Below are 57,348 nucleotides of genomic sequence, written 5' to 3'. Positions count from 1 at the left end.
GACCACCTCACCGAGGCCGCGTTCCTGTCGATCACGGACCTCGCGGACCGCGTGGGCGTGAGCCAGCCGTCGGTGACCCGCTTCGCGGTCTCCGTGGGCTTCAGCGGGTATCCCGCGCTCCGGGAGGCGCTGCAGCCGATCGCCCTGAGCGCGGTCGCCGGCTCCCCCGGCGCGCGGGAGGAGGACCGCCGCAACGAACTCCAGGCGGCGGTCGACGCCGAGATCGCGAACCTGGAGAACCTGCGCCGCGCGTTCACGGACACCGACCAGGTGCTCGAGATCGGCCGGGAGCTGGCCAGGTCGGTCCCGCTGACGATCCTCGGCCTGCGGATCTCCGTCTCGCTGGCGGAGTACTTCGCGTACGCGGCGAAGCGGATCCACCCGGACGTGCGCCTGGTCTCGCGCGGGGGCAGCGTCGCCTACGACGCCCTGCTCCAGTCACGCGAGGCGGGCGGCACCTGGGTGCTGGCGTTCGCCATGCCGCGGCACTCCAAGGAGATGCTGGCGGCGATGCGGGCCGCCCGCAGCACGGGCCTGCGCGTCGCGCTGATCACGGACGCCCGCATGGGGCCCCTGGTGGACGAGGCCGACGTGGCGCTCACCGCCGGCACGGGCTCGCGCCTGGTCTTCGATTCGTACGCGGCGCCGGGGGTGCTGTCCGCGGCGATCCTCCAGGCCATGGCCGACGCCGATCCCGAGCGCACGCAGATGCGGCTGGAGAAGTACGAGCAGGCCGCGGAGCAGCACGACTTCTTCCTCGACGGCTGACGACCGGTGGCCGGCGACCGGCGACCGGCGGGTCGTCCGATACCGGGACTTTCACGGTCGGACCGGCCTCGACGCCGAATGAAAATTTTCATACCCTTGCTTACTGGGCAGTAAATATATTTACTGCATGTGGCACCCGGGCCTGCAGCGCTCACGACGGTGAGCGCCCGGGGCGCCAAGGTGGGCGAACACCAGGGACGAGACCCTCCTCATCGGCCCTGCGCGTTCCGTTTGGGTCGTCCGTTCCCCTCGGACACCCCCGGCGGCCCCGGTCTACCCCTGGACCGGGGCTGTCGGCAACACCACCCGCACCCGCCTCACGGGGCGTCGAAAAGCCTGCTGCCGTCGCTCATCAGCCCCGCCCGCTTCACGCTCCGGAGCACCGGGAGGACCTCCAGCCGGTGCACGGCCGTCAGCGCGCCGATGCCTTCGGTCATGTACCGGTACAGGTCGCGCTGATCGCGGCAGAGCACCGACGCGGCGAGATTGGCCGCACCGGTCACCGCCGCGGCGAACGGCACCTGGGGGTGGCGGGCGAGCGCCCGGCCGACCGCCGCCAGCTCGCTCGGCGCGACCGTGGCGGAGATCCCGGCCTCGAGCGCGTAGCCGAGGTGGACGGAGTGGACCTCGACGTCGAAGGAGAGCGCGCCGCTCCCCCGCAGGTACTCGACGCGCCGCCGGACCGTGGACTCCGACCGGCCGGCCGCCGCGGCGAGCTCCGGGTAGCCCGCCCTGCCGTCCCGGGCGAGCACGGCCAGCATCGCGTGGTCGGCGTCGTCGAGCCGGACGAGGTCCTCGCCCGCGCCCTCCCCGCCGGCCGGTGCGGGCTCCAGCGCCGCGATCTGCTCCCCGGTCAGGCAGTCCCGCCCGAAGCACCGGTTCGCGCCGCCGGTGTACTCGTGCAGCATGGTCTGCGCCGTGACGCCGGTGACCTGCCGGGTGCGCGGCAGCTTGCGGAGCAGGAGCGCCTCGTGGTCCTCGCGCGTGCGCGAGGAGACGAGGCAGCCCACCTCGGTGCCGCCCGAGAAGATCTTGACCCATCCCGTGTCCGGACGGCGCGCCAGCGCCTCGGCGATGTCGACGGCCGCCCCGGGGACGCACTGGATGCGCAGCCTCGATTCGTACAGGCCGACGCGCTCGCCCTCGGGCAGGCCGAGCACCCGCAGCAGGCCGGCGCCGCGCAGCCTGCGGTAGCGGCGGATCACCGTCTGGTCCGTGACGCCGAGGACGGCGGCGATGCGGCTGAAGGCTGCCCGGCCGTCGATCATCAGCGCCTGCACCAGCTGCCGGTCGAGAAGGTCGAACGTCTGCACGTCATCGGTCATGCTTTCCATCATTCCACGACCGTTCCATATCAGATTCCGTCACCGACCCGGCCCTGAGTTCTGAGAAACAGCCAGCGGGTGCGACCTTCGGTCCTCGTCGGACAACACCCTCCGGAGGTATGGAACATGCGTAAGTGGCTGCCGCTCGTGGCGGTGTGCCTGGGGACGTTCATGCTGCTCGTGGACGTGACCATCGTCGTCGTGGCGCTCCCCGACATGGCCGGGAGCCTGCGCACCTCGTTCGCGGACCTGCAGTGGGTGATGGACGTCTACGCGCTCGCGCTGGCGGCACTGCTGCTGGGCGTCGGGTCCCTCGCCGACCGCGCCGGCCACCGGCAGGTGTACGTGGCGGGCCTCGCGCTGTTCGCCCTCGCCTCGCTGGCCTGCGGCCTGGCGACCGGCCCGCAGGCCCTGATCGTCTTCCGCGGCGTGCAGGGCATCGGCGGTGCCGCGATGCTCGCGACGACGACGGCACTGATCAGCAGCATCTACCACGGCCGGGACCGGGGCGTGGCGTTCGGCGCCTGGGGCGCGGTCAGCGGAGCCGCCTCGGCGGCCGGGCCGGTCATGGGCGGTCTGCTCACCGAGCACCTGGACTGGCGCTGGATCTTCTTCGTGAACCTGCCCATCAGCGTGCTGGCCATCGCCATGACGCTGCGGTTCGTCGCCGCGGCGCCGCCCCGCCGGGGCCGCGGGGTGGACGTGCCCGGGCTGATCGCCTTCACCGTGGCTGCGGGCGGCGCGACGTACGCGCTGATCAAGGGCAGCGACTACGGCTGGACGTCGGCCGCGACCCTGGGCGTCTTCGGGCTCGCCGCGGCCGCCCTGGTCGCGTTCCTGCTGATCGAGACGCGCCGCGAGCAGCCGCTGCTGGACCTGAAGCTGTTCCGCCGGGCGTCCTTCTCCGGCCTCATGGCGGCCGCGGTCCTGCTGTCCGTCGCCGCGTTCTCGTACCTCGCCTACACCTCGCTGTGGCTGCAGTCCGTCCGCGGCATGGGGCCGGTCGCCGCGGGCCTGACCTGTCTGCCGATGAGTGCGGCCGCGTTCGTCGTCGCGTCGCTGGCCGGGCGCTTCCTGCACGACGTCTCGCCGCGCTGGACCATCGGCGGCGGGCTGCTGCTGATCGGTGCGGGCGCCTTCCTCCAGGCGACCGTGGACGCGGGCTCGACGTGGACCGCCCTCGTGCCGGGTCTCGCGGTGACCGGCGTCGGCGTCGGGATCGCCACGCCCATGCTGGCGTCCGCGGCGATGGCGTCGGTGGCGCCGGAGCGCGCCGGGATGGCCAGCGGCGCCGTCAACACCGCGCGCCAGCTGGGGAACGCCCTGGGCATCGCCGTCCTCGGCGTGGTCTTCCACGCCGGTCTGGCGGGCGCGCTCCGCGACCACGGGGCCGGGGCCGTCGCCGACCCGTCCGCGACCGCCGACGCGCTGGCGGGGGGCCAGGCCGGAGCGGTCGTCGCCCAGGCCGGCCCCGCGCAGCGGGATCTGATCGGGCAGCTGGTGCACGAGGCCTTCGCGGCCGGCCTGCGGCAGACGTTCCTGGTCTCCGGGGTCCTGGGGATCCTGGGCGGGCTGGTGGCGCTCGCCCTCGTCCGCCGGTCCGCGGGCCCGGCCCCGGCCCGGCCGCAGCAGGCGCAGGCACAGGCGGCGCCTCCCGTCCCGGCGGCCCGCGGCTGATTCGGGCTCCTGCGGGGCCTGCGACGGCCCGCTACGGTCGGGCATCCGGCGCACGCAACCGGCGTACGGAGCACGTGACTTCGTGCGCCGGTGCGGCGCCGCGCAACGGTCCGATCGACGAAGGGACGACCATGGTCAGGCCCGGCACGGCGGCAACGCTCGAAGCGCGCTACCAGAACTCGTTCGGCCGCGCGGCCGGCTATCTGCCGCGCAACCGCAGGGCCGTGGACACGTGGCTGACACGGTTCGTCGCCAGGGCGCAGCAGCGGACGGCGGGCCACGTACCCGTCGTCCAGGAGCTGGCGGAGCTCCTCGAACAGGACAAGCCCCTCCGGGACCTCGTGAACCTGATGATCGAGCAGGCCCAACAGCTCGACCCGGAGCACAAGCACAAGCACGTCGAGAACATCGGCGAGATGCTGAACTGTCTCGACGAGATCACGGTGACCGCGCCCGAGTACCGCCTGGACCCGAACGAGCGCGTCTTCTTCCCCCTGTCCGCCCTGTTCTGCTACATGATGGCGACGGACGCGGGCTGGGAAGCCTTCCGCAACGTGCCGTTCAGCGACGCACTCCGGAACGTCCTGACCGTATGGTGCGAATTCCTGGACAGCCCGGAGAGCCGCTACGTCCTCAACGAGGGCCCCGACGGCTGGCTCTGCCAGGCCGCCTCCGAGCAGAACAAGCTGTACGAGTTCGTCATCCCCGACCCCGGCGCGCTCTACGGCGGCTTCGCCTCCTTCAACGCGTTCTTCAACCGGCACATCAAGCCGGAGTTCCGCCCCAACGGGGCCAAGGAGGACCCGGAGGCCGTCGTCTCGCCCAACGACGGAACGGTCGTGCGGTACGTGTCGGACGTTCAGCTGGACGCCGACATCTTCGACGTCAAGGGCCAGCCGTACTCCCTCCGTCAGATGCTCAACGGCTATGCGGACACCGAGCGGTTCACCGGGGGCGACGTCTTCCAGTCCTTCCTCTCCGGGGCGGACTACCACCGCTGGCACGCCCCGGTCGACGGGATCGTCAAGCACGTCGAGCGCGTCCCCGGCCTGATGTTCAGCGAGCTGAAGATGGAGAAGGTCGACGACACCGCGGGCACGCTCTCCCAGGGCTACCAGGCGAACGTCAACACCCGCGGCCTGGTCGTCATCGAGAGCACCGTGCCCGGCATCGGCCAGGTCTGCGTCATCCCGGTCGGCATCACCGAGATCTCCTCCGTGAAGTTCGGCGTCGGCGTGGGCGACAAGGTCACGCGGGGCGACGAGCTCGGATACTTCAGCTACGGCGGGTCGAGCATGTGCCTGGTCTTCGAGCCGGGCAAGGTCGACTTCACGGTGCCGAACAACACGATCGAGCACGCCGACGACGGCGCGCCGGTCTTCGTCAACGGGCGGATCGCCACCGCGAAGTGAGTCCCCTTTGCGGGGGTGCAGGAGGACGTGACCTTCTGCACCCCCGCAAGGCGTTTCCGGGCCCGTACGCGACGGGATCGGATCGGCTGACTAGCATGCGCATGCCACACCTCCGGGAGTTCCCCGCTCCTTCCCACCGACGAAAGCCCCGCATGCGCATCAAGCAGACCCTCGCCGCGGCCGCAGCGGCCCTCATCGCCCTCTCCGCGGTCACCGCGTGCGACGACAAGCCGGAACCCGGCCGGGGCGGCGCCACGACCCCCGCAAGGCCTGGTGCCCCCGCCCCGCAGGCGGCACCGCCGTCGGCCGGGTCGACGGCCGACGCGCAGAAGTACCTCCGTCAGCACGTCTCCTGCGAGAACCTGGCGACGGGCGGCCCGGACGACGTACGCCTGCAGTCGAGCGGCGTCAAGAGCGTGGGCAGGTCCGTGGCCGAGCTCGGAGTGTGCAGCGACCTGCGCGAGAACGGTGCGATCGGCATCTTCCTGACGCCGGACATGAAGAAGTTCCAGGAGGCCTACCACCAGCAGGTCATGGACAAGATCGCCGCCGGCCAGCCGACGTACGGCCTGTACAGCCGCGTCCTCGTCGGCAAGGACTTCGTGGCCGAGCCGACCTCGGCCACGACGGCCCGGGCGCTCGCGAAGTCCGGCATGCGCGTCCTGACGTGCAACCCGACGTTCGGCGTGCCGGAGGGCCACAAGAAGGAGAAGGCCCTCGTCGACCACTGCGTGCTGAGCGACTTCGTGCACACGGCGGACGGCCCGGATGCCGCGCGCCCGGAGCCCGGGGCCTCGCAGGGCGGGCAGCAGAAGCCGCCGGCGAACCCCGCCCTGCCGAGCGCCGGAAGCCTCTCCGAGCTCAGGAAGCTGATCGCGTCCAGCGTCGACTGCAAGCGCTTCTCCACGGATCCGGAGACCGTCGCCATCCGGTCCATCGACTACGAGCCCTTCATCGACGGCGACGCGGCCGGGTGGGGAGTCGGCGAGCGCGGCCTGTGCGGGCAGCCCGGGGGCGCACAGCGCGCCCACGGGCTGGTCTGGCTCGACAAGGTCGACGACATGGCCGCCCTGCAGTCACGCGCCAAGGCCGTCCAGCTCAAGGAGATCCAGGACGGCGGCCGGCCGAAGGCGACGAAGAGCATGCTGCTCCTCGGCGGGAACGTCGCCATCGAGACCAACGACCCCTCCTCCCGGTTCGGGCTGTACCAGCAGCAGTTCTTCCGCCTCGAGTGCCGGCCGGGCTTCACCACCCCGCAGGGCTACCGCTCCGAGAAGGCGGCGGTGGACGGCTGCGTCCTGACCAACTACGAGCCCGGCGGGATCACGCCTTGAGGTAGGAGGCCACCTGGGACAGCAGACCCTCGTCGGTCAGGAACCCCAGGTGCGTCACGCACGGGAGCAGGATGTTGACCGCGCCGTCCAGCACGGTGCTCGTGAACGGGTTGATCACCCCGTCGCACGGCGAGTACCAGGTGCGGTAGTCCACGGCTCCAGGCGTCTCGTCGCCGGAGGCCAGTCTGCCGAGGAAGGCCGAGCCGGGCGTCATCTCCCCGCAGGAGGCGGAGACCACGGTGCACAGCCCGGCGGTGTACGTGCCGTGGTTGCTCCCCGCCAGCGACGCCATGTGCTCGATGTCCGCGGTGCCGCCCAGCTCCTTGGCGTACCAGAGGGAGACGAGGCCGCCCATGGAGTGGTTCACGATGTCGACCTTCTGCGCCCCGGTGTCCTTCTTCACCTTCGCGACGAAGCCGGCCAGCCCGCGGGCGCTCGCCTCGTTCGAGGAGAGGAAGTCGTAGGTGTACGAGAAGAGTTCGCTGTCCTTGTAGCCCGCACTGCGGAAGGCGGTGCGGGCCGAGCCCCAGATCGCGGCGTCGCTGAGGTAGCCGTGGACGAACACGACGGGAGTGCGCGCGGAGGCGGCCTCGGCGGTGCCGGTGGCGGCGGGCCCGGTCGTCAGGACGGCGGCCACGGCTGCCGTCAGGGCCAGGGCACGGCTGATCTTTCGCATACGGTCCTCCAGGGAGTGGACTGCCGAGCGGCTGCGGAGAGCATGCGTCCGCATCCGGGGGCCGCGCATCGGCGAAATCGCCTACCCGGCGGTTTTACTTGCGGGTAACTTGCTGGCAACGAAGCCCACTTCCCGCCACCCCCGGAGCGACGAGGAGCAACCGTGCGCGACTCCCAGGCCGTACGTCCTCCTCGCTCCCGCCCCCGCCCGGCTGCCGGCCGGGCCGGCAGCACACGGCGCCTGCACGTGCGGTGTTCGTCCGTCCTGCTGCGGGCCGCCGGGCGCACGGAGGAGGACGGCACGCGCGACCGGCTCCTCGTGGCGGCCGCGGACCACGCCCAGCTGGCCGGGCGCTCCCGGCGCGCCACGGTCCTGCGCACGCTGTCCGTCCGCCAGAAGGCCGCCTCCGCCGCCCGCGGGCAGCAGGAACTCGCCCGCGGCCTGCACGCCCTGCGCAGCGGCGAAGTGATCAACGCGCGCGAAGCCCTCCGCCTCGCCGCCGTGCTGTTCCGGCACTCGGACCGCGCGGACGACGAGCTCGCGGCCCTCCTCCACGCCGCGGAGGCGAGCTGGACCGCGGGCGACCGGACCGGCTACGCGGAGGCCGCCGAGCGCCTCGGCGGCCACACCGCGGCGCCCCCGGTCGTGCGCGACTACTACCGGGGCATCGCCGCGGCCCTGCACGGCGAGCACGCGCTGTCCGTCCCACGGCTCCGCGCGGCGTCCGGCGGCGTGCCCGCGGCGGACGGCCGTACGCACACGCTCGTCCACGCCTGCCGCGCCGCCCTCATGCTGGGCGAGGTGTCGCACGCCCGGGACCTGGCCACCCGTGCCCTGGCCCGCGCCGCGGCGCCGCAGCGGGCGGCGCCGGAACTCCTCGGCCTCCTCGCGCTGGTGGAACTCGTCGCCGACAACTACGCCCGCGCCGCGTCCCACGCCGGACGGGGCCTGGAGGCCGCGCTCGCCGCCGGCCGGCCCAACGCCGCGGCGCAGCTGCGCAGCACGCTCGCCATGACCGCGGCGGTCCGCGGGGACGCCGCCGCCTGCCGCGACCACGCACGGTGGGCGCTCGGCACGGCGCAGGCGCACGGCCTGATGGTCCCCGCGCTGCTCGCGACGTGGAGCCTGGGCCGGCTGGACCTCGCGCACCAGCAGCCGCGGGAGGCCGTCGAGCGGCTGCGCCCCGTCGTCCTGGGCGAGTCGGGGGTGCACCACTTCGCCTGGCGCCTGCGGGTCATCCCCTCCTTCGTGGAGGCCGTCGCCCTGGCCGTCGCCGAACTCCCGGCCCCGGCGCGCAAGCGCGCCTGCCGTCAGGCCCGGCTGATCCTGCGGACCCTGGAGGACTGGGCGGCGGTCAACGGCGACCAGCGGGCCCGGGCCACGGCCCTGCACTGCCGGGCCGTGCTGTCCGCCACCGCGGCGCCGGCCACCGCGGACCCGTGCTTCGACCGGGCGCTGGCGCTGGTGGAGCGGGTGGGCTCCGAGTTCTCCCAGGCCCGTACGAAGCTGGCGTTCGGCATGGCGCTGCGGCGCCTGCGCCGGCCGGCCGACGCCCGCGGGCACCTGCGCGGCGCCATGCTGCTGTTCGAGGCGTGCGGAGCCGACGTGTGGGCGGAGCGGGCCCGCGAGGAGATGCGGGCGGCCGGCCAGGCGGAGCCGGGCGGCGGCCCGCGCCCCCGCTACCCGGCCTGCCTCACCCCGCAGCAGCTGAGGGTGGCGCGGCACGTGGCCGAAGGCCGCACCAACCGCGAGGTGGCCGCCCTCCTCGCGCTGAGCCACCGGACCGTCGACCACCACCTGCGCAACGTCTTCGCGGCGCTCGGGGTGCGCTCCCGGGTGGAACTGGTCCACGCGCTGGCCTCGTTCGGCGGCGCCCCGCCGTCCCCCGTGCGGTACGGGGCGCCGTGACCCCCGGACCGTGCCCGCTCAGCGCGCCGGCAGGTGGCGGGCGAAGAACGAGAGCACGTGGTGGCGTACGGCCGGCACCGACCGCGCCGGGTCGGCCGGGCCGGTCAGCGAGGCCCGGGCGGCCGCCGTCATCAGCCCGGCGTCCTGCAACTGCGGCGCCAGCGCGGCGTAGTCGGTGAACACCGCGTGCGCGGCGCCGTCGAGCTGCCGGCGGTGGGCGCGCCCTCCGGAACGGGCGAGCACCGCCCGCCAGGAAGGCTCCAGCTCCTTCCTGGCGGGGAAGCCGTCCGTGCCCAGCAGGAGCAGCGGCCGGTCCGACCCGTGCCGGGCGACCGGGTACGGCTCGCCCGGCCGGCCGGGCGTCTCCGGCGCCCGGTCCAGGTAGCCCTCCATGGTGACCGCGGCGCGGACGCGCCGGTCCTCGTACATCGTCTCCGCGGCCGTGGTGCCGCCCGCCGAGTGCCCGTAGACGCCGGTCCGCCGCGGGTCCAGGGCACGGCCCAGGTGTTCGGGGAGGGGGCGACCGGCCGCGTCCGGGTTCCGTCCGGCCGCCAGGTCCTCCAGCCGGTCCAGGACGAAGCGGGTGTCCGCGATACGGGTGTCGATCATGGCGCGGAAGAGATCGGGGCGCTTCCTCGGGTCGTCGCGCAGGACCGTCGGGCGCACCTTTTCCCGTCCGGCCATGGCGCACGGGAACTCCACCTCGCCGGCGTCGCCGGGGTGGTCGACGGTCACCACCACGTAGCCGTGGCTCGCCAGTTCCTCGGCGAGCGTGGTGCCCATGGTGCGCGGATCGCCGCCGCCGGGGCTGTACAGCAGCACCGGCCGCCGGCGCGAGGCCTGCGCGGGGGCGCCCGTGTGCGAGTGGGTCGTGGTGGCCGACCAGTCGGCACCGGCGTGCGGCAGCTCCGGGTGAACTCTGTGCCCGTACAGCCCGAAGGACGCGGCGGCGTCCGCGCTCATCTGCCGGGCGACCGGGAAGCCGCGGACGGTGCGGGCCGGGTAGAAGACGGTGGCCATCACCTCCCGGACGGGGATCCCCCGCTCCCACGGGTCGGGCCGCGAGCGGTCGACGAGGTAGAGCGTGGTGACCCCGGTGCGGTACGGGCCCGTCGGCGCCGGAAGGCGCAGGGTGACGCCGGCCGCGGCGGCCCGCGCCTGCGCGACGGCCCCGCCGGCGCCGCCGATCCCGCCGGGGCCGCCCGGCAGCAGCACCGCGGCGGCGGCCAGGACGGCCGACCTGGTGACGGCCCGCCGGCTCACCCCGGCTTGTTCACGGACTCTGTGATGACGCATGGCTCTCTCCTGGTGCCCACTGTGACGCCGGCCCTTGTGGCGCCCGGCGGCCCCCTGCGTGAATGGCGGGGGCACGCCTGCATGCTGGCGCCCGGCGGGGATCGCGGTCGATCGTTCAGGCCCTGCCCGAAACGATGGCGCCGCGGCGCCCGGGAGAGTAGTGATCCGGATCCACTTCACGGCCGCCGACTTCGCGCGGGTCCGGTTCGCGCCCCGCCCGGCTCCGCTGCAGGAGCTCAACGCGGTGTTCATGATGGCGTTCCGCCGGGACGACCACCTGCTCTTCGGCCGCTGGAGACGGCGGCTGCTGCGTTCCCTGCCGGCTTCCGTCGGGCCGCTGGGGGACCTCGTCCCCGCGGGAGCGGCGCCGGGCTTCCTCGACGTGTTCGGCGACACGCTCGAGGACGCGCTCGACAGTGTGCTCGCCGCGGACCCGGAGCTGGTCCGCTCCGAGATCGAGCGCGTGTACGCCGGGCACGCCTCCCCCGTGCCGCCCTGGATCCGCGGGCTGCACCGGGGTGACGCCGGCGCCCGGCGGCTGATCCGCCGCGCCCAGCACACGGCCTTCGAGACGGTCCTGCGCCCCGTGTGGCCCCTGGTCCAGGACCTGCACCGGGCCGAGTTCACCCGGCACGCCCTGACCGTGGCCGAGCACGGGACCGGCGCCGCGCTCACCGGCCTCGTCCCCGGCACCCGGCTGCGCGGGGACGTCTGGGAGATCAAGGCCCCCGGCGAGCAGGAGGTGCGGCTGCACGGGCGCGGCCTCCTGCTCCTGCCCACGTTCCACTGGAACGGCCGCCCTGTTCTCGCCGACCTGCCGGGCGGCCCCCTGGGCCTGACCTATCCGGCCGGTCCCGGCCTGCCGCTCGCACCGGACGGCACAGGGGCGACGGGCGGTACGGGAAGTGCGGGCGACGCCCTGGCCGGGGTGCTCGGGCGGACCCGGACCGACATCCTGCTCGCGCTCACGGAGGAGCACACCACGAGCGGCCTCGCCCGGCGCGTGGGCGTCAGCAACGCCACCGCCTCCGCCCACGCCGCCGCGCTGCGCGACGCGGGTCTGATCGCGACGGTCCGGGCCGGACGGGCGGTGCTGCACCGGCGAACGGCGCTCGGGAGCCTGCTGGCGGGCCGGTTCGCCGGCTGAGCCGGGCTCAGGGCCGGGTTCGGCCTACGGCTGAGGGCAATGCGCGTCCTGTGCCTGAGGGCGACGTACCTCCTGCGCCTGGGGGGGAACGCGCGTCCTAGGGCTGGGGGGAACGCGCGTCGTAGCGCGCGAAGTTGCGCCACTGGGCCGCGATGAACGCGATCGCCGCCAGGCAGGCGAGGCCGCCGCCGACGACGGCCCAGGAGGGTGAGGCGAGGTCCGCGGCGGAGCCCGCGAGGAAGTCGCCGAGGCGGGGCCCGCCCGCGACCACGACGATGAAGACGCCCTGGAGGCGGCCGCGCATGTCGTCCGGGGTGGCCGCCTGGAGCATGGTGGTGCGGAAGACCGCCGATATGCTGTCGGCGCATCCGGCCAGGGCGAGGAAGAGCAGGCCGAGCCAGAGGTTGCGGGTCAGGCCGAAGACGGTGACGGCCGTCCCCCAGCCGGCGACGGAGAGCAGCACGGCGAGACCGTGCCGGTGTATCCGGCCGAGCCAGCCCGAGAACAGCCCGCCCAGCACCGCTCCCACGGCGGGCGCGGCGACGAGCAGGCCGACCGTCTTGGTGTCCCCGCCGTACCAGAGTCCCGCTATGGCCGGGAAGAGCGCGCGGGGCTGGGCCAGCACCATGGCGGCCAGGTCGGCGAGGAACGTGATGCGCAGGTTGGGACGGGTGACGAGGAAGCGCAGGCCGCCCCGTACGGAGGCCCGCCCCTGCGGCCGCCGGTCCGCGAACACCCCGGCCGCCCCGGCCGCACCGGCCGGCCCCGTGACCCCCGCCGGTTCGGGACGCATCGAGGGCAGGCGCCACATCGCGTACAGGGAGGCGGAGAACGCGGCCACGTCGATCAGGTAGGCGGCCTGGAAGCCCCAGAGTCCGACGACGGCGCCGCCGAGCATGGGGCCGCCCATGAGGCCGAGGTTGGTCGTCAGGGAGGACAGGGCGTTGGCGGCGGGCAGCTGTTCCCGGGGCAGGAGCTTGGGGATCATCGAGCTGCGGGCCGGGGTGCTCATCGCGAAGCAGACCGACTGCAGGGCGACGACCGCGTACAGGAGCCACACCTGCCGCAGCCCGAGCAGCGCGGCGCCCGCCAGGACGACGGACAGCAGCGCCGCGCCGGACGCGCTGACCAGGCCGAGGGCACGCCGGTCGACGGTGTCGGCGACGGCTCCGCCGTACAGCCCCGCGACGATCAGCGGGACCAGGGAGAACAGGCCGACCAGGCCCACCGAGAACGTGGAGCCGGTGATCGCGTAGACCTGCAGGGAGACGGCGAGCGCCGTCATCTGCTGGCCCAGCCAGGACACGGTGTTCCCGCACCACAGCCGGCGGAAGTCCGCGGAGCGGCGCAGGGGCGTGACGTCGGCGAAGAAGCGCACGGGGAAGTCTCCAAGGGGTACGGGGGTGTCGGGGCGGCCCGCGGCACCGCCGGCGGGCGGCGGACGTCACGGCCGGAACGCAGGCATCACGGCCCGGAGTCTGGCGGCGGGTGCTTGAGGAGACGTCCAGCCCGGGCGGCGCCCCGCGCCGGTGTCAGGCCTGGCCGGAGGGCTTGGCGCGGACGTGCATGCGCTCGCCCTGGGGCCCGAACAGGCTGAGGACCTCCACCGGCGCCTCCCCGGTGCTGCCGAACCAGTGCGGCACCCGGGTGTCGAACTCGGCGGCCTCGCCCACCTGGAGGACGATGTCGTGCTCGGCGAGGACCAGCCGCAGCCTGCCGCCGAGCACGTACAGCCACTCGTAGCCCTCGTGCGTGCGGAGGTCGGGGCGGCTGCGCGAGGTGCCCATGACCATCTTGAACGCCTGCAGCCCGCCCGGCTGCTGGGTCAGCGGCACCACCGTGGAGTCCCCGCGCCGGACCGGCTTCATCCGCACGCGCGGATCGCCGACCGGCGGCGCGCCCACCAGCTCGTCGAGGGGGACCTGGTGGGCGTGGGCGATGGGCAGCAGCAGCTCCAGGCTCGGCTTGCGCTGCCCGGACTCCAGCCGGGACAGCGTGCTGACCGAGATGCCGGTCGCTTCCGACAGCGCGGCGAGAGTGCACTGGCGCTGCCGGCGGATGCTCTTGAGACGGGGGCCGACGGCGGCGAGCACTTCTTCCATGCCTCTATTGCAGAAACAGCAACAAGGTTTGTCAAGGATCGCCATCCGGCCGCACAGTCTGCGCCAGAGGGACGAGCCGGCGGCGGAGCCGGCCGACGAGCCGAGGGAGCACATCCGGTGAACGACTTCGACTGGGCCGCACTGGCCGACATGCTGGAGCTCGAGGGCGAGGCGCACAGCCCCTACGTGCAGCAGGCCGTCGAGGAGCTGCGGCACCTGACCGGCGGCGCGCCGCGGCGCGTCCTCGACATCGGCAGCGGTCCGGGGGTCGCGGCCTGCCGCCTGGCGCAGGCGTTCCCGCAGGCCGAGGTCGTCGCCGTGGACGGGTCGCCGGAGCTGCTGGCGCGCGCCGGGGAGCGGGCCGGCCGGCTCGGGGTCCGGCTGCGGACCCGGGTGGCCGGGTTCCCTGAGGGGATCGACGGCCTGGGGACGGCGGATCTGGTGTGGACGGCGCAGGTGGTGCACCACGTCGGCGACCAGCAGGACGCCCTCGGCCGGCTCGCCGGGCTGCTCGCCCCCGGGGGCGTGCTGGCCGTCGTCGAGGGCGAGATGCGGGCGCGCTCGCTGCCGCGCGACCTCGGCTTCGGGCGGCCGGGCCTGCAGGCCCGGCTGGACGTGGCGATGGCGGAACGGTTCAGCCGGATGCGGGACGAACTGCCCGGATCCGTCGCCGTGGTCGAGGACTGGCCCGGCATGCTGCGGGCCGCGGGGCTCGCGCAGGTGCGCAGCAAGACCTTCCTCGTCGACCGCCCGGCACCGCTCGACGAGGGGACGCGGCAGTCGGTGCGGCAGTCCCTGGAGCGGCAGCGCAGGATGTGCACCGAGCTCCTGGACGACGGGGACGCGGCGACGCTGGACCGGCTGCTCGACCCGGCCGACCCGGCGGGGATCGACCGGCGTGCGGACCTGTTCCTGCTGACCGCGAAGACGGTGCACTTCGGCCTGCGCCCGGAGAGCGGCAGCTGACGGAGCATTGCCGATCGCCCGACGTTCAACTTAGGGTTACCTAAGTTGAACGTCGGGCGGCCGTCGGCCCCGCGCCACCGGCCCCGGCATGCGCACGATCGCCGACGGGTGCCGGCAGGCGCCGTGAACGGGAGGGCCGCAATGACCACGACGGGAAGCGACGACGGACAGGCACCGGCCGGCCGGCACGAGCGCAACACCGTGGCCCAGCTGGTCTTCGGCCACATGGCCACGCAGACACTGGGCGCCGCCGTACGGCTGGGCGTCTTCGCCCGCATCGGCGGCGGCGAGTGCACGCCCGACGGGCTCGCCGCCGAGCTCGGCACCCAGCCGCAGGCCACGCACCGGCTGCTGCGGGCACTGGCCGGCCTGCAGCTGCTCACCGAGACGGCGCCCGGCACCTTCGCCACCACAGCGGCCGGCGACCTGCTGCGCCCGGACGTCCCCGGCGCGATGACCGCCGTGGCCCGGATGTTCACCGACCCCTCGCTGCAGCGCGGCTGGGACCTGCTGGACGAAGGCATCCGGACGGGGGAGACGACCTTCGACACCGCCTTCGGCACGGACTTCTTCAGCTACCTGCGGGAGCGCCCCGAGCTGTCGGCCGAGTTCAACACGGCCATGAGCCAGGCCACGCAGCTCGCCGCCGCGGCCGTCCCGGGGCACTACGACTTCGGCCGCTTCACCGCCGTGGTGGACGTGGGCGGCGGCGACGGAACCCTGCTCTCCGCGATCCTCCGCGCGCACCCCCGGCCGCGCGGCATCCTCTACGACACCCCCGAAGGCCTCGCCCAGGCACCCGAGCGGCTCGCGCGCGACGGCCTCGCCGACCGGGTCTCCCTGGAAACCGGCGACTTCTTCGCCTCGGCGCCTCCCGGCGGTGACCTCTACCTGCTCAAGAGCGTCGTCCACGACTGGAACGACGAGCAGTGCGCGACCATTCTGCGCCACATCCGGAAGGTCGTCCCGGACGACGGCGCCCTCCTGATCGTCGAGCCGGTCCTGCCGCCCGTCGTGCCCGCCGGGAACACCGACCTGACCTACCTCAGCGACCTCAACATGCTGGTCACGGTGGGCGGCAGGGAACGCACCGCCGAGGACTTCGCCGCCCTGTGCGCCCGGGGAGGCTTCCGCCTGGACTCCATCACCCCCTTGCCGCGCCCGAACGCCTTCCACCTCATCGAGGCGGTGCCGGCCTGACCGTGCGCCCGCTCTCCGCCTCCGCGAGGAAGCCCAGGACGAGCGGGCCCGCCACGGCTCGGAACTCCTCGAAATAGGCGTGCCGCGCCCCGGGGATCAGGTGCAGCCGGGCACCCGGGATGCGGTCCGCGAGGAGGTGCGCGTTGGCCGTGGGGTTGAGGAGGTCGTCGCTGCCGTGCACCACCAGGGTGGGCGCGGAGACGCCGGGCAGCGCGTCCCACGCGTCGTGCCGGTTGCTGGCCGCCAGGTGCCGGCGCCGGGCGTGGGCCGGCATGGCGGGGTCGCCGAGCGTGGGCGAAGGGCCGGGGTGGGCCGCGAGCCAGGCCGGGGTGTACATCAGTTCGCGCAGGGCCTGCACGGCCGCGGGCCCCGGCCCGGCCAGCGACCGGCGCACGTCGTTGCTGCGCTCGACGGCGTGCGGGCCGCCCGGTGACGTACAGCCGAGCACCAGCGCGCGGACCCGCTCCGGGTGACGGACGGCCAGCAGCTGGGCGACCCGCCCGCCCATGGACGTGCCGTACACGTGGGCCCGGTCGGCGCCGAGGTCGTCCAGCACCGCGATCACGTCCTGCGCGAACCCCTCGATGCTGTACGGCTCGTCGGGCTTGTCGCTCTCCCCCGTGCCCCGGTAGTCGAGGGTGACGGTGCGGTGGGCAGCGTGGAAGTCGTCCCGGACGCCGTCCCACCAGTGATGGCTGCAGGCCTGTCCCGCCAGCAGCACCAGCGGGGAGCCCTCTCCCCCGGTCTGATAAGCGATGCGGACCCCGTCCGCGCTCCCGGCGTACGGCACAGCGCACATCCCTTCGCTCACGCCCCGGCCCGGCACATCGAAGCCGGCGGCCTCCTCCGCGACATCCTCCTCGTGACACCCGGTCACCCGGCCCTTCAGTGACCCGGATCACGGGAACGCACGGCACGGGGGACGGCACCGGGGGGCGGCACGGGGCCACGACAGAAGTCCGCTTCCGCTTCTTGCCTCCCTCCCGTCCGGCCGGGAGGATCTGCTGGACCTTCCGGACCTTCCGACCAGGAGGCACCATGTCCGCTCCCGCTCCGTCGCCCCGGCTGCGCGTGATGTCGTTCAACCTGCGGTACGCCTCCGAGACCGGCCCCCACCCCTGGTCCGAGCGGCGCCCGGTGATGCGGCGGCTGCTGCGGCACGAGAGGCCCCACGTGCTGGGCACCCAGGAGGGCCTGTACGGGCAGCTGCGCGACATCGCCGAGGACCTCGGGCCCCGCTACGCGTGGATCGGGCTGGGCCGGCTCGGCGGCAGCCGCGACGAGTTCGGCGCGGTCTTCTACGACACGCTCCGGCTGGCGCCCGAGGAGTTCGACCACTTCTGGCTGTCCGGCACGCCCGCCCTGATCGGCTCGGCCACCTGGGGGAACACCATCGTGCGCATGGCGACGACGGTCCGGTTCGCCGACCGGCACACCGGCGGCGGCTTCCACGTCCTCAACACCCATCTCGACCACCTCCACCAGTACGCGCGGGAGCGCAGCGCGGCCCTGATCGGCGAGCGGCTCCGGGCCCTCGACCCGGCCCTCCCCCGCATCGTCACCGGTGACTTCAACGTCCCCGCCCACGGCAACCCGGTCTACGACGCGCTGCTCGGCGACGGGTCCCTGACCGACACCTGGGACACCGCCGCCGAGCGCGGCCCGCGGTACGCGACCTTCCACGGCTACCGGCCGCTGGTCCCGGACGGGGACCGCATCGACTGGATCCTGGCCTCGCCGTCGGTGCGCACCGTGCGGGCCGGCATCAACACCTACTCCGAGGGCGGCCGCTTCCCGAGCGACCACCTCCCGGTGCAGGCCGTCGTCGAGCTCTGAGCCGCGGCACGCCTCACGGACGGCCCGTGCGCGCGCGGAACGGTAGCAGCGTGCGGAGGGCGGGAGCGGGGGTTTGTCAGAGGGGGCGAAGGCTTGTCCGCCGTGCTCTCCGCGGGATTAGCGTCCGTGGGCATTCCGAGCAGGCGAGCGAGTGAAGAAGGTGCCATGCGATCCATGCGACCCGTGCGTTCCTTGCGGTCCGTACGTTCCCTGAGGTCCGTCGGCTCCCTGCAGGCGCGCAGGCCCGTGTCGTGGCGGAACCTCGGTACCGGGCTCGTCGTCTTCTCGCTGGCCGCGACCTTGCTGGCGCTGCTGGTCCCGGTGTACCTCTTCGGCAGTGCCGGGCCGGCGGCGGCCGGCGCCCGCACCGCGTGGACCGACGACGGGGAGGGGACCCGGCAGACGCCGTCCGGGCCGCTGACGGCGCTGGACCGGGACTTCGTCCGGCGGGTGCGGATGGCCGGGCTCTGGGAGAAGCCCGCGGGGAAGCTCGCCCAGGAGCGCGGGACGACGGATGCGGTGCGGATGGCCGGGGACCACCTGGTCGACGGGCACACCGAGCTCGACCAGCGGTCCGTCGACACGGCCCGCTCGCTGGGCGTGAGCCTGCCGGAGCGCCCGAGCGCCGATCAGCAGGGGTGGCTGGACCAGTTGCAGGACTCCCGCGGCGCCACGTTCGACCGGGTCTTCGCCAACCTCGTGCGCGCCGCCCACGGCAAGGTCTTCGGTCTGGTGGCCCTCGTGCGCGACCGCACCGCGAACACGGCGGTGCGGGCCCTGGCGACCCGCGCCAACACCGTCGTCCTCGACCACATCACCGTCCTCGAGAACACCGGATTCGTCGACTTCCCCCACACAGGCGACAACGAAAAGAAGTGACCCCACATGATGCGACAGGCCCATAAACGCTCGAAGTTGCGGACCCGGGCGGTGGTGGCGGCCGCGGCGCTGCTGCTCGGCGGAGGCGGTACGGCGATCGTCGCCGACCACGCCTCGGCCGGTGCTTCCCGGGACACCGCGGCCCGCGACGGCGGCCGCTCCTCCCGGGACGCGGGGACGCAGGCCGCGGGCGCGGCGACGACCATCTCCTGCCCCGACGTCGGCGACCGGCTGCAGGACGTGCCCGCGCCGGCCCGCACCGAGGTCTCCAAGGGGCTGTCCCAGCTCGACGCCCAAGTGGCCCAGGCCTACGGGAAGATGACGGAGGTGGAGCCCGAGGCCGTCCTCGGCGATCTGCAGCGCAAGCGCACGGAGACCATCGGCCGGATCTCCGACTCCCTCCGCGCGGCGGGCGCGGCGGGGTCGTCGGGCGCGGCGGGCTCGTCGGATACGGCCGGCACCTCGCCGAACGAGCTCGCCGGCCTCAGTGGCTGCCGGACCAGCAAGGTCAGCACGGCCGCCGCCGACGACTCCTCCCGCTCCCTGAGCTCGCGGCTCGGCGGCGGGGGCATGCCGGGAGGCCCGTCCCGCGCCGACTTCGCCGACATCAGGAACGCCCCGGCCGCCAAGGGCACGCCCGCCGCCGCCCGCGGAGGGTCGAGCGGCACGTTCACCACCGTGTGCGGCCGCAATGAGAACGGTCACTTCAACCCCGACAATGTCATCGTGACGCCGGGGGTGCGCAACGGAGCCCACCACATGCACGATTACGTGGGCAATAAATCCACCGACGCCTTTTCCACCGACGCGAGCCTCGCCGCGGCGGGCACCACGTGCACCAACGGGGACAAGTCGACGCACTACTGGCCGGTGCTGCGCGTCCTGGACGGAAAAGCCGCTCCGGATGCCCGGGCACCGGGCGGCGGGCACGACGGGAACATGGGAACCATCCTGCGGCCCGCGTCCGTGAGCCTGCAGTTCCGGGGCAGCCCGGTGTCGAAGGTGACCGCGATGCCGCGATTCCTCCGCATCATCACTGGCGACGCCAAGGCGCTCACCAACGGAACGGCCAACGCGAATGCCTCGTGGAGTTGCGTGGGCTTCGAGAACCGGCAGCTGAAGGACAAATACCCGGTCTGCCCGAACGGCGCGGACGTCGTGCGCACCTTCGCCTTCCAGAACTGCTGGGACGGGCGCAGCACGGACAGCGCCAACCACCGCACCCACGTGGCGTTCGCCCGTGCGGACGGCTCGTGCCCGCGCGGCTTCCGCGCCATCCCGCAGCTGGTGCAGCGGATCACCTACGACGTTCCGGCGGGCGTCCCGTTCGCCGTGGACAGCTTCCCCGAGCAGCTGCACAAGCCCGTCACCGACCACGGAGACTTCATCAACGTGATGCCGGACGCCCTGATGGCCAGGGCGGCGAGCTGCATCAACACCGGCCGCACCTGCTGAGGACGCCCTCGCCCTCCACTCCTTGCGCTTCCTGCGCTTCCTGTACTTCCCGTACTCCCACCGGACCCCCGGCGCCGGGTGCGCCTCACCCCCCACTGCCACCCGGAGCCGGGAAGGCGGCGGCCCCGAACTGCCGGATTCGGGGCCGCCGCGCCATGTCCGGGCCCGGCGGAGCGCGCAGGGCTCACAGGCCGTTGACCCGGGCCCGCCCCGCGGAACCCAGCGGTTGCACGGCCGCGCCCACCGCCCGTGCGGTGCCGTGGGCCCGCGAGCGCAGCAGCCGGGCCCGGGCCAGCAGCCGCCGGCTGCGCAGCGCGAGCTCCAGTTCGAAGCGGCTGTGCGGCTCGCGCATCGCGGGCCCGAAGAGCTTCTCGATCTGGCGCAGGCGGTAGCGCACGGTCTGCGGGTGCACTTTGAGCGTGCGGGCCGCCTCCGGCGCCCCGCCGCTCTCCAGCCAGGCCAGGAGCGTCACTTCCAGGCGTTCGCTCTGCCGCGGGGTGAGGTCGTCCAGGGGCCGCAGCCACCGTGCGGACAGGGCCCGGGCCAGGGATTCGTCCTGCAGCACGATCAGGTCGGAGAGGTGGTCGTCGACGAACGTGACGCGGCCGCCCGGGCGGTTCACCGTTCCCGCGAGGCCCAGCAGCCGGCGCGCCCAGCGCAGCGACGCCGCGGCTTCGGCGACCGGCACGGAGTGGCCCACGGCGGCCGGCCGGCCGCCCAGCGCCGCCTCCAGGGCGGCGTCCAGCGCGGGCCGGGCCCGCGGTCCCGGGTCGGGGATCAGCAGGCACAGGTCGGCCTCGACCGTGCCCGGCAGCCCCTGGCCGAGCGCCGCGGCCAGCTGGGACGTCAGCTGCGGGGACGGCTGCGGCACGAGGTGGGGCGCGGGCGACGGCACGTCACCGGGGGCGGCGAGGACGACCGCCCGCACCCGGCGGGGCAGCGGCCAGCCGGCCTGACCCGCGAGTTCGGCCAGCACGTCGGGGGGGATGCACCGGTCGTCGGCGAGCGCGGCGAAGAGGGCCTGGCGCGCCCGGGTGCCGGGCATGGCGGTGACGACGCGGGCGGGTTTTCGCCTCGGCTGCGGTATGCGCCCCGCGGCGGCCTCGGGCCCCAGCCCCAGCGTCTGCAGCAGCGCCTGCTCCACGGCGGTCCGCGTCGCTTCCGGGCCGATGCGCTGTGCGACCGCCGAGAACGCCGGTGTGCTGCGCTGGAGTTCCTCGGCCAGCCGGGCGGCGACCGCGGGGAGTTCCCTTCTCACCGCCCGGGACCACTCACCGCGCGGCCGCGACCAGATGCGGTTCAGGATTTCGCACATCGTCTACCTCCGGACTTCCGTTCCGGGCGCGAGGGCCGGGAAACCGGAAAATGCGGGCCGGGCCCCTCTCGCCTGAGTGGGCATCATCAGCAGTCGGCGGCCGTCAGGGGGACAGCCGTACGGGAATTTGTCACAGCGCGATAAACCTTATGAAGATCCTGCGGAGATGGACGATGCTTCTACACATTCGGCCGCCGGGCTTCCCGTGGCCGACCGGTCACACGGTGTGAATTCAACAAGGGCCCTCCCGGCGGATATCGCCGAAGCGAGGGATTTCCGGATTTCTCAGGAACACGGGCGGTCGCCGGAAGCACCGGAGACCGCCCGGCGGAGACCCGTATGCACATGTCGCGAATGCAAACTCTTCCTCGACCCCGGGCCACGAGGGCGCGGGCCCGGCCGCAGCTGCGGCCCTCGGCCCGCCCCGCCCTTCCGGCGGCGATCCTGCTCCTCCTCGCCGTCGCCGCCCGGGCCGGAGTGGCCGAACGGACGCAGGAGTTCCTCGACTTCGGCGCGGGGGTCCTCGCGCTCGTCTCGCTCACCTCCACCGTGCTGTGGGGGCTGGCCGCAACCGACCGGCGGCTGCTGGGCTCGGCCCACCGACTCCTCGCCCAGGGCGTGCACCGCGGGCTGGCCGTGGCCGGGCTCGGCTTTCTCGCCCTGCACATCTGGGTGAAGGTTGCCGAGGACCGTACCAGTACCGCGGCCGCGGCCGTTCCGTTCACCGACAACACGCAACCACTGCTCATCGGCCTGGGCACGATGGCCGGTTACCTGTTCGTCGCCGTCGCGGTCACCGGGGCGTTCCGCAGCGCGTTCAGCGGCGTCGGCAGCTCGCGCCGGTGGCGGGCCCTGCACATGGCGGCCTACCCGGCCTGGGGCGCGGCCCTGGTGCACGGACTGCACGCGGGCCGTCCCGCCGCCGGCTGGGCCACCGCTGCGTACGCGCTCTGCCTGGCGGGAGTGGCGGGCGCCCTGGCCCTGCGCCTGCGCTCGCGGCTGCACGAGGAACGCGCGGACCGCGGGGGCCTCGGGGGCCGCGGGGGCCGCGGAGGCACATCGTGAACCGGACCGTGCCCGCACTGGCCACCGTCGGGCCGCCGAGGCTCCTCGCGGGCCTGGACGAGACGGCGTGGATGGACCGCGACGCCCACCTGGCCGTGCACGGACCCGCCCCCGACCTGGACACCGGCGAACTCGCCGGGCTCGCCGAGGAGATCGGCCTGCGCGGCCGGGGCGGCGCGGGCTTCCTGTTCGCCCGCAAGCTGCGCGCGGTCGCCGCGTCCCTGCACCGCAAGGGCTCGTCCGCCGCCGTCGTCGTCAACGGCAGCGAGGGCGAACCGGGCTGCCTCAAGGACACCGCCCTGCTGCTCTACGCCCCGCACCTCGTCCTCGACGGCGCCGTGCTCGCGGCGAAGGCGCTCGGCGCCCAGCGCGTGGCCGTCGGCGTGACCCGCCCCGACGTCGAGCGGTCGGTGAACCGCGCCATCGCCGAACGGGACGCCTCCGAGCCGCGGGCGGACGTGACCCTGCTGCCCGAACGCTTCGTCACCGGCGAGAGCTCCGCGCTCGTCCGCGGCATCGACGGCGGCCCGGCCCTGCCGTCCGGCCGCAGGATCCGCACCAGCGAGAGCGGGCTCGGCGGCTCCCCCACCCTGCTCTCCAACACCGAGACCTTCGCCCAGCTCGCCGCCGCGGCACGGCTCGGGGCCGCGGGCTACGGCGCCTGCGGGCTGCCCACCGAGCCCGGCACCGTCATGCTGACCGTCGCCGGCACCCACGTCGTCGAGACCCCGACCGGCGTGCCCCTGACGTACATCCTCGACCTGTGCCGGACCGCGCCGGGCCAGGGCGTCCTGGTCGGCGGCTACCACGGCAGCTGGCTGCCGGCGCAGGCCGCCCGGTCGGCCACCGTCTCGCGCGACTCGCTCGCCGCGGCCGGGGGCGTCCTCGGCGCCGGAGCCGTACTGCCGCTGCCGGAGACGACCTGCCCCGTGGGCGAAGTGGTCCGCACGGCCCGGTGGCTCGCGGCCCAGTCGGCCGGCCAGTGCGGGCCCTGCGCCCTCGGCCTGCCCTCCCTGACGGACGCCCTGGCCGACGCCGCGGACGGCGGCGGGCAGCGCGCCCTGGACGCGGCCCGCGCGCGGATGGCCGCGGTGGAGCGGCGCGGCGCCTGCGCCCATCCCGACGGCACCGCCCGGTTCGTGGCCTCCGCGCTCACGGTGTTCGCCGACGAGTTCGCCGCCCACGCCCTCGGGCACGGCTGCGCCCGCCCGACGCTCGGCGCCCTGCCGCTGCCCGAGGGGCCTGCCGTGCACACGTCCGTGTCACCGGCCCGGGCGGACGGCTCCGCCCGGCCGCCCGCCGAGCAGCTGCTCGTGGACTGGACGCTGTGCCGGGGGCACGGGTTGTGCGCGGACCTGCTGCCCGGGCTGCTGCGGCTCGGCGCGGACGGCTACCCCGAACGGGCCGTGATGCCCCTCCCGGCGCGGATGCGCGGCCGGGCCCTGCGGGCGGTGCGGCGCTGCCCGGCCCTCGCCCTGCGCGTCGCCGCATCCGGCTGAGCGCCGCTTTCTGTCACCGGGTGACAAATTTCCGGTCCCGTTGAGCGGACGAAGGACCGGCTCCGTATCCCCCCTGCAACGGCGGTTCACCGCCGGATCACGAGCAAAGGACGGTTCATGAACAAGCTGCGTCACGCCTCTCTCGCAGGAGCGGCGATCACGGTCATGATGCTCACGGCGGCCTGCGGCGGCGGTGACTCGTCCACGAAGGACGACTACGGCAAGGCCCCCGCCGGAAGCTCCTCGAAGATCGGCGAGGGGTACGGGGCCGGCGGCTCCGGCTACGGCTCCGGCGACAATTCGCAAACGCAGGCGAAGAACGCCCCGGCCAAGGAAATGACGGTGCGTGAGGCCCCGGGGATCGGCTCCGTCGTCGCCGACAGCGCGGGCATGACCCTCTACCGCTTCGACAAGGACACGGCGCAGCCGCCCGCCTCCACGTGCGACGGCGACTGCGCGAAGGCCTGGCCCCCCGTGCCCGCCGGCGACGCGACCGCCGCGTCCGGGATCGCGGCGAAGGTCGGGGAGGTGCAGCGCGCCGACGGGACCAAGCAGCTCACGCTCGCGGGCTGGCCCGTCTACCGCTACGCCAAGGACACCGCGCCCGGCGACGCCAAGGGCCAGGGAGTGGGCGGCACGTGGAGCGCGTTCGCCCCGGACGGCAAGAAGGCGGGCGCGAAGCAGGAGGAGAAGGACGGGAAGAAGGGCCAGGAGCAGGAAGGGGAGAAGGAGAAGGGAGAGGAGAAGGAGGGCGAGGAGCAAGGCGGGAAGCCCGCCGCCGCAGGCGTGTCCGTCGCCGACAACCCCGCCCTCGGCAAGATCCTCGTGGACGGCCGGGGGCGGACCCTGTACCGGTTCGCCAAGGACAGCGCCTGGCCGATGAAGTTCGCGTGCACCGGTACGTGCCTGGAGACGTGGAAGCCCGCCAAGCCCGTGGAGAAGAGCGCGGTGCGCGGCGTGCCGGAGAAGCTGATCACCACCGTCACCCGGCCGGACGGCACCGAGCAGCTGGCCGTCGACTGCTGGCCGGTCTACTGGTTCACGGGCGACAAGAAACCCGGCGACACGGCGGGGCAGGGCAAGCAGGGCCTGTGGTTCGCCGTGAACGACCAGGGCAAGAAGGTCGCTTCGGCCCCCGCGGCCTGACGCGGGGACAGGCCGGCCTTCGGGCCGGCCTGTCCGGCCCGCGTACTTACCCACCCCTCGGCACCATAGTCACCCTTTTACTCCTTCCGGGTGTACCGGCCGGGAAGTCCCCTTCGCTCCCGCCCCGCACACAGGACGCTCTCTCCGTAACCCCTCCATCACCACTCCATGAACACTTCCGGAGGAAGAGATGTCTGCGTTCCGCGCCCGGGCGTCCCTCGTTCTGGCGGCTGCGGCCGCCCTGTGCCTGCCGTTCGCCTCACCGGCCGGTGCCGCCGCGGCGCCCGCCTGTCCGGGAGGGTCCGTCTGCTTCTACAGCGGCGAGAACTTCCACGGCAAGGCCTGGGAGTGGACCGCCAACAGCGGCTACCGCGACCTGCCCCCGTCCCTCCACGACCACGTCGGCTCCTTCGTGGCCTCGACCGACGCCTGCTTCATCGCCTACCAGCCGACCGAGAAGCGCGTGACCCACAACGGCGACTGGCGCTCCGCCTACGCCGGGGACTTCGGGGGCCGGATGGACGGGGTGGCACCGGGCCGCTGCTGACCTGCGCGTCAGCGCCACAGCCACGGGCCGAGGAACTCGGCCGCGGCGGGCAGGGTGCCGCTCAGGAGGGCGCCGGCGATCTGGATGCGGTGGACGCGGGCGAAGCGGCGTACCCGTGTGCGCTTCCGCGGTACCAGGAGCCGGCGTCGCCGGCGCCTGTACGGCCGGGGGAAGCGGGGTCGGGGGATACGGGGTCGGGGCATGGTGATCCTTCGGTCCGGGGTCGGCACGGCGGTGCCCTGCGGCCCGCACGGGTCCGCAGGGCACGGGCGGCGGCGTTCAGCAGCGGTGGCAGAGGAGTTCGTCGCGTTCGGCCGGGGAGGCGTCGTCCAGGTAGCCCTCGGGGATGGGCACCTGCCCGTGCCCCGAGCCGGTGTTGACCTCGCGGATGTGCTCGCTGACAGCCGTCGGCCACGAGGCGGTGGCGGGAGCCCCGGCGGCGGGCCTCTCCCAGTCCTCGTCGCACAGGAATCCGCCGGCGTTCAGCTCGCGGTAGCAGTGGACGGCCTCACCGGGCCGGTCGCGCAGCAGCCCCTCCAGGAAGAGGCAGTAGGCGCTGGTGGCGTCGTCGGCGCCGGCGGCGTACCGCCACCAGAACCGCGCACCGGCCTCACAGCCGTTGAGGTAGAGCAGGCAGCCCAGGCCGCGGGCGCCCACGGGGTCGGTCGGGCGCTCGGCCTCCGCGAACTCCACCAGCCGCTCGGCCGCACCGGGCGCCTGGGCGACCTGGCTGCACAGCTCCTTCAGATCGCGGCGCAGGCGCCGCTTGAGCTTCCACAGCGAGGCGAGGGCCTCGTCGTCGACGGACTGCAGGAGCAGGTCGGCCAGTTCCGGGGAGGTGGGAACCAGCCAGTCGTGGGCCGGGCCGCGGGCGGCGAGGGCGCGGCGCCGCTCCACCTGCTCGATCCGGACCCGCAGCAGCCGGTCGTCCTCGGCGCGCTGCTCGCTGCTGTAAGCGGGGGTCCGGATCTGTGTCCCGCGCAGGATGTCGTCGATCATCCGTGGTGGCCTTTCTCGTGTGCGGGCGGTTCGTCGGCGGGCGCGTCGAGGAGCGCGGCCAGGGCGCTGCGGCCGGCCGCCAGGTGGGAGCGGACGGTGGAGGCGGCAAGGCCCGTGATGTCGGCGATCTCCTCGGGGGTGTAGCCGAGGAAGTAGTGCAGGGTGATGCAGCGGTTCTGCCGCTCGGAGAGCCGGGCCACGGCCCGGTGCACCTCCATGCGCGCGGTGATCTGGTCGACCTCTTCGCTGGGGATGCCGGCGATGGGCTTGACCGTGGGCTCGAAGGCGAGGCCGACCGGAACGCAGGGACGGCGGTCGCGTTTTCGTAGTATGTCGGCCACGACGTCGCGGAGGATCTTGAAGGCGAAGGCGTCGGTGCTGGCGCTGGCCAGCGCGTCGTCCCAGTGCAGGTACAGCTTGAAGAAGGCCTCGTTCGCCGCCTCACGGGCGTCCTCCATCGAATACAGCTTGACGTAGGACCAGTTCACATAGGCGCCCCGTTTGCGCAGGACGAAGGACTCGTACACCACCGAGTGCTGATCCTTGGCGGCCGTGCCCAGCACGGCGTGCCGGGCGCTCACGCCGGACCCCGCACGTGGTGCTGTTCTGTGCGCCGTGCGAGGGTCGCCCCCCTGCGGCGGCCGGTCGGCGCCGTGCCGTCGAACATCACGTTCCCTAGTCTCTTTCCGCAGCGGTCCAGGCCCGGTACCCCCCGACGACCCGGGAGAGCGTCACGCGCTCTCACTCCTGATGCCGTCCCGGAGGCCCCGTGCGTCCAGTCCGTCGCATAAAAACCTTGACGGAACGTAACTTCGCGCGTGCGACCGGTGTTCGGACCGTCATGCGGTCCGGGCGGCGACGCCCCGGGCCAGCCGGCGCAGGGCACCGAGCGCGGCGGGCGGGAAGGACTCGTGGTCGAGGGCTTCCTCGGCCTGCTCGCAGCGGGACCGGATGAGGCGTTCGACCGTGGCGTGGGCGCCGGTCTCGGCGAAGACGGCACGGATCCGGTCGGCGCCCGTCTCGTCGAGGTCCGGGTTGCCGAGCAGGGTGTGCAGGGCCCGCCGCTGGGCGCGGTCGGCGCGCTCCAGGGCCAGGGCGACGAGCGTGGTGTGCTTGCCGTCGCGCAGGTCGTCCAGCCGGGGCTTGCCGGTGACGGCCGGGTCGCCGTAGACGCCGAGGAGGTCGTCGCGGAGCTGGAAGGCGTCGCCGAGCGGCAGGGCGTACTCGCTCAGCCGCGCGCGGAAGGCCGGGCCCGCGCCGGCCATGGCGGCGCCGATGTGGAGGGGGCGTTCGACCGTGTACTTGGCGGTCTTGCAGCGGACGATGGCCAGCGCGTGCGCGGTGCTCGCGGTGGGGCGGCCGGTGGCCAGCAGGTCGAGGCACTGGCCGTACATCACTTCGGTGCGCATCGCGTCGACGACGCGCAGGACGTCGGCGAGGCGGCCGGGGCGCAGTCCGGCGGTGTGCAGGAGTTCGTCGGACCAGACGAGGGCGACGTCGCCGATCAGGAGGGCGGCGTTGCTGCCGAGCCGGTCGGCGGCGGCCTCGCTGCGGCCGGCCCGGTGGCGGTCGGCGAAGGCGCGGTGCACGGTGGGCCGTCCGCGGCGGGTGGCGGATTCGTCCATGAGGTCGTCGTGGACGAGGGCGAAGGCGTGGAACAGCTCAAGAGAGGCCGCCACCCGCAGCGTCGGGGCGGGGGTGCCGTGGCCGCCGGCGGCGTGCCAGCCGATGACGCACAGCAGGGGGCGCAGCCGTTTGCCGCCCGAGAAGAGGAAGGTGCCGAGGAATTCGGTGACCACGGCCGGGTGGCCGTCCGCGGCGGCGGCGCGGGCCTTGCCCTCCAGGAACGCGGACAGGACGACGTCGACCTGGCTGCGGACTGCGGGCAGGTCGAGCGGCGCGGTCGCGATATCAAGGGTCGACATGAGGCGGTCCCCTCCGCTGTCGCGTCCCAGCTCAACGGTACAACCGGAAGGGCCCGGTTCATCAGGGCGTCCGGGAGTGCACGGAGCGCGCGACGGCGCGGGCCGGCGCCGGCGGGCGCGGGTGCGCGACCGGCTCCGGTGATCGCGGCCGGCCCGGCTCCGCCGCGGCCCCGGGGCCGCGGCGGACCGCCGTTACGTCCAGCGTGCGTTCAGGGTCCACCACTGCGTGGCCTCGTTCAGCCGTTCGCCGGCCTCCTGCGCGGTGTCCGCGGTGACCATGACGGCCGCGGCGGCCTCGCCCGCGTACTGCAGCCCCTCGCTCCTCGTCCCCGCGGCGAGGTGGAGGGTCAGCTCGGCGCCCGGCACGGGGCAGGGGCCGGCCGGAGGGGCGAAGACGCCCTTGCCGGGCGGGAAGATGGCCCAGGCGACCGCCGGGGCGGGAGCCGCGGGCTGTTCGGTGAGGGTGAGCGGCAGGCCGCACTGGGCGCGCAGGCCCTCCTTGGCCAGGTGGACGCCGAAGGCCCGCTCGTAGGCGTCGGCGATGAGCACTCCCCCGGCGCGGCAGGCGATCTCGCAGAGCACGGGCCGGCCGTCGTCGCCGATCCACGCCTCCAGGTGGAAGGCGGTGGTCTGCTCCGTACGGGGCAGGGCGGCGATGACGGCGGCCGCGAACTCCGTGAGGAGGGGGGTGCGTTCGTCGTCCGGGGCGAGCAGCGCGCTGCTGAAGCCGGTCGCGTCCTTCAGGTGCTCCGCGATGCCGCCGCTGTACCGGGACGGCCAGCAGTGCACGACGGCGCCGTCCCGCATGATGCCGTCGACGTGGAAGAAGGGTGCGCGGACGAAGGCCTCCGCCATCCACCGGCCCGGCAGGAACGGTTCCTCGGAGTCCGCGGCCGTGCCGGCGGAGTCGAGGAAGGCGTCCAGGTCCTCCGCGGCGTGCAGCATGGCGACGCCCTCGGCGCCCGCGCCGAAGCGCGGCTTGACGACGAGCGGGTAGCCGTGGGCGTCGATGAAGTCCAGCAGGTCCATCGCGTCGTCGACGGGCGCGAAGGCGGGGACCGTCAGACCGGCGTCCCGGGCGAGCCGCTTCATGACGGCTTTGTCCCGGTAGGCGAGCGCGGAGGCGGTGTGCTGGCCGGGCAGGCCCAGCCGCTCGCGCAGCCGGGCGGCCCGGATGACGTCGTCCTCGCTGGTGCTGGCGACGAGGCCGACCCCGAAGGAGCGGGCGGCCGTCTCCGCCGCCCGGTCGGCCGCCCAGGAGTCGTAGGAGTCGACGAGTGCGTGGCCGAGGAAGTGCTGCTCGACGACGTCCTCGGCGCCCTCGACGGCGCTGCGGGGCGTCACCAGGACGACGTCGCCCGCGGTGGCACCGAGCCACTCCTGCAGGGGGCGCTTGGCGAGCGAACGGCGGGAGAAGAGGAGGACTTTGTGCACGGGTCAGATCCTTGCGGGTGTGGTGGAGCCGACGGCGCGCAGGGCGCCGTGCAGGTGGACCAGGCCGTCGGCGGGCTCGCCGCGCTCGGCGTGCTCGACGGCGGCGACGACCAGGTGGTGGTCGCCGGCCCGGACCACCTGGCGGCGCGAGCAGACGAGCCGCGCCGGGCAGCCCTCCAGGAGCGGTACGCCGTGGGGGCCGGTGCTCCAGCGCGTGGGCGGCGCGAACCGGTCGGCCCCCTTGGCGGCGAACCGTTCCGCCAGCCCGGCCTGGCCGGCCCCCAGCGTCTGGATGCCGAACCAGTGCGCGTCCTTCATGCGCGCCCACGTCGACGAGGAGTCGGCCAGGGCGAAGGAGACCAGGGCGGGTTCGGCGCTCAGCGAGGTGAAGGAGGTGATGGTCACCCCGGCGGGCCCGGCCGGGGTGGCCGCCGTGAGGACGGCCACCCCCGAGGCGTGGGCCCGGAGCACCGAGCGCAGGGTGGTGGCGTCGACGGTCACGACCCGCTCCCGGTGGGTGCGAAGGCGGGGCGCTGCAGCCCGAGGTGGTCGCGCAGCGTGGTGCCCTCGTACTCGGTGCGGAACAGCCCGCGGCGCTGCAGCTCGGGGACGACGAGGTCCACGATGTCGTCGAGGCCGTCCGGGAGGTAGCCGGGCATGACGTTGAAGCCGTCGGCGCCGCCCTCGGTGAACCAGGATTCGAGCTCGTCGGCGATGGTCTGCGGCGTGCCGAGCAGGAAGCGGTGGCCGCGGCCGCCGGCGACGGAGAGGAACAGCTCCCGGATGGTCAGGCCCTGGCTGCGGGCCTGCTCGTAGACGAGCTGCTGCCGGCTCGTGCTGCCCTCGGTGGGCGGGAGTTCGGGCAGCGGGCCGTCCAGCGGGAGGTGGGAGATGTCGACGTCGCCGAGGAGGCCGGTGAGCAGGCCGAGCCCGACGACGGGGTCGACGAGGTCCTGCAGGACGGCGTACTTGTCCTCGGCCTCGGCCTGCGTGCGGCCGGCCACGACGAAGACGCCGGGGAGGACCTTGACGTCGTCGGGGTTGCGGCCGTGCCCGGCCACCCGGTCCTTGACGTCCTTGTAGAAGACCTGCGCCTGGTCGAGGGTCTGCTGCGCGGTGAAGACGACCTCGGCCCACCGGGCCGCGAAGTCCATGCCGTCGCCCGAGGAGCCGGCCTGCACGATGACGGGCCGGCCCTGCGGGGAGCGGGCGAGGTTGAGGGGGCCGCGCACCTGGAAGTGCTCGCCCTTGTGGCCGAGGACGTGCAGCTTCGCCGGGTCGAAGTAGCGGCCGGACTCCTTGTCGTAGAGGAACGCGTCGTCCTCCCAGGAGTCCCACAGGCCGGTGACGACCTCCATGAACTCCCGCGCCCGGTGGTAGCGCGCGGCGTGCGCGGGCTGCCGGTCGAGGTTGAAGTTCTGCGCCTCGGCGTCCGTCACCGAGGTGACGACGTTCCAGCCCGCGCGCCCGGCGCTGAGGTGGTCGAGGGAGGAGAACTTCCGTGCGATGTTGAAGGGCTCGTTGTACGTGGTCGACGCGGTCGCCGTGAGACCGATGTGCGTGGTGTGCACGGCCAGGGCCGACAGCAGCGTGAGCGGCTCGAAGTGGACCATGCGGCCCTGGCGGCTGAGCTCGTCGGCGTCCTTGTAGTGCGTGCGGACTCCGGCGCCGTCGGAGAGGAAGACCATGTCGAACTTGCCGCGTTCGGCGGTCCGCACCAGGGAGCGGTAGTAGGCGAAGTCGAGGCCCCCGTCCGGGCGGGCGTTGGGGTGCCGCCAGGCGGCGACGTGGTGTCCGGGCGCCGGGAGGAAGGCACCGAGTTTCATCGTGCGACGCGTCGTGCTGATGATGCTCACAGAAGTGCTCCGGTGGGACGGGTGGGGCAAGGGAAAGAGGTGGGACGGATGGCCGGCCGGCGCGGGGCGGCCGGCCGGGGCCGGGCCGGTCCTCGCGTCTCAGCCGAGGCGGCGGACGGGCGAGCCCGCCAGGAACGCCTGGATGTCCTCGACGGCGTGGCCGTAGTAGGTCGCGTAGTTGCTGCGGGAGACGTAGCCGAGGTGCGGGGTCGCGAGCAGGCGCGGCGCGCTGCGCATCGGGTGGTCCTCCGGCAGCGGCTCGACGTCGAAGACGTCGACGCCGGCGCCCGCGATGGTCCCGGCGTGCAGCGCCGCGAGGAGCGCGTCCTGGTCGACGATGGCGGCCCGCGAGGTGTTGATCAGATAGCTGGTGGGCCGCATCAGGCCGAGCTCCGCGGCGCCCAGCAGGCCCCGGGTGCGGTCGCTCAGCGCCAGGTGGACCGAGACGAAGTCGCTGGTCTCCAGGAGCTCCTCCTTGGAGGCCGCGAGACCGGTGCCCACCTCGTCGGCGCGCTCCTTGGTGAGGTTCCGGCTCCAGGCCACCACGTCCATGCCGAAGGCGAGGCCCACCTGGGCGACCCGGCTGCCGATCTTCCCCAGCCCCAGCAGGCCGAGGCGGCGGCCGTGCAGGTCGGCGCCGACGGTGGACTGCCAGGGGCCGCCGAGGCGCAGCGCGGTCGCCTCGGGGACGATGCCGCGGGCGAGGCCGAGGAGCAGGGCCCAGGTCAGCTCGACGGGCGGGGTGGAGGAGCTGGCGGTGCCGCACACGGTCACGCCGTGCCGCTCGGCGGCGGCGTAGTCGATGACGGAGTTGCGCATGCCGGAGGCGACGAGCAGCTTCAGCCGGGGCAGCCGGGCGAACAGGGACGCCGGGAAGGGGACGCGCTCGCGGAGGGTGACGACGATGTCGAAGTCCGCGAGTGCGGCGGCGAGTCCGTCCTCGGTGCCGAAGTGCTCGGGGAAGGAGACGACGTCGACGTCGCCTGCGACGGGCGACCAGTCGGCGACGGTGGTCGCGACGGACTGGAAGTCGTCGAGGACGGCGCAGCGGAGTTTCATGTCAGCTCTCTCCATCGGTGGTGTCTGTTGCGGTCACGCCGAGGCCGGGGCCGTCGGGCATCAGGAGCGTCCCCTCGTCGATCCGCAGGCCGCGGAAGGGGTCGTCGGTCAGGTCGACGTGGCCGTCCAGGTCGAGGTGGTCGGCCAGGGGGGCGAGCTGGGCCATGGCGGTGACACCGAGTGCGCTCTCGGTCTTGCAGCCGAGCATCACCTTCAGCCCGGCCCGCCGGGCGAGGGTGGCGGTTTCGTGGGCGCGCCGCAGGCCGCCGCACTTGGTCAGCTTGATGTTGACGGCGGAGGCGCAGCCGCGCAGCCGCAGGACGTCCTCGGGGCCCGTGCAGTCCTCGTCGGCGACGACGGGTAAGGGGGCGTTCTCGTGGACGTAGCGCAGGCGGTCGGCCGGGCCGGGCGGGACGGGCTGTTCGAGGAGTTCCACGCCGTGCCGGTCGAGTTCGCGGGCGACCTCGACGGCGCGCTCGGGCGTCCAGGAGCCGTTGCCGTCGACCCAGATGCGCCCGTCGTAGACCTCGCGCAGGACCCCGGCGCGGCTGCCGTCGTCCTCGGGGGTGAGCTTGAGCTTGAGGACGGGCCAGTGGGCCAGGGCCCGGCCGCGGCGGACCAGTTCCTCGTCCGAGCCGGCGCCGATGGACAGGGCCGTCGGGGCCAGCGGCTGCCCGGCGAGTCCGAGCAGGGCGTGCAGCGGGAGTCCGGCCCGCTTGCCGAGGAGGTCGTGGAGGGCCATGTCGACGGCGGCGACCACGGCCGGGCGGATCCCCGCCGCGTGCAGCCGGCCGAGGGTGCGGGCGAGGGCGAGCGGGGAGGCGTCCGTGAGCAGCGGCAGGCAGGCGTCGAGCTCGCCGGGGCGGGCCGCGAGGGCGGTGCCGTATCCGGTCAGGCCCTCCCAGTGCAGCAGGAGCACCTGCTGGTGCACGTGGGTGGTCAGGCCGGTGTTGCTGGAGAACGGCTCGGCGAGCGCGGCCCGGAGGGGGTGGTGCTCGGCCTTCACGGGTCCGCCGGCGGGACCGTTCACGGGCCCGCTCGTGCTGCGGCTCGCGCTGTGGCCGGTGCTGCGGCCGGTGCTGCGGCTCATGCGTTGATCACCTCCTCGAAGGCGCCCACGACCGCCGAGGCCTGGCGGAGGGTGAGGTCGCGGAAGCCCTCGGGCTCGACGGGGACGGACGGCTCGCGCAGGACCCCGTCGTGCGGGACGCCGCTGCCGTCGCGGAACCGGCCGCGCAGGTACGCGGAGAAGCCCTCGCCGTGCTCCTGCAGCCAGCCGACGGCCGTGTCGTAGGCGGCGTCGGGCCGGGCCGCGCCGACCGTGCGCAGGAGCGCGGCCATCAGGTCCGCGTCGCGCGGGTCCGTGCCGGCCGGGCAGAGCATGAAGACGGGCGCCGGCAGCAGCACCACGCACAGGGGCCGGGCCCCGGGGAAGGATCGGACGAGGGCGGAGGCGATGGCGCGCATCCCGCGGACCGTGGCCTTGCGGGTGAAGTAGCCGCCGCGGCGGGGCGGGCAGCCGGCCATCGCCCGCGCGCCCCAGTGCAGGTGGGTGACGAACGGGTCCTCGTCGCGGCCCGCGGGCCCGTCGGGGAGGTGGGTGCCGAAGAGCCCGGTCAGGACGCTGGTCAGCAGGTGGGACACCACGGGCAGGACGGGCGGCAGCGCGCCCAGCCTGTCCTGGAAGTCCTGCGGGCCGGTCAGGGCGCGGAAGGGCTCCAGGGCCGCTTCCGCGAGGGCGCGGGCCGAGCCGTAGCGGTGGCCCGCGAGGAGGAAGCCGCGGCCGTCGGCGTGGACCTCGCAGCGGGAGACCTCTCCGTCGAGCCGGACGGCGTGGCTGATCAGTTCGCCGAAGGCGCGCCGCGGGCCGGGGCCGGCCGCCGCCTCCTCCAGCAGGAGGGTCAGCATGCCGGTGAACGCCTCGGCGTTCGCGACGATCGAGGAGGCCTCCAGCTCGAAGCGGTACCCGGCGATGGTGTGCATGCGGCGCCAGTGCACGTCCGCCAGCGGGACGAGGCTTCCCTCGTGCTCGGTGCTGACGAGCGGGCAGAACAGCGGGCGGCTGCGGTCGCGGCGCACGAGCGCCCGGCCGTCCCAGCTGTAGAGCGGCAGCACCCGCCGCGCGCCCCGGTCGACGACGGACCCGGGCAGGTAGACGGCGTCGCCGCCGGCCGGGGTGGCGCCGTCCGGCTCGGTCTCGGTCTGCGTGAAGCCGTAGATCAGCGGATAGCCGTGTCCCTGCCCGCAGATGGCGGTGTTGAAGTCCATCGGCCCGGAGCGCCCGAGGGCGATGTCCTCCCAGTTGCCGAGGTGCCCGGTGCGCGGGGGCAGCAGGGCGTCGTCCTTGTGGATCAGGTCCAGGAGGGTGCCGACGGGCACGTCGCGCGTGCCGAGGTGGACGGGGGCGAAGGACTGCGTCCGGCCGGCGAGCGCCTCGGCGCCGGCGGCGTCGAGCAGGTCCAGCCCGGCGAGGATGTCCCGGCTCATGCCGCTCCCCCGCCGTCCTCCTGCGCGGCGGCCTCCAGCCGGCCGAGCAGGTGGGGGAGGGTGCCGCCCGCGAGGAGGACGTCCCACTCCCCCGTCGAGTGCACCTCGGCGCGGGCCGTGAAGGCGGTGGCGCCGGCCACGACGCGCACCGTGCCGGTGTCGCGCAGGTGCTCCAGGCCCTCCAGGGCGAACTCCTCGTGCCCGGTGAGGCCGAGCGCGGACCAGCTCTTCGCGTCCGGGAGGAGCAGCGGCAGGATGCCCATGGCGCAGAGGTTGGCCCGGTGGATGCGCTCGAAGCTCTCGGCGAGGACGGCCCGTACGCCCAGCAGCCAGGGGCCCTTGGCCGCCCAGTCGCGGGAGGAGCCCTTGCCGTAGTTCTTCCCGGCGAGCACGATCAGCGGGGTGCCGGCTGCCTCGTAGCGGCGCGCCGCCTCGTGGACGGGCAGCCGTTCGCCGCTCGGGATGTGGAGCGTGGTGCCGCCGCTGCCGCCGGGCCCCGTGAGGGCGTTGTGCAGCCGCGGGTTGGAGAAGGTGCCCCGCGCCATGACCTCGTGGTTGCCGCGGCGGGAGCCGTAGGAGTTGAAGTCCGTCACGCCCCGCTCGCGCAGGTGGACGCCGGCGGGCGAGTCCGCCGGGATGGCGCCGACCGGGGAGATGTGGTCGGTGCTGACGTCGTCGCCGAGGGCGAGCAGGGCGCGGGCGCCGCGCACGGGCGCGTCGGCGGGACGGGTGGCGCCCACGAAGGCGGGGGGCCGGATGTAGGTGGAGTCCTCGTCCCAGGGGAAGACCGGGCCGACGGGTGCGGTGATGGCGTCCCAGCCGGGGTCGTCCCCCTCGGCCGCGGCGAACAGTTCGGGGGTGAGGAACTCCTCTTCCAGTGCGGTCAGTTCGGCGCCGCTGGGCCAGATGTCGGCCAGCAGGACGGGCTCGCCGTCGCTGCCGGTGCCCAGCGGTTCGCTCTCCAGGTCCGTGCGGACGGTGCCGGCGAGGGCGAGGGCGACGACCAGCGCGGGCGAGGCGAGGTAGCCCGCGCGGACCTGGCCGTGGACGCGTGCCTCGAAGTTGCGGTTGCCGCTGAGGACCGCGGCGACGTTCAGGCCGTGCGCGTCGACGGTCTCCCCGACGCCGTCGTTGAGGGGGCCGCTGCCGCCGTTGCAGGTCATGCACCCGTAGCCGGCGACGTGGAAGCCCAGCTTCTCCAGGTGGGGCAGCAGCCCGGCGTCCTGCAGGTAGCGGGTGACGGCGCGGGAGCCGGGCGACAGGCTCGTCTTCACCCGGTCCGGGACGGACAGGCCGCGCTCGACGGCGCGCCGGGCCAGGAGGCCGGCGGCCAGCATGGCCTTCGGGTTGGACGTGCTGGTGCAGGAGGTGATGGAGGCGATGACGATGTCACCGTCGCTGAGGCCGTTCGCGGTGCGCACCGGCCCGCCGTGGAACCGGGCGAAGGAGCCGGGCAGTTCGGGTATGGCGATGCGCTGGTCGGGCTGGCTCGGTCCGGCGAGGCTCGGCCGGACGGCGCCGAGGTCGAAGTCGACGACGCGGCCGAAGCGCGGCTCGGGGCCGCGGCCGCCCTCCTCCCGCAGCAGGTGCTGGTGGCGGCAGTACGCCTCGGCCAGGCGGACGTCCTCGTCGCGGCGCCCCGTCTGCCGCAGGTAGCGCAGGGTCTCGGCGTCGACGGGGAAGTACGCCGCCATCGCTCCGTACTCCGGGGCCATGTTGGCTACGGTGCACCGGTCGGCGGCGGACAGCGCGTCGATGCCGGGGCCGGTGAACTCCACCAGCAGGCCGCGCACGTTCTCCTCGCGCAGCCGCCGCGTGAGGGTCAGCACCACGTCGGTGGGCGAGACGCCGGGCCGGACCGTGCCGGTGAGGCGGACGCCCACGATCGCGGGGATGCGGATCGGCTGGGCGAGCCCCAGCATCAGGGCCTCGGCCTCCAGGCCGCCCACGCCCCAGCCCAGCACGCCCAGCCCGTTGACCATGGTGGTGTGGCTGTCGGTGCCGATGACGGTGTCCGGGAAGAGCAGGCCGTCGGGGCCGCCGGCGACGACGGTGGCGAGCTGCTCCAGGTTCACCTGGTGCACGATGCCGCGGCCCGGCGGGATCACCCGCACGCCGTCGAAGGCGCCGCGGGCCCACTTCAGGAAGGCGTAGCGCTCGGCGTTGCGGGCGTGTTCGAGCGCTTCGTTGCGGGCCTGCGCGTCCGGGCGGCCCGCCCAGTCGGCCTGCACCGAGTGGTCGACGACCACGTCGACCGGCAGCACCGGGTTGACCCGCTCGGGCCGGTCCACGCGGCTGCGCAGCGCCGCCAGGTCGACCAGCAGCGGGATTCCGGTGTAGTCCTGCACGAGGATGCGGGCGGGCGGGAAGGCCATCTCCAGGCCGGCGTCCTCGCCCGCGGCCAGCCGTCCCGCGAGGAGGGCCGCCTTCCCGGGCTCGCCGGCGCGCAGCAGCGCCTCCAGCAGGATGCGTCCGGTGTACGGCACGGCCGCGAGGTCCACGCCGTGCCCGGCGGCGAACCGCGGCAGGCTGTACAGCTGCGCGTCGCGTCCCGCGAGCTGCTCCCGGGTGATCACGTGGCAGTCACTTCCTTCTCGTCCCCCGACGTCTCGTTACGTGTCGTGCCGTCCTGCCGTGCCGCGCCGTCCTCGCCGGGCGCCTCCCGGTCCCCCGCGACGGCCCCCGCCAGCAGCACGTACGCCGCGACGACGACCGCACCGGCCAGCAGGGCGGAGGCCAGTGACCGCTGCTCCAGGCGGGAGACGAGCGGCACCAGGGCCGCCGAGACTCCCGCCGTGACGAGGTTGCGGGCGGTGCCGATCCGGCCGCGCACCGCCTTGCCCGCCCTGAGCTGCAGGGCGGTGGTCACCGTCGTCCAGGAGACGGTGTTGCACGCGCCCAGGACGAGCGCCAGGCCGGTCACGACGGGGCCGCCCGGCCCGGCCGCGAGGGCCGCGAAGCACAGCGCCTGCCCCGCGAGCCCGGCCCGTACCGCCCCCTTGGGTCCCAGCCGCGTTTCGAGGGGTCCGAGGGCGGGCGCGGCGCAGATCGCGCCGACGGCGAAGGCGCAGTCCATGGCCGACAGCCAGTAGGCGCTGCCGCCGAAGTGCCGTGCGACCAGGGCGAACAGCAGCAGGTTGAACAGCACCACGGCGATGTTGTCCGCGGTGCCCAGCAGGAGGTGGCGGGCGAAGCCCCGCTCGGTGCGCAGCAGGGCGACGACCGGGCCCCAGCCCGCCGAGGCCCCCTTGCCCGCCGCGGGCTCCGCCTCGGGCCGCGGCATCCGCGCGGCGGCGATGGCCAGGCCCGACAGGAGGAAGCCGGCGCCGGTGACCAGGAAGCACGCCGAGGCGCCCCAGCCCTGGATGATCACTCCGGCCACGGCGGCCCCGAGCAGCGCCCCGCCCTGCTGGGCGATGTTCGAGTAGGCGTTGAAGGTGCCCAGCGCCGCGCCGGGCACGGCGGCCGGCGCCATGGAGAACATGGCGCCCCGGTAGAAGGGCTGCCCCGCCTTGATGCACAGGGACATCGCCATGATCCAGCCCAGGGGGCTCGGTCCGGAGAGCATGACGCACCCGATGGCGACGAGCGCCGTCCCCCGGGCGAGCTCGATCGCGGTGCAGATGCGCCGCGGGTCGCCGCGGTCCACCCACGGCCCCGCCACCAGGGGGACCGTGAAGGTCAGGAGCTGTTCGACGATCAGGACGATGCCGAAGGCGGCGATCGAGCCGGTCTCGTCGTAGAGCAGCTTTCCGGCGGCCAGGGTCTGCATGCCGCCGCCGAGGCTGGTGGCCAGGGTGCCGCCGAGCAGCCAGCCGCCGGACCGGCCCAGCTTCACCCCGCGCATGCCACCACGAACCTCAGCTTCCCGGCCGCCGCCCGGCTGCGCTCCACGGCTTCCTCGCTCGTCGCGCCGGTGGCGATGACGCAGGCGGCCCTGCCCTGGCTGGTGAGCGTCGCGCCAAGCACCGCGCCCGGCTCCTGGAGCTGTTCGACGGTGACGACGCCGGGCTGCGCGGCGGCCTCCTGCGTACCCTCGGTGCGCTCCAGGACGCCGGCGGCGGAGGGGGTGACGAAGGTGATCGCGGCGGCGCGGAACGCCTCGGTGAACAGGCCGGGCACGACCGTCTCCCCCGCCACCTGCCGGATCCAGGCCGTGTCGAGGTCGAGGCCCAGGGCGAGTTCGGCCAGTTCGACGATGTGGTCGCCGCCGAGCCGCAGGTGGGTCTCGACGACGCGCAGCCCGCCGGCCGTGGCGATGACCTCGGTGTGCGTGGGCCCGTCCGTCACGCCGAGGGCGTCGAGCACCCGCGGGACGAAGGTGTCGACGGCGGCCCGCAGCGCGTCGTCGACGGGCGCGGGCACGCAGTGGCCGGTCTCCACCCGGGTGGCCTCGTCGGTGAACTTCTGGGTCACGCAGACGACGCGGTGCTCCCCCTTCTCGGAGAGCGCCTCGACGCTGTACTCCTCGCCGTCGAGGAAGCCCTCGGCGAGCATCCGGTACCCCTCGGGCAGCCGGGCGGGGACGTCCGCGGCCGAGCGGACGACGGTGACGGCCGCGCTGCCGCTGCCGTCGACCGGCTTGACCACCAGCGGATAGCCGTGCTCCGCGGCGAAGGCCGTGACGTCGTCGCGCCCGCCGATCTCGCGCGCCGGCGTGGGGTCGACCCCGGCCCGCCGGAGCGCGTCGCGCATCAGGTGCTTGTGGCGGGTGGCGCGGACGGTCTCCAGCGCGTGGTACGGCAGGCCGAGCGCGCCGGCGATGACGGCGGCGAACTCCTGCGTCTCCTCGTTGAACCCGCCGATGGCGTCCACGGGGTCGTGCTCGTGCACCATGCGGGCGGCGGCGACCCACTCGGCCACCCCGGCCGTGTCGGGCAGCGCGACGATCCGCTCGTACATCGACAGGTCCCGCTGGGTGCGCACCCGGGACAGCTCGGCGACGACGCTCAGGCGCAGGCCGAGGCGGTGGGCCTTGGCGTGCATCTGCCGGGAGCGGCCGATGCACAGCAGGTGGCGGCTCATGCGGCGCCTCCCGCGTAGCTGCGCGAGCGGGGGCCGTTGTAGCTCAGCAGGGGGCGGATGAGCACGTTGTTGGCGTGCTGTTCGAGCACCTGGGCGACCCAGCCGGCGGTGCGGCCGACGACGAAGAGGGGCACGGCCAGGTCGTCGGGCAGGCCGAGCAGCCGGTAGGCGAGTCCCGCGTACAGGTCCACGTTGGGGGCGACGCCGCGCCGGGCGTACGGGCCCATCGCGGCGGCGACCGCGTCGAGGATGTCCAGGCCCCGGGTGTCCCCGCGCTCCGCGCTCAGCTCGGCGACGGTGGCGCGCAGGTGGCGCACCCGCGGGTCCTCGGTGCGGTAGACGCGGTGGCCGAAGCCCATGACGGGTTCGCCGCGGCCGTGCAGCTCCTGCACGTAGGCCGCGGCGTTCGCGGGGCTGCCGACGTCGTCGATGAGGCGGACGACCCGCTCGGCCGCGCCGCCGTGCACCGAGCCCCCGAACGTCGCCACGGCGGCGGTGAGGGCGGCGGTCATCCCGGCGCGGGAGCCGGTGGCCACGCGCGCGGCGAAGGCAGAGGCGTTGGAGCTGTGGTCGGCGTGGACGATCAGCCCCTTGTTCATGAAGCGGACGGCCGCGGGGGTGGGCGCCGCGCCCAGGAGCACCGTCAGGAGCGCCTCGACGGCGGGCACGTCCTCGGCCGGCAGGACCGGCTCGCGCCCCTCACGGACGGCGTGGTGGGCCGCGACCAGCATGGGGATCCGGGCCAGCAGCGTGATCCCCGCGTCGAGCGCCTCCCCGTAGGTCTCGTCCGCGGCGGCGTCGCGCCGGGGCCCGTAGGCGGCGAGGGCGGGCAGGCAGGTGAGCAGCGCGTCCATGGGGTGGGCGTGGGCGAGCGAGCGGACGAGGGAGAGCACCTCGGACGGCAGGGCGCGACGGACCTGCAGCTCCTTCTCGAACGCTGCGCGGGCGTGCGCGTCGGGCAGTCCGCCGTGGACGAGGAGGTGGGCGACCTCGGTGTACGAGGCGTGCTCGGCCAGGTCGTGGATGCTGTAGCCGCGGTACTCCAGGACGCCCTCGGCGCCGTCGATGCGGGTGATGGTGGTGTGGTCGAAGCTGACGCCTTCGAGCCCGCGGTGGACGGCCTTGCCGGGCTGCGGCGCCGTCGCCGCCGCCGGCGCGGCGGGCTCCTCCTGCGCCGCGGGTGCCGGGCCGCCTTCGGCGGTGGAGGGGCCCGCGTGCTCGGCGGCGAAGGCGCGGATCGCGGCCACCGTCCGCAGTTCCAGGGTGAGTTCGTCGTCCACGGGGGTGCCGTACGCGTTCTCCAGGGCCATCATCAGCGTCACGTGCCCCAGGGAGTCCCACTCCCGGACGGACTGGTACTCCAGGTCTGCGGTGATCCTGCCTTCGTCGATCCTGAGGGTGTGCGCGATCAGCTGGTCGACGCTGTTCATGTTCTTCTCCACGGAGCGGTCTTCGAGGCGTGTCGTGCGGCCGGGCGTGCGGCTGCCGCTCACCGGGCTGCGACGAGGGTGTCCAGCCAGGAGCGCAGGGCGTTTCGGTCGACCTTGCCGTTGCCGTTGACCGGCATCTCGTCGACGGCGTGCACGGACTTCGGCACCATGTAGGCGGGCAGCAGCGCGGCGACGGCGTCGGCGAGCGCCTCCGGGTCGTCCGCGCCGGAGACGACGGCGGCGATGGCGTCCTCGGCGGGCCGGTGGACGCAGACGGCCTCGGCGCAGCCGGCGCGGCGCAACGCCGCCTCGATCTCGCCCAGTTCGACGCGGTGGCCGCCGACCTTGACCTGCTGGTCGTTGCGGCCCAGGTAGACGTAGTCGCCGCCGTCCTGGGTGCGCACGAGGTCGCCGGTGCGGTAGTAGGTCCTGCCGTCGCGCTCGAAGAACCGTTCCGCCGTGCGGTCCGGGTCCTGCCAGTAGCCGGGCGCGGTCTGCGGGCCGGCCACGCACAGCTCGCCGGTGCCGCCCTCGGCGACCGGCTCCAGCGCCTCGTCCACGACGAGCGGCGCAAGTCCCGGGAAGGGGCGCCCGATCGGGACGTTGTCGTGGACGCATGCGGCCGGGCTCGCCTGCGGGTCCCAGCGGTAGGCCGTGCAGGCGATGGTCAGTTCGGTGGGGCCGTACAGGTTCTCCACGGCCGAGGCGGGCGCGGCGGCCTGCCAGGCCTCCGCGGTGGCGCGCGGCAGCGCCTCGCCGCAGAACAGGCTCCAGCGCAGGCCCGGCATCCGGCCCGGCGTCAGCGACCCGCGCTTGCGCAGGACGGCGGCCACGGAGGGCACCGAGAACCAGACGGTGACCTCGTTGCGCTCCAGGTAGCGGAAGGGGGCGAGGATCTCGATGGCGTCCATGGCGCAGACCCGGGCGCCGTGTTCCCAGGCCATGAAGAGGTCGAAGACCGACAGGTCGAAGGTCTGGTCGAAGGTCTGGCTGAACCGGTCCTCGGGAGTGATGCCGTAGCGGGCCTGGGCCGCGGCGAGGAACGACCGCGCGTTGCCGTGGGTGACCGGCACGCCCTTGGGGGCGCCGGTGCTGCCGGAGGTGAAGAGCAGGTAGGCGGGGTCGTGTTCCCCCGCCTGCACGGCGGTCGCGATCGGCTCGGCGCCGGCGAGGTCCGCCGCGGTGAGCACGGCCGGGACGCCGGCGGCGGCGAGCTGCTCGCGGTCGCCCGCGTCGCCGTGCGGCAGCAGCACGGCCGGCGGCCGGGCGATCCCCTTTAACACCTCGGCGAGTTGGGGCAGCGAGCCCTGGTCCACGATCAGCGCGTCGAGGCCGGCGCGCTCCACCATGGAGCGGGTGCGCTTGGCGGGAAAGCGCCGGTTGAGCGGCACGAAGGCGGCGCCGGAGAAGAGCGCCGCCAGCGTACCGAGGTAGGAGGTCTCGCTGCGGTGGGCGAAGACGCCCACCCGGCGGGGACTTCCGCCGGTGACGTCGAGGATGCGGGCCGCCCAGGTCAGTGCCGTTCCGGCGGCCTCCGCGTAGGTGACGTCGCGCTTGCCGAGGGCCAGCGCGATCCCGTCGGGCCGGCTCCGGGCGTGATCGAGAACCCCTGCGCCCAAATGGTGATACGCCATGTCAGCACTCATGCCCTTCCCCCAAAGGCCTGGTTTTCGATCATCCTCGTCATAGCGGGTGATCGAGGTCAATGGACCTTGGGCGGCAGGCTCAAGTGATCCGGAACACAAGGGATATGGAGGAATTCGGTCCGGTTGATGCGCGATCGACCGCACGGTGGACCGCGGGTGAACCCGCGTGCCGGGGCGGGTGGTTCAGCCGGCGCCGCCCGGCTCGCCGGCGGACTTCTCGGAGGGTTCGGTTCCGGCCACGCCCTCCACGATCGACAGCACGGTCGGCGTGGGGATGACGCGCGACAGCCGCAGCCCCGCCGCGTCGAACAGCCGGGCGAAGTCGCTCTCCGTGCGCTCACGGCCGACCAGGGAGGCCATCATCATCACGTCCAGCGTCTTCCCCTGGTGCGGGGCGTTGCCCGGCGGCAGGACCGCGTCGACGACGAGCACCCGGCCGCCCGGCGCCAGCGCGCGGCGGCAGTTGCGCAGGATGCCCACGCACTGCTCGTCGTCCCAGTCGTGCAGGATGCGCTTGAGGAGGAGGACGTCGCCGGGCGGGACGGAGGTGAAGAAGTCGCCTTCGTGCAGCGACCAGCGGCCCTTCGTCTCCTCGGTGTCGAGCCGGTGGCCCGCCAGCACGTGCGCCCGGTCGTGGAGCACTCCGTGGAGGCCGGGCCGGCCGCGGAGCGCCGCCAGCAGCAGGCCGCCGTGGCCGCCGCCGACGTCCACCACCGTGGCGGCCCCGGGGAAGGGGCAGTTGTCGGCGATCGGCCGGTTCTCCGCCTCCGACATGGCGGCCATGCCCTCGTGGAAGACCGCGGCGGTCTCCTCGTCCCGGGCGAAGTGCTCGAAGAAGGGCATGCCGAAGATGTGGCCGAATGCCGAGCCCCCGTCCTCCAGGCACCTGGTCAGCTCCCCCGCCGGCCGCCACATCGTCCGGTCCGTGAGCATCAGGACCGCCGGCCCCACCGGCACGGGCGCGTCCGAGCGCAGCGCGTCACCGGCCTCGGTCAGCCGGAAGCGGCCGCGGCCGTCCTCCTCGAACAGCCCGCGCGTGGCCAGCAGCCGCAGCACGCGCCGGAGGCTCGGCGCGTCGGTCCCGGTGGCCGCCGCCAGCTCCTCCGGGGTGCGGGCGCCGTCCGCCAGCTGGTCCGCCACGCCCACCGCGGCGGCTGCGCGCAGGGCCGCCGGGTAGAGGAATCCCAGGGCCTCCTCGATGACCAGGGCGGCGCTGCGCCGCCCCGCCTCCTCGGCCGTCGTCTCACGAGCACCTTCGCGCGCCGTCCCACGAGCACCTTCGCGCACAGAGCACCTCCGTCCTCCCGGCGGGCCACCGGCGGCCGCGCCGCGCGATCAGCATGACAGCGGCCGGTTCCGGGGCCGTCCGCTTCTCGCCATCCGGCCGAACGGTGGTATGACCATCCGCCCGCCGCGCCTGCCGCCCGGAGCGGCCCGCCCGACGCATACTGCGATCAGTGTCGGGGGGCGGAACCGGTGGCCAGGAGGTCCTGCCCGTCATGACGTACGACTCGCTCCCCGCGCCCGCGACCCGGCGCCGCATGCTCTCCGGGCTCGCGGCCACGGGCGGTCTCGCCGTGAGCGGCGCGCTCGGCGGGGCCGGGCCCGCCGCGGCGGAGGCGCTCTCCGGGCCCGCCGCACCGTCCGGGGCACGGGCCGCGGCCGCGGCTGCGCACACCACGCCGGCCGTGCCCGGGCGGCGCAGGAGGCTCCGTGCGGACCGGGAGAAGGCCGAGCAGATCCGGGCCGAGTTCGTCCACGCCTGGGAGGGCTACAAGCGGTTCGCCTGGGGGCACGACGAGGTCCTCCCGGTGTCGGGCCGCTACCACGACTTCTTCGCCAGGAACCACCCGGTGGGCCTGTCGATCATCGAGGCGCTCGACACCCACTACCTGATGGAGCTCGACACCGAGGTCGACCGCTGCGTCGACTGGATCAGGAACCACCTGGACTTCGGCATCGACGCCGACTTCCAGGTCTTCGAATGCACCATCCGGCTGGTGGGGGGCCTCCTTTCGGGCTACCTCACCACCGGGGAGAAGGTCCTCCTCGACCGCTGCACCGACCTGGCCGACCGGCTGCTGCCCGCCTTCACCTCGTCGCCCACCGGCATGCCGTACCGGTACGTGAACCTGCGGACGGGGCGCGTTTCCGGCACGACGCTGCCCCTGGCCGAGATCGGCACCAACATCCTGGAGTTCGGCGTCCTCTCCCGGGTCACCGGCGACCGGCGGTACCGGCAGGCGGCCGAGCGCGCCCTGCGCGCGGTCGTCGAGCGGCGCTCGTCCCTCGACCTGCTGGCCACCCGGCTGAACGTCGAGACCGGCCGGTGGGCGGACCGCGACAGCGTCGCCGTGAACCCCCCGGCGGACTCGTTCTACGAGTACCTGTGGGGCGCCTGGCTGATGTTCCACGACCAGGACTGCCGGGACTGGTTCAGGATGTTCACCGCCGCGATGCGCAAGCACCAGGCGGAGCGCGTGGACGGCAGGCTCTGGTTCAAGCACGTCGACTTCCGCACCGGGAAGCTGATCAGCCGGCGCCAGTCCGCCTTGGCCGTCGCCGTCCTGCCGGTCGGCGGGGACAACGACCTCGCGGCGGACTACTACCGCTCCTGGACGGCCGTCCTCGACAAGTACGAGGTCATCCCCGAGGAGATCGACTACGCCCGCCTGCAGGCCCTGAGCCGCCGCAACGACCTGCGTCCCGAATACGCCAACTGCGCCTTCCAGCTGTGGTGGCAGACCGGGGACCCGCACTACCGGACGACGGCCTGGCAGTACTTCCGCAACCTCAGGAAGCACCACCGCGTCCCGGACGGCTACACGGTGATCACCGACGTCACCCGGCAGCCCAAGACCAAGGGCGACCACTGCCCCGCCTACGTCTTCGCCGAGAACTTCAAGTGGCTCTACCTCACCTTCGCCGGCGCCCCGCGGTTCGACTACGAGCACGGCTGGCTCAGCACGGAGGGCAAGGTTCTCGACGGCTTCCGGAACGCGCACAGGAGCGCGGAAGCGGAAGCGGAAGGGGAAGCGGAAGGGGAAGCGGAAGGGGAAGCGGAAACAGCGGACACCGAAACCGTCGGGGGCGCGTGAGCAGCGAAGGAGCGGACCGCATGCTCATCAGATCGGCACATTGATGGTGGAACCCCCGGGTATGTCGCACTCGTCTAGCACATCGGTTCGATGGCGAGTGGTGACGATCTGAGGAGGCATCGGTGGCAGGCGAGTCCCCCGGCGTGGCGGAGCGGAAGAAGGAGCCGGAGGAGGCGGCGACGGAGCGTCCGGCGGCCGCAGGGCAGCAGGCACCGGCAGAGCCGGAGGCGGCCGCGGAGCAGAAGGCACCCGCGGGCCGGGAGGCACCCCCCGCGGAACGGCCCGCACCCGCACCCGAGACTGCGCCCGCACCCGCACCCGCGGAACAGCGAACGGCCACGGAACAGCCCGCCCCGCTCGACCTGCTCGCGCAGCTCACCAACCGCCCCGCACCCCCGCCGTCCCCGGCCCGCACCGCGGCGCGCCGGCTGAAGATCTGGGCCCCGCTCGTCCTGCTCCTCGCCGTCCTCCTCGGCATAGCCCAGCTGCTCCGGCCACTGCCGGACCCGCGGTTCACGGTCGCCGGGGACCCGTACACCTTCACCGGTGAGGCGTTCTCCATGCCGTGGCCGGAGGAGGGCCAGGCCGCGGCCAGGGTCGTGGGCGTGGGCAGCCTGGGCACGCACGGCGAGCAGAAGCCCGTGCCGACCGCGAGCGTCGCCAAGGTCATGACGGCGTACGTGATCCTCAAGGGACACCCGCTCAAGAGCGGGGAGGAGGGCGAGCCGATCACGATCGACGCCACGGCCGCCAAGGAGGCGGGCGCCCAGGAGGAGTCGCGCGTGGAGGTGTCGGAGGGGCAGACCTACACCCGGTTCCAGATGCTGCAGATGCTGCTGATCCCCTCCGGCAACAACATCGCGCGGCAGCTGGCCCGCTGGGACGCCGGGTCCGAGGACGCCTTCGTGAAGAAGATGAACGAGGCGGCCGAGGAGCTCGGCATGGACGACACGACGTACACCGACCCCAGCGGGCTGGACGCGTCGACCGTGAGCACCGCCGCGGACCAGGTCAAGCTGGCCGAGGAGGTCATGAAGAACGACGTCCTGAGGAAGATCGTCAGGATGCCGAACGCCGACGTCCCCGGCCTGCCCGGGCGGATCTACAACAACAACGACGACCTGCTGGTCTCCAACCCCGGCGGGCTCGGCATCAAGACCGGGTCGAGCAGGCCGGCGGGCGGGACGCTGATGTGGGCGGCCAAGCGGACGATCGAGGGCAAGGAGCGCCTGATCGTCGGCGCGACCATGGCCCAGCGGCAGGCGGGCAGCGACGATGCCAACGCCCACCTGAAGGTCGTCAAGGAGCGCAGCTACAAGATGATCAAGGCGGTGCAGGACGCGCTCGTCCCCGCCACGGTGGTCCGGAAGGGTGATGTCGTGGGGTACGTGGATGACGGCCTCGGCGGCCGGACGTCGGTCGTCGCCACGGCGGACCTGCGCGCCGTCGGCTGGGGCGGGCTGAAGGCGAAGCTCGAGCTCATCCCCGGCGGCGGGGGCATCCCGCGCGCCGCGGGGGCCGGTACGGATGTCGGGGCGCTGGCCGTCGGGACCGGGCCCGGCCGGGCGCAGGTGCCCGTCGCGCTCCAGAAGGACATGGCGGCGCCGGGAGCGGGAGCCAAGCTGACCCGCCTCGGGTGAGGCCCTCATGAGGCCCGTGAGAGGCCCCTCGCGAGATGCGCGAGGGGCCTCTCACGGGCCTTCGTCATGCCCCGGCGCGGGTCCCGCCGTGACGGCCGCGCGCACCGTGTGAAGTTCTGCTGTTGCCCGGCTTAAGAAAACCTCGATGGACTTCACGGTCACCACTGGGCACATTGGTGCGCGCAAAAGAATCACGCATCACCTCACGACGCCTGGAGCCGCAGCCATGAAGGCACTCGTCAAGCACAAGGCCGAGCCCGGGCTGTGGCTCATGGACGTCCCGGAGCCGGAGTACGGCCCCGACGACGTCATGATCAAGGTGCTGCGCACCGGCATCTGCGGCACCGACCTGCACATCCGCTCCTGGGACGGCTGGGCCCAGGGCGCGGTGAGGACCCCGCTCGTGCTCGGCCACGAGTTCGTCGGCGAGGTCGCCGCCGTGGGCGCGGACGTGCAGGACATCACGGCCGGCGACCTGGTCAGCGGCGAGGGCCACCTCGTCTGCGGCAAGTGCCGCAACTGCCTGGCCGGCCGCCGCCACCTGTGCCGCAGCACGGTCGGCCTCGGCGTCGGCCGCGACGGCGCGTTCGCCGAGTACGTCGTGATGCCCGCCTCCAACGTCTGGGTGCACCGCACGAAGGTCGACCTCGACATCGCCGCGATCTTCGACCCGTTCGGCAACGCCGTGCACACCGCGCTCTCCTTCCCGCTGGTCGGCGAGGACGTGCTGATCACGGGCGCGGGCCCGATCGGCATCATGGCCGTGGCCGTCGCCAAGCACGCCGGCGCCCGCAACGTCGTCATCACCGACGTCAGCGAGCCGCGCCTGGAGATCGCCCGCAAGGCGGGCGCGACCCTGGCCCTCAACGTCTCCGACGCCGGCATCGCGGACGCGCAGCGCCTGCTGGGCCTGCGCGAGGGCTTCGACGTCGGCCTGGAGATGTCCGGCCGGCCCGAGGCCATGCGCGACATGATCGCCAACATGACGCACGGCGGCAGGATCGCCATGCTGGGCCTGCCCGCCCAGGAGTTCCCCGTCGACTGGGCGAAGATCGTCACCTCGATGATCACCGTCAAGGGCATCTACGGCCGGGAGATGTACGAGACCTGGTACGCGATGACGGTGCTGCTCGAGGGCGGCCTCGACCTCAGCCCGGTGATCACCGGACGGTACTCGTACAAGGACTTCGACGCCGCCTTCGACGAGGCTGCCACCGCCCGCAGCGGCAAGATCATCCTCGACTGGACCGCCTGACCCGCCCGGCCGCCCCTCCACCGGGCGGCCGCCCCGGCCCGGCAGCCCCTCTTTTCCTTCCGTAAGGAGTCCCCCGCATGTACGCGTCCGTCCGCGACGACCTCCGCGCCACCCTCGACGAGATCCGCGAGGCCGGTCTCTTCAAGCCCGAGCGCGTGATCGGCACCCCGCAGAGCGCCTCCGTCCACGTCACGGCGGGCGGCGCCCCCGGCGACGTCCTCAACTTCTGCGCCAACAACTACCTCGGCCTCGCCGACCACCCCGAGGTCGTCACCGCCGCCAAGGACGCCCTCGACCGCTGGGGCTACGGCATGGCCTCGGTGCGCTTCATCTGCGGCACCCAGGACGTCCACAAGGAGCTGGAGGGGCGCCTGTCGGCGTTCCTCGGCCAGGAGGACACGATCCTCTACTCGTCCTGCTTCGACGCCAACGGCGGCGTCTTCGAGACCATCCTCGGCGCCGAGGACGCGGTCATCTCCGACGCCCTGAACCACGCGAGCATCATCGACGGCATCCGCCTGTCCAAGGCCCGCCGCTTCCGCTACGCCAACCGCGACCTGGCCGACCTCGAGAAGCAGCTCCAGGCGGCGAACGAGGGCGGCGCGCGCCGCAAGCTGATCGTCACCGACGGCGTCTTCTCCATGGACGGCTACGTCGCGCCGCTGCGCGAGATCTGCGACCTGGCCGACCGCTACGACGCGATGGTGATGGTCGACGACTCCCACGCGGTCGGCTTCGTCGGCCCCGGGGGCCGCGGCACCCCCGAGCTGCACGGCGTCATGGACCGGGTCGACATCATCACCGGCACCCTCGGCAAGGCCCTCGGCGGCGCCTCCGGCGGCTACGTCGCCGCCCGCGCCGAGATCGTCGCCCTGCTGCGCCAGCGCTCGCGCCCGTACCTCTTCTCCAACTCCCTCGCGCCGGTCATCGCCGCCGCCTCCCTGAAGGTCCTCGACCTGCTGGAGTCCGCGGGCGACCTGCGGGAGCGGCTGAAGGCCAACACCGAGCTGTTCCGCACGAAGATGACCGAGGCGGGCTTCGAGATCCTGCCCGGCGACCACGCCATCGCCCCCGTCATGATCGGTGACGCGGCGGAGGCCGGCCGGATGGCGGAGCTGCTGCTGGAGCGCGGCGTCTACGTGATCGGCTTCTCCTACCCGGTGGTCCCCATGGGTGCCGCCCGGATCCGCGTGCAGCTGTCCGCGGCGCACTCCACCGCCGACGTGGAGCGGGCCGTCGCCGCGTTCGCCGACGCGCGCGAGGCACTGCGGGGCTGAGCCCCGCCACCCGGCCGGTGACCCCGGCGGAGCCCCCGGGCCGGGGCTCCGCCGGGGTTACCGCCCGTTCCTGGCAAAATGACGGGGTGATCGACCCCCGGCGGCTGCGCGTCCTGCGGGCCGTGGCGGACCACCGTACGGTGACCGCCGCGGCCGCCGCGCTGTACCTGACCCCCTCGGCCGTCTCCCAGCAGCTCGCGGCGCTGGAACAGGAGACCGGCCACGTCCTGCTGACCCGCAGCGGCCGCGGCGTGCGCCTCACCGCGGCCGGCGAGATCCTGCTGACCCACGCCCACGAGGTCGTCGCCCAGCTGGAGCGGGCCGAGGCGGAGCTCGCCGCGTACGCGGGCGGCACCGCCGGGGAGCTGACCGTCGCGGCGTTCGCGACGGGCATCGCCGAGGTGCTGGCCCCGGTCATCGGGCTCCTCGCCGGCCGCCACCCCGGCATCCGGCTCCGGGTGCGCGACGCCGAGGGCGACGCGAGCCTGCCGATGGTGCTGGACGGGGAGGCCGACGTGGCCCTGGCCGTCGAGTACCGGGGCGCCCCGCGGGAGGACGACCTGCGGCTCGTCCGCGTGCCGCTCTACGCCGAGCCCTTCGACGCCGTCCTGCACGCCGCCCACCCGCTGGCCGGCAGCCCCCGCGTGTGCCTGGACGAGCTGGCCGACAGCGACTGGATCGGCCCCTACCCGGGCAATCCCTGCCACGACGTGGTGGTGCTGGCCTGCGAACTGGCCGGCTTCCAGCCCCGCCTGGTGCACTCCTCGGACGACTTCCGCGCCGTGGTCGCCCTGGCCGGGGCCGGCGCCGGGGTGGCCCTCGTGCCGCGCTCGGCGCTGCGCGGCATGGAGCTGAAGGACACCGTCGTCCGCCCCGTCGAGGGGCCGGCCGCGACCCGGCGCGTGTTCGCGGCGGTCCGCCGCGGCGCCGAGGACCACCCGCTCATCCGGCCGGTCCTCGACGCGCTCACGGAAGTCGCGGGCTCGCTGTCCACCAACTGACGCCGGGCATCGGGCCGGTACCGGGCGTCACTTCTCGAGGGTCCACTCACCCGTCTCCTTGGCGAAGCCGCCGTCCATCGTGAACTGCACCTTCTCGGGCTTGGAGCTCTCGGGGACGGAGAAGACGACCCAGCCGAGGGCCTTGCCGCCCTGGGCGATGTTCACGGTGACCGGGAACTTCGGGCCCTCGGTGACGCTGCCCATGGTCTGGGTGAAGGCCTGGCCCTGCCCGTCGACGACCTTGGCCCCGCTGGAGGGGCTGTCCGAGTAGGCGACCGTGCCGGTGTTGACGAGCTCGAACTGGGCGGCGACCCAGCGCTTGCCGGCGGCCGGCTTCATGTACTTGTTGTCGCTGTGGGCCGGGTCGGCGAAGCCCTTCAGGGTGACGTCGAGCTGCTCGCCCGGCTTCTTGCCCTTGAGCGTGAGCTTGCCGCCGACGGCGTGCGCGCCCCCCGGGCCCTTGTCCTTGTCCTTGTCCTGACCCTTGTCCTGGCCGCCGCCCTGGCCCGCGCCGCCCTGATCCGGCGCCGGGTGCGACTGCTGGGGCGCGGGGCTCCTGTCGGCCGACGCACTGGCGTCGGCCGCAGGGTCGGTGCCGTCGCCGTTGCAGGCGGTGGCGGTGGCCGCGAGCACGATGACGGCCGCGGCGGTGAGGAGCTGACGACGCATGATGAATCCCCCGTGATGGTCGGTTTGACGTGCACATTCTTACGTCACCTCGCCGCGGGATCCGTCCGCGGACGGGTCGGACGGGTCTCCTGTGACAGTCGTGTGATCGAACCGTCGCATCGTCCCGCTCCGGTCCCGTTCCCGTCCCGGCCCTTGATGCCTCGACGGCCCGCGCCCCCGGCCGGGCGGGCTAGGGTGGAGCCTGCGCGCCCCCGGCGCGCGCCGAAGGCGATACCGGGCACGGAAACCGACTGACGGAGGCGGTGTGGAGCAGCACCCACGGCGCACTCCGGTGCCGGTCACCCTGTGGTCCCTGCTCGTCCTCCTGCTCGGCGTGGTCTGCGGCACGGTGCCCGCGGGTACGGGCACGGCGCTCTCAGCCTTCCCACCGGTCGCCTCGGCCGCCTCCGGCACCTACGCTGTCTCCACCGCCGGCGCCGCCGACCAGGTTCGTCCCGCGTTCAGCGCGCCGGACTCCCCGCCCGCGGCGGACGGCACCCGCGCCCAGGGTCTCCACATCTCCGCGGCCGTGCAGCACACCCGTCCGCCCGGGCTGCCCGGGGCGGTGCCCGGCCCGGTGGCCGGGCCGCTCGCCGTCCCGCTGCCGGCCGGCGAGGTCGCCGGGCCCCGGCAGGAGCGTGCGCCGCCCGCGGCGGCCCCCTCCTCGCGCCGCACCCGCGGCCCTCCCTCCACACGGAGCATCTGACGCCCTGAGCGTCGGCCCCGCCCCGCCCTTCTCGCGTGCCCGCAGCGGTCCGTGACGTTTCGCCGATTCCGACGTCTTTTTCCGATGTCCCGTCAGTTCCGGCGTCCCGTCGATGCGTCCTGCGAGGCCGGGCCTGCGGCTGCCGGCGTTCCACCTCCGTCTGCCGTGAAGTGGAGAAACCATGTCACCCCGGCCCTCGCGCCGCGCCCCGCTGTGGCGCGCGCTCGTCGCCCTCGCCGTCGTCGCGGCCTCCCTGTTCTTCGCCCTGACCACCCCCGCCCGGCTCGGCCTCGACCTGCGCGGCGGCACCCAGATCGTGCTCGAGACGCGGGACTCGCCCACGTCCCGGGCGGACGCCGCCGCCACCGACCGGGCGCTGGAGGTCCTGCGGCAGCGGGTCGACGCGCTCGGCGTGGCCGAGCCGTCGCTCGCACGCTCCGGCGAGCGCCGCATCGTCGTCGAACTGCCCGGCGTCCAGGACCCCCGGAAGGCCGTCGACGTCATCGGCCGCACCGCCCAGCTCACCTTCCACCCCGTGCTCGGCACCGCGCCGGACGGCTACGGCTCCCGGGCCGCCGCGGACGGCGCCGCCGGCGCACGGACCCTGCCCGACCCCGACGCCCCCGGCCACGCCCTGCGCCTGGGCCCGGCAGCCCTCACCGGCGAGGACGTCAAGGACGCCCGGGCCGTCCTCGACACGCAGACCGGCGGCGGCTGGACCGTCGCCCTCTCCTTCCGGGGCGGCGGCGAGAAGAGCTGGGCGCGCGTCACGGGCGAGGCCGCGTGCGCCGCGCCGGGCGACGCGTCCCGCCGCGTCGCGATCGTCCTCGACGACCGCGTCGTCTCGGCACCGGCCATGCAGCGCGGCGTGCCGTGCCGGACCGGGATCCAGGGCGGCAGCGCCCAGGTCACCGGGGGGTTCGACGCCGCCGAGGCCCGCGATCTGGCCGCGCTCGTCAAGGGCGGGGCGCTGCCCGTCCCGGTCGAGGTCGTCGAGCAGCGCACCGTCGGCCCGACGCTGGGCGCCGAGGCGATCCGGGCGAGCGCGGGCGCGGCGGTCATCGGCCTCGTGTGCACGGCGCTGTTCGTCGTCGCCGTCTACCGGCTGCTCGGCGTCCTGGCCACGGTGGCGCTCGCGCTGTACGGGCTGATCTCGTACGCCGCGCTGGTCGCGCTCGGGGCCACGCTCACCCTCCCCGGCCTGGCCGGGTTCGTGCTGGCCGTCGGCATGGCCGTCGACGCCAACGTCCTCGTCTTCGAACGGACCCGGGAGGAGTACGGACGGAGCCGGCTCGCACCCGCGCGCCGCACCGGCCCGCAGGACCTCGGCGGCCCGCTGCGGAAGGGCTTCGGCAAGGCCTGGAGCGCCGTCGTCGACTCGAACGTGACGACCCTCCTCGCCGCCGGCCTGCTCTTCTTCTTCGCCACGGGCCCGGTCAAGGGCTTCGGTGTCACCCTGTCCGTGGGCGTCGCGGCCTCGATGGTCTCCGCCCTCGTCATCACCCGGGTGCTCGCGGACTGGGCGCTGCGGCGCGACTGCGTCCGGCGCCGGCCGCGCCTGGCCGGAGTCGCCTCGGCGGGCCGGATGCGGGCCTTCCTCGCCCGCCGGGGCCCCCGCCTGATGCACCACCGCCGCATCTGGCTGGGCGTCAGCGCCGTACTGCTGGCCCTCGCCGTCGCGGGCATCGGCGTGCGCGGGCTGCAGCTCGGCGTCGAGTTCACCGGCGGCCGTCTGGTCGAGTACGGCACGAGCCGTCCCGTGGACGTGGAGAAGGCGCGCGCCGCGGTCGGTGACGCCGGGTTCCCGCGCGCGGTCGTGCAGAAGTCGGGCGACGGTGACGTCGTCGTGCGCACCGGCGCCATGGACGACGGGGAGCAGCGGCGCATCAAGTCGGCTCTGGAGGCCCACGGCGGGGCCGTCACCGTCGAGCGCGACGAGCGGATCGGGCCCAGCCTGGGCAGCGAGCTGCGCGACAAGGCGCTGATCGCCCTGGGCGTCGCGGTGGCGGCCCAGCTCGTCTACCTCAGCGTGCGCTTCCGCTGGACCTTCGCGACGGCGGCGGTGGCGGCGATGGTCCAGGACGTGCTGCTGGTGGTCGGGCTGTTCGCCTGGCTGGGCCGGCCGGCCGACAGCGTCTTCCTCGCGGCGCTGCTCACGGTGGTCGGCTACTCCGTCAACGACACGGTGGTCGTCTTCGACCGCATCCGCGAGACGCGGCGCCCCGGGCGGGCCGGGGGCCCGGGGGCGGGCGGGGCGCGGATGCCGCTGGCGTCCGCCGTCGACAGCGCGATCCTGCACACCGTGCCGCGCACGGTGAACACGGGCATGGGCGTCCTGTTCGTCCTCGCCGCGCTCGCGGTGCTGGGCGGCGACTCGCTGGCCGACTTCTCCGTGGCGCTGCTCGCCGGGGTGCTGTTCGGCATCGGCTCGACCGTCCTGACGGCCGCTCCGATCGCCGTGATCCTCGAAGGCCGCCGCCCCGCCCCCGCGGCACCCGCGTCACCCGCCCTGCGCAAGGACCCGAGGGACACGGGCGCGGTGGTCTGACCTGCGGGCCGGGGAGAAGCGGCCACGCCCCGCGCGGGGCGTGGCCGCTTCCCGCCGCTCGGCGCTTGCGTGCACCTTCCGGAGTCATATGATCACGCAATCGGCACGGAGAAGGGCCCGCGACGACGGGTCAGCAGCCGCGCCGGCCACTGCGAAGGGGGTACGGATTGGAAGGCGGACGGACGCCGCAGGAGCCCTTGCGCTTCGCCGTGCTCGGGCCCGTCATGGCCTGGCGGGGGCGGGAAGCGCTCGACACCGGCTCGCCGCAGCAGCGCGCCGTGCTCGCGGCCCTCCTGTTACGGGGCGGGCACACGGCCACGGTCGGCGAGCTCGTCGACGGCCTCTGGGGCGCCGGTCCGCCGGCCACGGCGCTGAACGCCCTCCGTACGTACGCCTTCCGGCTCCGCCGGTCGTTCGGCACGGAGGGGGCGGGCGTCCTCGTCAGCGACGCAGGCGGCTATGCCATCCGCACCGGCCCCGCCGGTCCGGGACCGTTCGGCCCGGGGCCGGCCGGCTCCGGGCCGGTCGGCTCCGGGCCGGTCGGCTCCGGGCCGGTCGGCTCCGGGCCGGTCGTGGAGCTGGACCTCGACCGGGCCAGGTCGCTGGCCGAGGAGGGGCACCGGGCCCGCCGCTCCGGGAACCCGGTGCGCGCCCGGGATCTCGTCGCCGAAGCCCTCGCCGTGTGGCGGGGCGAATCGCTCGCCGGTCTGCCCGGGCCGTACGCGGAGACGCAGCGCACGCGCCTGGAGGAGTGGCGGCTGTCGCTCATCGAGACCCGCCTGGACCTGGACCTGGAGGTCGGCAGCCACGCGGAGGCCGTATCGGAGCTGACCGCCCTGACGGCCGCCCACCCGCTGCGCGAGCGCCTCCGCGAACTGCTCATGCTCGCGCTCTACCGCAACGGCCGCCAGGCCGAGGCCCTCGCCGTCTACGCCGACACGCGCCGCCTCCTCGCCGACGAACTCGGCGTCGGCCCCCGCCCCGAGCTGTCCGCGCTCCAGCAACGCATCCTCGACGCCGACCCCCGTCTCGTGACCGCCGCGGGCCCGGCCCGGAAGGCGACGGGCTTCCGCGAGCGCTCCGTACGGCCTGCCCAGCTGCCCGCGGACACCGCGCACTTCACCGGCCGCACCGCGCACGTGACGGAGATCCGTGACCTGCTGGCCGCCGGCCCCGGCCGCAGCCCGGTGGTCCCGGCCGTCACCGGTACGGGCGGCGTGGGAAAGACCACGCTCGCCGTCCACGCGGCCCACTCCGTACGCCACCACTTCCCCGACGGCCAGCTCTACGCCGACCTGCAGGGCACGGGCCCGGAACCCGCCGAGCCCGAGGCCGTGCTGGGGTGGTTCCTGCGCGCCCTGGGCGTCGCGGGGGACGCCGTTCCCGACGGCGTCCAGGAGCGGTCCGCGCTCTTCCGCTCCACCCTCGACGGCCGCCGCGTCCTGGCCCTGCTGGACAACGCCCGCGACGCCGCCCAGGTCCGGCCGCTGCTGCCCGGGACCGGCGGCTGCGCGGTGCTGGTCACCAGCCGCCACCGCATGACCGGCCTCGCCGGTGCGCACATCGTCGACCTCGACGTGATGGATCCCGGCGAAGGGCTCGCGCTCTTCACACGGATCGTGGGCGCCGAGCGGGTGGAGGCCGAGCGGGACGCCGCGATGGACGTCGTGGCGGCGTGCGGCTTCCTGCCGCTGGCCATCCGCATCGCCGCCTCCCGCCTCGCCGCCCGCCGCACCTGGA

General features: G+C 74.2%; 47 protein-coding genes (1 of these 47 only partly in view). 23 read left to right on the top strand and 24 right to left on the bottom strand.

The genetic code is table 11. The features are described 5' to 3' along the window. Positions 1-768, top strand: partial view of a MurR/RpiR family transcriptional regulator gene (locus ACFPP6_RS00235; RefSeq protein ID WP_382036752.1) — the 3' portion only. 174 nt of this gene lie to the left of the window's left edge; only the last 768 of its 942 coding nucleotides appear in the window; its start codon lies beyond the left edge, outside the window; its stop codon occupies positions 766-768. A 317-nt stretch (positions 769-1,085) separates the two neighbouring features. Here the strand turns inward: ACFPP6_RS00235 and ACFPP6_RS00230 are convergent, their stop codons facing one another. Beyond that, complete coding sequence (locus ACFPP6_RS00230) at positions 1,086-2,093, bottom strand: Lrp/AsnC family transcriptional regulator (protein WP_382035458.1); 1,008 nt, start codon at positions 2,091-2,093, stop codon at positions 1,086-1,088. A 126-nt stretch (positions 2,094-2,219) separates the two neighbouring features. Between ACFPP6_RS00230 and ACFPP6_RS00225 the strand changes: the two genes are divergently transcribed. From ACFPP6_RS00225 to ACFPP6_RS00215, 3 genes are all read left to right on the top strand, one after another. Continuing rightward, a complete protein-coding gene (locus ACFPP6_RS00225) occupies positions 2,220-3,770 on the top strand; it encodes an MFS transporter (RefSeq protein ID WP_382035456.1) in 1,551 nt (516 codons plus the stop codon). 74 nt (positions 3,771-3,844) lie between these two features. Further along, a complete protein-coding gene (locus ACFPP6_RS00220) occupies positions 3,845-5,182 on the top strand; it encodes a phosphatidylserine decarboxylase family protein (protein WP_382035453.1) in 1,338 nt (445 codons plus the stop codon). Positions 5,183-5,334: 152 nt separating this feature from the next. Then, a complete protein-coding gene (locus ACFPP6_RS00215) occupies positions 5,335-6,516 on the top strand; it encodes a hypothetical protein (RefSeq protein WP_382035450.1) in 1,182 nt (393 codons plus the stop codon). Here ACFPP6_RS00215 and ACFPP6_RS00210 read toward each other — a convergent pair. Beyond that, complete coding sequence (locus tag ACFPP6_RS00210) at positions 6,506-7,192, bottom strand: esterase/lipase family protein (protein ID WP_382035447.1); 687 nt, start codon at positions 7,190-7,192, stop codon at positions 6,506-6,508. The genes ACFPP6_RS00215 and ACFPP6_RS00210 overlap by 11 nt on opposite strands. Before the next feature lie 162 nt (positions 7,193-7,354). On the opposite strand from ACFPP6_RS00210, the gene ACFPP6_RS00205 reads away from it, so the two are divergent. Next, positions 7,355-9,100, top strand: a complete 1,746-nt coding sequence (locus tag ACFPP6_RS00205; protein ID WP_382035444.1) for a LuxR C-terminal-related transcriptional regulator — start codon at positions 7,355-7,357, stop codon at positions 9,098-9,100. 18 nt (positions 9,101-9,118) lie between these two features. On the opposite strand, the gene ACFPP6_RS00200 is transcribed toward ACFPP6_RS00205, so the two are convergent. Continuing rightward, positions 9,119-10,396: an alpha/beta hydrolase family protein gene (locus ACFPP6_RS00200; protein ID WP_382035441.1), complete on the bottom strand. Its 1,278-nt coding sequence runs from the start codon at positions 10,394-10,396 to the stop codon at positions 9,119-9,121. 160 nt (positions 10,397-10,556) lie between these two features. Here ACFPP6_RS00200 and ACFPP6_RS00195 point away from each other — a divergent pair, with 160 nt between their 5' ends. Then, positions 10,557-11,543, top strand: coding sequence for a winged helix-turn-helix domain-containing protein (locus ACFPP6_RS00195; RefSeq protein ID WP_382035439.1), 987 nt, complete (start codon positions 10,557-10,559; stop codon positions 11,541-11,543). Positions 11,544-11,640: 97 nt separating this feature from the next. On the opposite strand, the gene ACFPP6_RS00190 is transcribed toward ACFPP6_RS00195, so the two are convergent. Together ACFPP6_RS00190 and ACFPP6_RS00185 are read right to left on the bottom strand one after the other, a co-directional pair. Continuing rightward, on the bottom strand, positions 11,641-12,921 hold the full coding sequence (locus ACFPP6_RS00190; RefSeq protein WP_382035436.1) for an MFS transporter: 1,281 nt from the start codon (positions 12,919-12,921) through the stop codon (positions 11,641-11,643). A 154-nt stretch (positions 12,922-13,075) separates the two neighbouring features. Next, positions 13,076-13,645 carry a helix-turn-helix domain-containing protein gene (locus ACFPP6_RS00185; RefSeq protein WP_382035433.1) on the bottom strand — a complete coding sequence of 190 codons (570 nt, stop codon included), beginning with the start codon at positions 13,643-13,645 and terminating at the stop codon, positions 13,076-13,078. 117 nt (positions 13,646-13,762) lie between these two features. Here ACFPP6_RS00185 and ACFPP6_RS00180 point away from each other — a divergent pair, with 117 nt between their 5' ends. Both ACFPP6_RS00180 and ACFPP6_RS00175 read left to right on the top strand, forming a co-directional pair. After that, entirely contained in the window at positions 13,763-14,611 is an 849-nt protein-coding gene (locus ACFPP6_RS00180) for a class I SAM-dependent methyltransferase (RefSeq protein ID WP_382035431.1), read from the top strand. Between the two features lie 141 nt (positions 14,612-14,752). Continuing rightward, positions 14,753-15,811 carry a methyltransferase gene (locus tag ACFPP6_RS00175; RefSeq protein WP_382035429.1) on the top strand — a complete coding sequence of 353 codons (1,059 nt, stop codon included), beginning with the start codon at positions 14,753-14,755 and terminating at the stop codon, positions 15,809-15,811. Here ACFPP6_RS00175 and ACFPP6_RS00170 read toward each other — a convergent pair. Then, positions 15,789-16,601, bottom strand: a complete 813-nt coding sequence (locus tag ACFPP6_RS00170; protein WP_382035426.1) for an alpha/beta fold hydrolase — start codon at positions 16,599-16,601, stop codon at positions 15,789-15,791. The two genes, ACFPP6_RS00175 and ACFPP6_RS00170, sit on opposite strands and share 23 nt — an antisense overlap. A 248-nt stretch (positions 16,602-16,849) precedes the next feature. Here ACFPP6_RS00170 and ACFPP6_RS00165 point away from each other — a divergent pair, with 248 nt between their 5' ends. The 3 genes from ACFPP6_RS00165 (at position 16,850) to ACFPP6_RS00155 (ending at position 19,981) form a co-directional block, all read left to right on the top strand. After that, a complete protein-coding gene (locus tag ACFPP6_RS00165) occupies positions 16,850-17,647 on the top strand; it encodes an endonuclease/exonuclease/phosphatase family protein (RefSeq protein WP_382035423.1) in 798 nt (265 codons plus the stop codon). Positions 17,648-17,821: 174 nt separating this feature from the next. Then, a complete protein-coding gene (locus ACFPP6_RS00160; protein ID WP_382035420.1) occupies positions 17,822-18,526 on the top strand; it encodes a DUF4142 domain-containing protein in 705 nt (234 codons plus the stop codon). Positions 18,527-18,532: 6 nt separating this feature from the next. Further along, positions 18,533-19,981, top strand: a complete 1,449-nt coding sequence (locus ACFPP6_RS00155) for a DUF1996 domain-containing protein (RefSeq protein ID WP_382035418.1) — start codon at positions 18,533-18,535, stop codon at positions 19,979-19,981. 184 nt (positions 19,982-20,165) lie between these two features. Here the strand turns inward: ACFPP6_RS00155 and ACFPP6_RS00150 are convergent, their stop codons facing one another. Continuing rightward, a complete protein-coding gene (locus ACFPP6_RS00150) occupies positions 20,166-21,296 on the bottom strand; it encodes a PucR family transcriptional regulator (protein WP_382035416.1) in 1,131 nt (376 codons plus the stop codon). Positions 21,297-21,641: 345 nt separating this feature from the next. On the opposite strand from ACFPP6_RS00150, the gene ACFPP6_RS00145 reads away from it, so the two are divergent. The 4 genes from ACFPP6_RS00145 (at position 21,642) to ACFPP6_RS00130 (ending at position 25,553) form a co-directional block, all read left to right on the top strand. Then, on the top strand, positions 21,642-22,361 hold the full coding sequence (locus tag ACFPP6_RS00145; RefSeq protein WP_382035413.1) for a hypothetical protein: 720 nt from the start codon (positions 21,642-21,644) through the stop codon (positions 22,359-22,361). Continuing rightward, positions 22,358-23,860 carry an NADH-ubiquinone oxidoreductase-F iron-sulfur binding region domain-containing protein gene (locus ACFPP6_RS00140; protein WP_382035410.1) on the top strand — a complete coding sequence of 501 codons (1,503 nt, stop codon included), beginning with the start codon at positions 22,358-22,360 and terminating at the stop codon, positions 23,858-23,860. Before ACFPP6_RS00145 ends, ACFPP6_RS00140 begins: the two co-directional genes overlap by 4 nt. Before the next feature lie 117 nt (positions 23,861-23,977). Then, entirely contained in the window at positions 23,978-25,006 is a 1,029-nt protein-coding gene (locus ACFPP6_RS00135) for an SCO0930 family lipoprotein (protein WP_382035407.1), read from the top strand. A 190-nt stretch (positions 25,007-25,196) separates the two neighbouring features. Continuing rightward, the gene (locus tag ACFPP6_RS00130) at positions 25,197-25,553 is read left to right on the top strand and encodes a peptidase inhibitor family I36 protein (protein WP_382035404.1); all 357 of its coding nucleotides are present in this window, start codon (positions 25,197-25,199) and stop codon (positions 25,551-25,553) included. Positions 25,554-25,561: 8 nt separating this feature from the next. Here the strand turns inward: ACFPP6_RS00130 and ACFPP6_RS00125 are convergent, their stop codons facing one another. The 16 genes from ACFPP6_RS00125 to ACFPP6_RS00050 all read right to left on the bottom strand — a co-directional run bounded on the left by ACFPP6_RS00125 (position 25,562) and on the right by ACFPP6_RS00050 (position 44,701). Continuing rightward, positions 25,562-25,756: a hypothetical protein gene (locus ACFPP6_RS00125; protein ID WP_382035402.1), complete on the bottom strand. Its 195-nt coding sequence runs from the start codon at positions 25,754-25,756 to the stop codon at positions 25,562-25,564. Positions 25,757-25,832: 76 nt separating this feature from the next. Beyond that, on the bottom strand, positions 25,833-26,552 hold the full coding sequence (locus tag ACFPP6_RS00120; RefSeq protein WP_382035399.1) for a hypothetical protein: 720 nt from the start codon (positions 26,550-26,552) through the stop codon (positions 25,833-25,835). Continuing rightward, positions 26,549-27,133, bottom strand: coding sequence for an RNA polymerase sigma factor (locus tag ACFPP6_RS00115; protein ID WP_382035397.1), 585 nt, complete (start codon positions 27,131-27,133; stop codon positions 26,549-26,551). The genes ACFPP6_RS00120 and ACFPP6_RS00115 overlap by 4 nt, the downstream gene beginning before the upstream one ends. 258 nt (positions 27,134-27,391) lie before the next feature. Continuing rightward, the gene (locus ACFPP6_RS00110; RefSeq protein WP_382035394.1) at positions 27,392-28,477 is read right to left on the bottom strand and encodes a polyprenyl synthetase family protein; all 1,086 of its coding nucleotides are present in this window, start codon (positions 28,475-28,477) and stop codon (positions 27,392-27,394) included. Between the two features lie 192 nt (positions 28,478-28,669). After that, the gene (locus tag ACFPP6_RS00105) at positions 28,670-29,911 is read right to left on the bottom strand and encodes an ATP-grasp domain-containing protein (protein ID WP_382035391.1); all 1,242 of its coding nucleotides are present in this window, start codon (positions 29,909-29,911) and stop codon (positions 28,670-28,672) included. A gap of 3 nt (positions 29,912-29,914) precedes the next feature. Next, entirely contained in the window at positions 29,915-30,412 is a 498-nt protein-coding gene (locus ACFPP6_RS00100; protein WP_382035388.1) for a flavin reductase family protein, read from the bottom strand. Then, positions 30,409-31,767 carry an LLM class flavin-dependent oxidoreductase gene (locus ACFPP6_RS00095; RefSeq protein ID WP_382035386.1) on the bottom strand — a complete coding sequence of 453 codons (1,359 nt, stop codon included), beginning with the start codon at positions 31,765-31,767 and terminating at the stop codon, positions 30,409-30,411. The genes ACFPP6_RS00100 and ACFPP6_RS00095 overlap by 4 nt, the downstream gene beginning before the upstream one ends. A gap of 99 nt (positions 31,768-31,866) precedes the next feature. Then, a complete protein-coding gene (locus tag ACFPP6_RS00090; protein ID WP_382035383.1) occupies positions 31,867-32,826 on the bottom strand; it encodes a D-2-hydroxyacid dehydrogenase family protein in 960 nt (319 codons plus the stop codon). A 1-nt stretch (position 32,827) separates the two neighbouring features. Next, positions 32,828-33,916, bottom strand: coding sequence for a mandelate racemase/muconate lactonizing enzyme family protein (locus ACFPP6_RS00085; RefSeq protein WP_382035380.1), 1,089 nt, complete (start codon positions 33,914-33,916; stop codon positions 32,828-32,830). Next, on the bottom strand, positions 33,913-35,313 hold the full coding sequence (locus tag ACFPP6_RS00080) for a DUF6025 family protein (RefSeq protein ID WP_382035378.1): 1,401 nt from the start codon (positions 35,311-35,313) through the stop codon (positions 33,913-33,915). Before ACFPP6_RS00080 ends, ACFPP6_RS00085 begins: the two co-directional genes overlap by 4 nt. Continuing rightward, positions 35,310-37,889: an aconitate hydratase AcnA gene (gene acnA, locus ACFPP6_RS00075; protein WP_382035376.1), complete on the bottom strand. Its 2,580-nt coding sequence runs from the start codon at positions 37,887-37,889 to the stop codon at positions 35,310-35,312. Before acnA ends, ACFPP6_RS00080 begins: the two co-directional genes overlap by 4 nt. Next, positions 37,886-39,160: an MFS transporter gene (locus ACFPP6_RS00070; protein ID WP_382035373.1), complete on the bottom strand. Its 1,275-nt coding sequence runs from the start codon at positions 39,158-39,160 to the stop codon at positions 37,886-37,888. The genes acnA and ACFPP6_RS00070 overlap by 4 nt, the downstream gene beginning before the upstream one ends. Continuing rightward, positions 39,148-40,338, bottom strand: coding sequence for an ATP-grasp domain-containing protein (locus ACFPP6_RS00065; protein WP_382035371.1), 1,191 nt, complete (start codon positions 40,336-40,338; stop codon positions 39,148-39,150). Before ACFPP6_RS00065 ends, ACFPP6_RS00070 begins: the two co-directional genes overlap by 13 nt. Next, positions 40,335-41,768 (bottom strand): citrate/2-methylcitrate synthase, encoded by a 1,434-nt coding sequence (locus tag ACFPP6_RS00060; RefSeq protein WP_382035368.1) that lies wholly within the window; start codon positions 41,766-41,768, stop codon positions 40,335-40,337. The genes ACFPP6_RS00065 and ACFPP6_RS00060 overlap by 4 nt, the downstream gene beginning before the upstream one ends. A 59-nt stretch (positions 41,769-41,827) precedes the next feature. Then, positions 41,828-43,402: an amino acid adenylation domain-containing protein gene (locus ACFPP6_RS00055; protein WP_382035365.1), complete on the bottom strand. Its 1,575-nt coding sequence runs from the start codon at positions 43,400-43,402 to the stop codon at positions 41,828-41,830. Positions 43,403-43,597: 195 nt separating this feature from the next. Further along, entirely contained in the window at positions 43,598-44,701 is a 1,104-nt protein-coding gene (locus ACFPP6_RS00050; RefSeq protein WP_382035362.1) for a methyltransferase, read from the bottom strand. A 212-nt stretch (positions 44,702-44,913) separates the two neighbouring features. Here ACFPP6_RS00050 and ACFPP6_RS00045 point away from each other — a divergent pair, with 212 nt between their 5' ends. The 5 genes from ACFPP6_RS00045 (at position 44,914) to ACFPP6_RS00025 (ending at position 51,685) form a co-directional block, all read left to right on the top strand. Next, complete coding sequence (locus tag ACFPP6_RS00045; protein WP_382035359.1) at positions 44,914-46,512, top strand: glycoside hydrolase family 47 protein; 1,599 nt, start codon at positions 44,914-44,916, stop codon at positions 46,510-46,512. 122 nt (positions 46,513-46,634) lie between these two features. Continuing rightward, complete coding sequence (locus ACFPP6_RS00040; RefSeq protein ID WP_382035356.1) at positions 46,635-48,152, top strand: D-alanyl-D-alanine carboxypeptidase family protein; 1,518 nt, start codon at positions 46,635-46,637, stop codon at positions 48,150-48,152. A gap of 226 nt (positions 48,153-48,378) precedes the next feature. Further along, positions 48,379-49,407, top strand: a complete 1,029-nt coding sequence (gene tdh, locus ACFPP6_RS00035) for an L-threonine 3-dehydrogenase (RefSeq protein ID WP_382035354.1) — start codon at positions 48,379-48,381, stop codon at positions 49,405-49,407. Positions 49,408-49,484: 77 nt separating this feature from the next. Further along, positions 49,485-50,684, top strand: a complete 1,200-nt coding sequence (locus ACFPP6_RS00030) for a glycine C-acetyltransferase (protein WP_382035351.1) — start codon at positions 49,485-49,487, stop codon at positions 50,682-50,684. A gap of 86 nt (positions 50,685-50,770) precedes the next feature. Further along, entirely contained in the window at positions 50,771-51,685 is a 915-nt protein-coding gene (locus ACFPP6_RS00025) for a LysR family transcriptional regulator (RefSeq protein ID WP_382035348.1), read from the top strand. 27 nt (positions 51,686-51,712) lie between these two features. Here ACFPP6_RS00025 and ACFPP6_RS00020 read toward each other — a convergent pair whose 3' ends face one another. Further along, positions 51,713-52,354: a DUF4352 domain-containing protein gene (locus tag ACFPP6_RS00020; RefSeq protein WP_382035346.1), complete on the bottom strand. Its 642-nt coding sequence runs from the start codon at positions 52,352-52,354 to the stop codon at positions 51,713-51,715. 265 nt (positions 52,355-52,619) lie between these two features. Between ACFPP6_RS00020 and ACFPP6_RS00015 the strand changes: the two genes are divergently transcribed. The 3 genes from ACFPP6_RS00015 to ACFPP6_RS00005 all read left to right on the top strand — a co-directional run. Beyond that, entirely contained in the window at positions 52,620-53,060 is a 441-nt protein-coding gene (locus ACFPP6_RS00015) for a hypothetical protein (protein ID WP_382035343.1), read from the top strand. Positions 53,061-53,241: 181 nt separating this feature from the next. Then, the gene (secD, locus tag ACFPP6_RS00010) at positions 53,242-55,608 is read left to right on the top strand and encodes a protein translocase subunit SecD (RefSeq protein ID WP_382035340.1); all 2,367 of its coding nucleotides are present in this window, start codon (positions 53,242-53,244) and stop codon (positions 55,606-55,608) included. 224 nt (positions 55,609-55,832) lie between these two features. Continuing rightward, positions 55,833-57,348, top strand: a 1,516-nt coding sequence (locus tag ACFPP6_RS00005; protein ID WP_382036749.1) for an AfsR/SARP family transcriptional regulator, incomplete at its 3' end; no start/stop codon positions are given.

Origin of the sequence: Streptomyces aureoversilis, assembly GCF_042657885.1 — a bacterium.
Lineage (GTDB): Bacteria > Actinomycetota > Actinomycetes > Streptomycetales > Streptomycetaceae > Streptomyces > Streptomyces aureoversilis.
The sequence above is the reverse complement of the archived record's forward strand: the minus strand, read 5'-3'. Positions and strand labels throughout refer to the sequence as shown.

Excerpts from the sequence above, each read along its gene's own strand:
- tdh (WP_382035354.1), top strand. The coding sequence starts at position 48,379 with ATGAAGGCACTCGTCAAGCACAAGGCCGAGCCCGGGCTGTGGCTCATG.
- ACFPP6_RS00085 (WP_382035380.1), bottom strand. The coding sequence starts at position 33,916 with ATGAGCCGCAGCACCGGCCGCAGCACCGGCCACAGCGCGAGCCGCAGC.
- ACFPP6_RS00230 (WP_382035458.1), bottom strand. The coding sequence starts at position 2,093 with ATGACCGATGACGTGCAGACGTTCGACCTTCTCGACCGGCAGCTGGTG.
- ACFPP6_RS00030 (WP_382035351.1), top strand. The coding sequence starts at position 49,485 with ATGTACGCGTCCGTCCGCGACGACCTCCGCGCCACCCTCGACGAGATC.
- ACFPP6_RS00090 (WP_382035383.1), bottom strand. The coding sequence starts at position 32,826 with ATGAAACTCCGCTGCGCCGTCCTCGACGACTTCCAGTCCGTCGCGACC.
- ACFPP6_RS00120 (WP_382035399.1), bottom strand. The coding sequence starts at position 26,552 with ATGATCGACGACATCCTGCGCGGGACACAGATCCGGACCCCCGCTTAC.
- ACFPP6_RS00225 (WP_382035456.1), top strand. The coding sequence starts at position 2,220 with ATGCGTAAGTGGCTGCCGCTCGTGGCGGTGTGCCTGGGGACGTTCATG.
- ACFPP6_RS00125 (WP_382035402.1), bottom strand. The coding sequence starts at position 25,756 with ATGCCCCGACCCCGTATCCCCCGACCCCGCTTCCCCCGGCCGTACAGG.
- ACFPP6_RS00200 (WP_382035441.1), bottom strand. The coding sequence starts at position 10,396 with ATGCGTCATCACAGAGTCCGTGAACAAGCCGGGGTGAGCCGGCGGGCC.
- ACFPP6_RS00130 (WP_382035404.1), top strand. The coding sequence starts at position 25,197 with ATGTCTGCGTTCCGCGCCCGGGCGTCCCTCGTTCTGGCGGCTGCGGCC.
- ACFPP6_RS00145 (WP_382035413.1), top strand. The coding sequence starts at position 21,642 with ATGTCGCGAATGCAAACTCTTCCTCGACCCCGGGCCACGAGGGCGCGG.
- ACFPP6_RS00210 (WP_382035447.1), bottom strand. The coding sequence starts at position 7,192 with ATGCGAAAGATCAGCCGTGCCCTGGCCCTGACGGCAGCCGTGGCCGCC.
- ACFPP6_RS00065 (WP_382035371.1), bottom strand. The coding sequence starts at position 40,338 with ATGAGCCGCCACCTGCTGTGCATCGGCCGCTCCCGGCAGATGCACGCC.
- ACFPP6_RS00080 (WP_382035378.1), bottom strand. The coding sequence starts at position 35,313 with ATGAGCCGGGACATCCTCGCCGGGCTGGACCTGCTCGACGCCGCCGGC.
- ACFPP6_RS00160 (WP_382035420.1), top strand. The coding sequence starts at position 17,822 with ATGCGACCCGTGCGTTCCTTGCGGTCCGTACGTTCCCTGAGGTCCGTC.
- ACFPP6_RS00150 (WP_382035416.1), bottom strand. The coding sequence starts at position 21,296 with ATGTGCGAAATCCTGAACCGCATCTGGTCGCGGCCGCGCGGTGAGTGG.
- ACFPP6_RS00155 (WP_382035418.1), top strand. The coding sequence starts at position 18,533 with ATGATGCGACAGGCCCATAAACGCTCGAAGTTGCGGACCCGGGCGGTG.
- ACFPP6_RS00020 (WP_382035346.1), bottom strand. The coding sequence starts at position 52,354 with ATGCGTCGTCAGCTCCTCACCGCCGCGGCCGTCATCGTGCTCGCGGCC.
- ACFPP6_RS00045 (WP_382035359.1), top strand. The coding sequence starts at position 44,914 with ATGACGTACGACTCGCTCCCCGCGCCCGCGACCCGGCGCCGCATGCTC.
- ACFPP6_RS00055 (WP_382035365.1), bottom strand. The coding sequence starts at position 43,402 with ATGGCGTATCACCATTTGGGCGCAGGGGTTCTCGATCACGCCCGGAGC.
- ACFPP6_RS00110 (WP_382035394.1), bottom strand. The coding sequence starts at position 28,477 with ATGTCGACCCTTGATATCGCGACCGCGCCGCTCGACCTGCCCGCAGTC.
- ACFPP6_RS00175 (WP_382035429.1), top strand. The coding sequence starts at position 14,753 with ATGACCACGACGGGAAGCGACGACGGACAGGCACCGGCCGGCCGGCAC.
- ACFPP6_RS00070 (WP_382035373.1), bottom strand. The coding sequence starts at position 39,160 with ATGCGCGGGGTGAAGCTGGGCCGGTCCGGCGGCTGGCTGCTCGGCGGC.
- ACFPP6_RS00215 (WP_382035450.1), top strand. The coding sequence starts at position 5,335 with ATGCGCATCAAGCAGACCCTCGCCGCGGCCGCAGCGGCCCTCATCGCC.
- ACFPP6_RS00060 (WP_382035368.1), bottom strand. The coding sequence starts at position 41,768 with ATGAACAGCGTCGACCAGCTGATCGCGCACACCCTCAGGATCGACGAA.
- ACFPP6_RS00165 (WP_382035423.1), top strand. The coding sequence starts at position 16,850 with ATGTCCGCTCCCGCTCCGTCGCCCCGGCTGCGCGTGATGTCGTTCAAC.
- ACFPP6_RS00185 (WP_382035433.1), bottom strand. The coding sequence starts at position 13,645 with ATGGAAGAAGTGCTCGCCGCCGTCGGCCCCCGTCTCAAGAGCATCCGC.
- ACFPP6_RS00135 (WP_382035407.1), top strand. The coding sequence starts at position 23,978 with ATGAACAAGCTGCGTCACGCCTCTCTCGCAGGAGCGGCGATCACGGTC.
- secD (WP_382035340.1), top strand. The coding sequence starts at position 53,242 with ATGTCACCCCGGCCCTCGCGCCGCGCCCCGCTGTGGCGCGCGCTCGTC.